The 46,758-nt window shown below is 66.9% G+C and carries 44 protein-coding genes and 2 pseudogenes (1 of these 46 running past the window's edge); 26 read left to right on the forward strand and 20 right to left on the reverse strand.

The window, feature by feature from the left end:
• From DFS21_RS19160 to DFS21_RS19215, 12 genes are all read right to left on the reverse strand, one after another.
• A protein-coding gene (locus DFS21_RS19160) for an aliphatic sulfonate ABC transporter substrate-binding protein (protein ID WP_111532863.1) crosses the window boundary here: on the reverse strand, positions 1 to 311 show its 5' portion. Its footprint begins 640 nt before the window's first position; only the first 311 of its 951 coding nucleotides appear in the window; its start codon is at positions 309 to 311; its stop codon lies off the left edge, out of view.
• Entirely contained in the window at positions 311 to 2,761 is a 2,451-nt protein-coding gene (locus DFS21_RS19165) for a TonB-dependent siderophore receptor (RefSeq protein WP_110703372.1), read from the reverse strand. Before DFS21_RS19165 ends, DFS21_RS19160 begins: the two co-directional genes overlap by 1 nt.
• Positions 2,762 to 2,817: 56 nt before the next feature.
• Positions 2,818 to 3,312, reverse strand: a complete 495-nt coding sequence (locus DFS21_RS19170) for a RidA family protein (RefSeq protein WP_110703370.1) — start codon at positions 3,310 to 3,312, stop codon at positions 2,818 to 2,820.
• Positions 3,313 to 3,387: 75 nt separating this feature from the next.
• Complete coding sequence (locus DFS21_RS19175; RefSeq protein WP_110703367.1) at positions 3,388 to 4,962, reverse strand: FAD-dependent oxidoreductase; 1,575 nt, start codon at positions 4,960 to 4,962, stop codon at positions 3,388 to 3,390.
• 185 nt (positions 4,963 to 5,147) lie between these two features.
• Entirely contained in the window at positions 5,148 to 6,374 is a 1,227-nt protein-coding gene (locus tag DFS21_RS19180) for a dipeptidase (RefSeq protein WP_111532864.1), read from the reverse strand.
• Positions 6,375 to 6,419: 45 nt separating this feature from the next.
• Positions 6,420 to 7,376 (reverse strand): ABC transporter substrate-binding protein, encoded by a 957-nt coding sequence (locus DFS21_RS19185; RefSeq protein ID WP_102682025.1) that lies wholly within the window; start codon positions 7,374 to 7,376, stop codon positions 6,420 to 6,422.
• Positions 7,377 to 7,391: 15 nt separating this feature from the next.
• On the reverse strand, positions 7,392 to 8,210 hold the full coding sequence (locus DFS21_RS19190) for a class II aldolase/adducin family protein (protein ID WP_110703361.1): 819 nt from the start codon (positions 8,208 to 8,210) through the stop codon (positions 7,392 to 7,394).
• Positions 8,207 to 9,151: an NAD(P)-dependent oxidoreductase gene (locus DFS21_RS19195; RefSeq protein WP_111532865.1), complete on the reverse strand. Its 945-nt coding sequence runs from the start codon at positions 9,149 to 9,151 to the stop codon at positions 8,207 to 8,209. The genes DFS21_RS19190 and DFS21_RS19195 overlap by 4 nt, the downstream gene beginning before the upstream one ends.
• Positions 9,148 to 10,338 carry an acyl-CoA dehydrogenase family protein gene (locus DFS21_RS19200; RefSeq protein WP_111532866.1) on the reverse strand — a complete coding sequence of 397 codons (1,191 nt, stop codon included), beginning with the start codon at positions 10,336 to 10,338 and terminating at the stop codon, positions 9,148 to 9,150. The genes DFS21_RS19195 and DFS21_RS19200 overlap by 4 nt, the downstream gene beginning before the upstream one ends.
• The gene (locus tag DFS21_RS19205; protein WP_111532867.1) at positions 10,335 to 11,096 is read right to left on the reverse strand and encodes an ABC transporter ATP-binding protein; all 762 of its coding nucleotides are present in this window, start codon (positions 11,094 to 11,096) and stop codon (positions 10,335 to 10,337) included. The genes DFS21_RS19200 and DFS21_RS19205 overlap by 4 nt, the downstream gene beginning before the upstream one ends.
• A 2-nt stretch (positions 11,097 to 11,098) precedes the next feature.
• Positions 11,099 to 11,923 (reverse strand): ABC transporter permease, encoded by an 825-nt coding sequence (locus tag DFS21_RS19210; protein ID WP_110703348.1) that lies wholly within the window; start codon positions 11,921 to 11,923, stop codon positions 11,099 to 11,101.
• A gap of 235 nt (positions 11,924 to 12,158) precedes the next feature.
• The gene (locus tag DFS21_RS19215; RefSeq protein ID WP_102682030.1) at positions 12,159 to 13,055 is read right to left on the reverse strand and encodes a LysR family transcriptional regulator; all 897 of its coding nucleotides are present in this window, start codon (positions 13,053 to 13,055) and stop codon (positions 12,159 to 12,161) included.
• 110 nt (positions 13,056 to 13,165) lie between these two features.
• Here DFS21_RS19215 and DFS21_RS19220 point away from each other — a divergent pair, with 110 nt between their 5' ends.
• Positions 13,166 to 13,768 (forward strand): cysteine dioxygenase, encoded by a 603-nt coding sequence (locus DFS21_RS19220; RefSeq protein WP_111532868.1) that lies wholly within the window; start codon positions 13,166 to 13,168, stop codon positions 13,766 to 13,768.
• Positions 13,765 to 15,348, forward strand: a complete 1,584-nt coding sequence (locus tag DFS21_RS19225) for a rhodanese-related sulfurtransferase (RefSeq protein ID WP_111532869.1) — start codon at positions 13,765 to 13,767, stop codon at positions 15,346 to 15,348. Before DFS21_RS19220 ends, DFS21_RS19225 begins: the two co-directional genes overlap by 4 nt.
• A 48-nt stretch (positions 15,349 to 15,396) precedes the next feature.
• Here the strand turns inward: DFS21_RS19225 and paaX are convergent, their stop codons facing one another.
• Positions 15,397 to 16,320 (reverse strand): phenylacetic acid degradation operon negative regulatory protein PaaX, encoded by a 924-nt coding sequence (gene paaX / locus DFS21_RS19230; protein WP_111532870.1) that lies wholly within the window; start codon positions 16,318 to 16,320, stop codon positions 15,397 to 15,399.
• Between the two features lie 59 nt (positions 16,321 to 16,379).
• On the reverse strand, positions 16,380 to 16,979 hold the full coding sequence (gene paaY, locus DFS21_RS19235; RefSeq protein ID WP_110703336.1) for a phenylacetic acid degradation protein PaaY: 600 nt from the start codon (positions 16,977 to 16,979) through the stop codon (positions 16,380 to 16,382).
• Between the two features lie 340 nt (positions 16,980 to 17,319).
• Between paaY and paaF the strand changes: the two genes are divergently transcribed.
• From paaF to DFS21_RS19315, 16 genes and pseudogenes are all read left to right on the forward strand, one after another.
• Positions 17,320 to 18,093: a 2,3-dehydroadipyl-CoA hydratase PaaF gene (paaF, locus tag DFS21_RS19240; RefSeq protein ID WP_110703333.1), complete on the forward strand. Its 774-nt coding sequence runs from the start codon at positions 17,320 to 17,322 to the stop codon at positions 18,091 to 18,093.
• A 31-nt stretch (positions 18,094 to 18,124) separates the two neighbouring features.
• Positions 18,125 to 18,919 (forward strand): 2-(1,2-epoxy-1,2-dihydrophenyl)acetyl-CoA isomerase PaaG, encoded by a 795-nt coding sequence (gene paaG / locus DFS21_RS19245; RefSeq protein WP_102682036.1) that lies wholly within the window; start codon positions 18,125 to 18,127, stop codon positions 18,917 to 18,919.
• A gap of 2 nt (positions 18,920 to 18,921) precedes the next feature.
• A complete protein-coding gene (paaH, locus tag DFS21_RS19250; RefSeq protein WP_111532871.1) occupies positions 18,922 to 20,439 on the forward strand; it encodes a 3-hydroxyacyl-CoA dehydrogenase PaaH in 1,518 nt (505 codons plus the stop codon).
• Complete coding sequence (paaI, locus tag DFS21_RS19255; protein ID WP_110703327.1) at positions 20,432 to 20,881, forward strand: hydroxyphenylacetyl-CoA thioesterase PaaI; 450 nt, start codon at positions 20,432 to 20,434, stop codon at positions 20,879 to 20,881. The genes paaH and paaI overlap by 8 nt, the downstream gene beginning before the upstream one ends.
• A complete protein-coding gene (gene pcaF / locus DFS21_RS19260) occupies positions 20,874 to 22,094 on the forward strand; it encodes a 3-oxoadipyl-CoA thiolase (protein WP_111532872.1) in 1,221 nt (406 codons plus the stop codon). The genes paaI and pcaF overlap by 8 nt, the downstream gene beginning before the upstream one ends.
• 94 nt (positions 22,095 to 22,188) lie before the next feature.
• Positions 22,189 to 23,508 carry a phenylacetate--CoA ligase PaaK gene (paaK, locus tag DFS21_RS19265; RefSeq protein ID WP_111532890.1) on the forward strand — a complete coding sequence of 440 codons (1,320 nt, stop codon included), beginning with the start codon at positions 22,189 to 22,191 and terminating at the stop codon, positions 23,506 to 23,508.
• 215 nt (positions 23,509 to 23,723) lie between these two features.
• Positions 23,724 to 24,713 carry a 1,2-phenylacetyl-CoA epoxidase subunit PaaA gene (gene paaA, locus DFS21_RS19270; RefSeq protein ID WP_110703321.1) on the forward strand — a complete coding sequence of 330 codons (990 nt, stop codon included), beginning with the start codon at positions 23,724 to 23,726 and terminating at the stop codon, positions 24,711 to 24,713.
• A 26-nt stretch (positions 24,714 to 24,739) separates the two neighbouring features.
• Positions 24,740 to 25,021: a 1,2-phenylacetyl-CoA epoxidase subunit PaaB gene (gene paaB, locus DFS21_RS19275; RefSeq protein WP_023631078.1), complete on the forward strand. Its 282-nt coding sequence runs from the start codon at positions 24,740 to 24,742 to the stop codon at positions 25,019 to 25,021.
• An 8-nt stretch (positions 25,022 to 25,029) separates the two neighbouring features.
• Entirely contained in the window at positions 25,030 to 25,788 is a 759-nt protein-coding gene (gene paaC / locus DFS21_RS19280) for a 1,2-phenylacetyl-CoA epoxidase subunit PaaC (RefSeq protein ID WP_110703318.1), read from the forward strand.
• Positions 25,775 to 26,299, forward strand: coding sequence for a 1,2-phenylacetyl-CoA epoxidase subunit PaaD (gene paaD, locus DFS21_RS19285; RefSeq protein WP_110703315.1), 525 nt, complete (start codon positions 25,775 to 25,777; stop codon positions 26,297 to 26,299). Before paaC ends, paaD begins: the two co-directional genes overlap by 14 nt.
• Positions 26,300 to 26,314: 15 nt before the next feature.
• Entirely contained in the window at positions 26,315 to 27,391 is a 1,077-nt protein-coding gene (paaE, locus tag DFS21_RS19290) for a 1,2-phenylacetyl-CoA epoxidase subunit PaaE (protein WP_111532873.1), read from the forward strand.
• A 127-nt stretch (positions 27,392 to 27,518) separates the two neighbouring features.
• A complete protein-coding gene (locus tag DFS21_RS19295; RefSeq protein WP_110703309.1) occupies positions 27,519 to 27,827 on the forward strand; it encodes a DUF485 domain-containing protein in 309 nt (102 codons plus the stop codon).
• Positions 27,818 to 29,386, forward strand: a pseudogene (locus DFS21_RS19300) (cation acetate symporter); the annotation flags it as partial. The gene DFS21_RS19295 and the pseudogene DFS21_RS19300, both read left to right, overlap by 10 nt.
• Positions 29,387 to 29,421: 35 nt before the next feature.
• Positions 29,422 to 30,654, forward strand: a complete 1,233-nt coding sequence (locus tag DFS21_RS19305) for an OprD family porin (RefSeq protein WP_110703306.1) — start codon at positions 29,422 to 29,424, stop codon at positions 30,652 to 30,654.
• 24 nt (positions 30,655 to 30,678) lie between these two features.
• Entirely contained in the window at positions 30,679 to 32,727 is a 2,049-nt protein-coding gene (gene paaZ, locus DFS21_RS19310; protein ID WP_111532874.1) for a phenylacetic acid degradation bifunctional protein PaaZ, read from the forward strand.
• A gap of 201 nt (positions 32,728 to 32,928) precedes the next feature.
• The gene (locus tag DFS21_RS19315) at positions 32,929 to 33,240 is read left to right on the forward strand and encodes a hypothetical protein (RefSeq protein WP_102682048.1); all 312 of its coding nucleotides are present in this window, start codon (positions 32,929 to 32,931) and stop codon (positions 33,238 to 33,240) included.
• 17 nt (positions 33,241 to 33,257) lie between these two features.
• On the opposite strand, the gene DFS21_RS19320 is transcribed toward DFS21_RS19315, so the two are convergent.
• Complete coding sequence (locus DFS21_RS19320; RefSeq protein WP_111532875.1) at positions 33,258 to 34,877, reverse strand: hybrid sensor histidine kinase/response regulator; 1,620 nt, start codon at positions 34,875 to 34,877, stop codon at positions 33,258 to 33,260.
• Positions 34,878 to 34,983: 106 nt separating this feature from the next.
• Between DFS21_RS19320 and DFS21_RS19325 the strand changes: the two genes are divergently transcribed.
• Positions 34,984 to 35,598 (forward strand): response regulator transcription factor, encoded by a 615-nt coding sequence (locus DFS21_RS19325; protein WP_110703297.1) that lies wholly within the window; start codon positions 34,984 to 34,986, stop codon positions 35,596 to 35,598.
• A gap of 147 nt (positions 35,599 to 35,745) precedes the next feature.
• Positions 35,746 to 35,913 (forward strand): hypothetical protein, encoded by a 168-nt coding sequence (locus tag DFS21_RS26645; protein ID WP_156177584.1) that lies wholly within the window; start codon positions 35,746 to 35,748, stop codon positions 35,911 to 35,913.
• A 79-nt stretch (positions 35,914 to 35,992) separates the two neighbouring features.
• On the opposite strand, the pseudogene DFS21_RS19330 reads toward DFS21_RS26645, so the two are convergent.
• Positions 35,993 to 36,211, reverse strand: a pseudogene (locus DFS21_RS19330) (DUF6555 family protein); the annotation flags it as partial.
• 102 nt (positions 36,212 to 36,313) lie between these two features.
• Complete coding sequence (locus DFS21_RS19335; protein WP_111532876.1) at positions 36,314 to 36,523, reverse strand: general stress protein; 210 nt, start codon at positions 36,521 to 36,523, stop codon at positions 36,314 to 36,316.
• Positions 36,524 to 36,847: 324 nt separating this feature from the next.
• Between DFS21_RS19335 and DFS21_RS19340 the strand changes: the two genes are divergently transcribed.
• Complete coding sequence (locus DFS21_RS19340; RefSeq protein ID WP_111532877.1) at positions 36,848 to 40,978, forward strand: CheR family methyltransferase; 4,131 nt, start codon at positions 36,848 to 36,850, stop codon at positions 40,976 to 40,978.
• Between the two features lie 46 nt (positions 40,979 to 41,024).
• Here the strand turns inward: DFS21_RS19340 and DFS21_RS19345 are convergent, their stop codons facing one another.
• Genes DFS21_RS19345 through DFS21_RS27005 form a run of 3 tightly spaced genes read right to left on the reverse strand, consistent with a single transcriptional unit; the run spans position 41,025 to position 42,134 of the window.
• Complete coding sequence (locus tag DFS21_RS19345) at positions 41,025 to 41,576, reverse strand: ATP-dependent Clp protease proteolytic subunit (protein ID WP_110703288.1); 552 nt, start codon at positions 41,574 to 41,576, stop codon at positions 41,025 to 41,027.
• A 14-nt stretch (positions 41,577 to 41,590) separates the two neighbouring features.
• On the reverse strand, positions 41,591 to 41,986 hold the full coding sequence (locus DFS21_RS19350; RefSeq protein WP_102682053.1) for a low affinity iron permease family protein: 396 nt from the start codon (positions 41,984 to 41,986) through the stop codon (positions 41,591 to 41,593).
• 13 nt (positions 41,987 to 41,999) lie between these two features.
• Positions 42,000 to 42,134, reverse strand: a complete 135-nt coding sequence (locus DFS21_RS27005; RefSeq protein WP_256591440.1) for a hypothetical protein — start codon at positions 42,132 to 42,134, stop codon at positions 42,000 to 42,002.
• A gap of 157 nt (positions 42,135 to 42,291) precedes the next feature.
• On the opposite strand from DFS21_RS27005, the gene DFS21_RS19355 reads away from it, so the two are divergent.
• Genes DFS21_RS19355 through DFS21_RS19375 form a run of 5 tightly spaced genes read left to right on the forward strand, consistent with a single transcriptional unit; the run spans position 42,292 to position 46,593 of the window.
• The gene (locus DFS21_RS19355) at positions 42,292 to 43,209 is read left to right on the forward strand and encodes a DUF72 domain-containing protein (RefSeq protein WP_110703285.1); all 918 of its coding nucleotides are present in this window, start codon (positions 42,292 to 42,294) and stop codon (positions 43,207 to 43,209) included.
• Positions 43,206 to 43,979 carry an endonuclease/exonuclease/phosphatase family protein gene (locus tag DFS21_RS19360; RefSeq protein WP_111532878.1) on the forward strand — a complete coding sequence of 258 codons (774 nt, stop codon included), beginning with the start codon at positions 43,206 to 43,208 and terminating at the stop codon, positions 43,977 to 43,979. Before DFS21_RS19355 ends, DFS21_RS19360 begins: the two co-directional genes overlap by 4 nt.
• Entirely contained in the window at positions 43,976 to 45,178 is a 1,203-nt protein-coding gene (gene clsB / locus DFS21_RS19365) for a cardiolipin synthase ClsB (RefSeq protein WP_111532879.1), read from the forward strand. Before DFS21_RS19360 ends, clsB begins: the two co-directional genes overlap by 4 nt.
• Positions 45,178 to 46,137, forward strand: coding sequence for a lysylphosphatidylglycerol synthase domain-containing protein (locus tag DFS21_RS19370; protein ID WP_110703277.1), 960 nt, complete (start codon positions 45,178 to 45,180; stop codon positions 46,135 to 46,137). Before clsB ends, DFS21_RS19370 begins: the two co-directional genes overlap by 1 nt.
• Before the next feature lie 27 nt (positions 46,138 to 46,164).
• Positions 46,165 to 46,593 (forward strand): hypothetical protein, encoded by a 429-nt coding sequence (locus DFS21_RS19375; protein WP_111532880.1) that lies wholly within the window; start codon positions 46,165 to 46,167, stop codon positions 46,591 to 46,593.
• Positions 46,594 to 46,758 lie beyond the last annotated feature (165 nt).

Genomic DNA, 46,758 nt, shown 5'->3' on the forward strand with positions numbered 1-46,758 from the left:
ACCTGCAGGCGCACCGCCCCGACGGTCTTGAGCCCGGCGCCGGCCGCAGTGGCGAACACGAACGGCGCGGTGCCCAGGGTGCCGATATCCACCGCGCCGGCCGCCAGGGCCTCGGCGGTGGGTGCGGCGGCGCCGAAGGCGGCGAACTCCAGGGGGTACGGTACATCGTCGAGCTCGCCGGCGGCCTGCAGCAGCACCTGCAGCGAGTTCTTCTGGCTGGAGACGCGCAGTGTTTCGTCTGCGTGAACGCCCCCCAGCACCAGGCACAGCAACCCCGTCAGCATGTGACGCCCACTGAATAAATGACTCATCAGAACGCCAGGCTCACGCGGCCGTAGTAGTAACCCCCACCCAGTCCATAGGGCGAGAACATCCCGTACTCGTAGGTCCCGGCCCAGGGCACGATGCCGATCTTGTCCGGGTACTTGTCGAACAGATTGTTGGCCCCCAGCGCCACCGTGATGTTCTGGGTGAGGTCGTAGGCCACGTCGATGTCGGTGATCCACTTGGCGCTGTAGGTGCGGTCGTTGGCCGGGATGTTCGAGCCTTCGGTGTACTCGCCGTAGCGGGTCAGGGTCAGGTTCACCGTCCAGTCGTCGACCTTGTAGTTGCTGTTGAGGATCCACTTGTCCTTGGGCGTGGCCTTGGTCAGGTCGATCTGCTGTTGGCGGTCGAACAGCACGTACCCTGCGCCGAGGCTCGACAGGCTCGCCGGGGTGTCGGCCAGGTCACGGATGATGGTCTTGTTGCGGTTGTAGGCCAGGCTCCAGCGCACGGTGCCGTACTCGGCGAGCGGCTGGCGGTACTCGGCCACCAGGTCGACGCCTTTGGTGCGGGTGTCCGCGGCGTTGGCGAAGTACTGCCCGGACAAGTCAGGCGACAGGCCGTTGGCCACCAGGATTTGCGACACCGCGGGCCCGGTGAGCACGCCGGTCTGCAGGATGCGGTCGTCGATGTCGATCAGGTAGAAGTCGGCAGTCAGGCGCAGGCGCTCGGTGGGCTCGGCGGTGAAGCCCAGGCTGTAGTTGCGCGACTTCTCCGGTTCCAGGGTCTGGGCGCCGAGGGCGATGGCCTCTGGCGAGCCGGGGCGCATCTGCTTGGTGCGTGCGGTACTGGTGCTGCCGCCGGCGCCAAAGATCGTCACCGAGCTGGTCGAAGAGAACACGTTCTGCGCCAGCGACGGCGCACGGAAACCATTGCTCACCGCCGCGCGCACCGCATAACCCGGGGCGAACTCGTAGCGGGTGGTGAACTTGCCGCTGACGGTCTCGCCGACCTCCTGGTTGTAGCGCTCGTAGCGCAGGGCGAAGGCGCTGTACCACTGCGGGGTGAGGTTGAGGCCAAAGTCGACGTAGGCCGCACCGCTATGGCGGATCATCTGCCCGGCATCCTCCGGCGTGGTGCCGTTGACCGAGAACAGGCCTGGGTCCGGACGCCGTCCGGCCAACGGGCCGCTTGGGATGACGTAGTCGCCATAGTTGTAGGAATTGGGTTCGCCCTCGGTGAGTTGATACTTCTCCCAGCGGTACTCGACGCCGAACGAGGTTTCCAGCGGGCTGCTCCAGCCAATGTCCAGGGCCCGACTGAAGTCCAGGTTGGTGGTCCACTGGTCGAAGATCTCGTCGGTCAGGTGAAAGCGGCGCTGGCTCAGCAACGGGTCGTTGGACAGGTTGAGGTTGTTGTCGGTGTACAGCTTGGCCTTGTCGCGGCCATAGGTGGTCGACAGGTCCCAATCCCACTCGGCGGCCAGGCCCTTGAGACCGGCGAGCAACTGGTAGTCGGTCTCCTCCACTTCGCGGGTGGCCTGGCCGCCCTTCGGATAAGGCGGGTTGGCCAGCCAGTTGGTGGCGGTGATGTCGGTGGGCGCGCGGTGGCCGAGGACCTTCTTGCCGTCGCGGTAGCTGAGGGTGGAGAACGAGTACAGCTTCAGTTCCTCGCCCAGGGGCAGTTCCAGGTTGTAGGCGCCGCTGTAGGTGCGGTCGCGGCCCAGGCCGTATTCCTCGCCCCAGCCGTGGCGTTCGCTCAGGCGCGGGTCGGGCTGGCCGTTGGCCAGGGTGGTGAAGTTGCCACGCACGGCGCCGGCGCGGTCGTAGGGTTCCTGTACCTTGGCGTCGAACGACAGGTTGAGAAAACCACCGTCGCCCAGGTCGAAGCCGGCGTTGGCCGCCTCATGGCCGCTGGTGCCGTCCCCGGCATAGTACTGGCCGACGGAGCTGTCGGAGGTAATGCCCTCGGCGTCCTGCTTGAGGATGATGTTGATCACCCCGGCGATGGCGTCGGAGCCGTACTGCGCCGCCGCGCCGTCGCGCAGCACCTCGATGCGCTCGATCGCCGCGGTGGGAATCAGGTCCAGGTCCACCGGTACCGCAGCCGTGCCGACCCGCGCGTTGTTGTTGATCATCGCCGTATTGTGCCGGCGCTTGCCGTTGACCAGGATCAGCACCTGGTCGCCGCCCAGGCCGCGCATGCTGATGCCGCGTACCAGGAAGGCGGTGCCGCCACCGTTGATGGTCGGCGCGTTGAACGAGGGCAGCAGGCGCGTGAGCATGTCCTTGAGGCCGTTCTGGCCGCTGGTGCGCAGTTGTTCGCCGGAGATCACATCCACCGGCACCGGGCTGTCGGTCACGGTACGCTGCTGGCTGCCGCGCACGCCGGTCACCACCACGGTAGACAGCGCCGGGTCTTCGGCGGCGATAGCCTCGCCGGCCAGGCTCAGGGCCAGGGCGGTGGCCACAGGGGAAAGCTTGAAGGTCTTGGGCATCTGCGGATATTCCTTGTGGCGGCCATGACCCGGCCGCCGCTCTCGGGTTCGGGGGCTCAACGGGCCTTGGCGGCGACCGCCTCGACTTCGATCAGGGCGCCGGGCAATACCAGCCCGGCCACCTGCACCGTGGTGCGGGTCGGTTTCAACGGCTGGCGCTCACTGCCGAAGAACTGGCGAAAGCCGCGCTGCAGGCCGTCGAAATCCATGCGCCCCTGCAATTGCGGGTCGCCGACCAGGTACACCCGTAACTGCACCACATCGCCCAGGCCGAGGCCGCGCGGCGCCAGGGCGGCTTCGACCTTGCGCAGCACCGCCACGGTCTGCGCCTCGGTGTCGCCATTGGCGCGCAGCTCATCCTTGGGCGCCTTGGGGTCGGCCGGGTCGGGCAGGATCCCCGAGACGAAGGTCAGCGCCGTGCCCGGCGGCAGGGTCGCCGACTGCAGGATCGGCGAGTTGGGATAGGTCGAGGGGACGCGCTCGATATCGGCGGCCTGGCTGGCCGCCGCGAACAGGACCCCCAACCCCAGAAGGGCGTGCTTGAAAGGCATGGCGAAGCTCCACTGATGTGTAGGCGCCAGCCTCGGAGGTCCGCTACCTGGCAGATGGTTTTCGGTGTGTATTGCTCAGGCGATCTGCCGGCCCTGCGCGGTCCCCTGAGCACGCTCGCACAGGTTGCGCACCACCCGCCGGGCAGCGCCGGCGGCGGTCTCCTGCCAGATGCCGATGCCGCTGTGGGCCAGCGCGTCGCTGGTCAGGTGCACCCGCCCCTGGGCTTGGTTGAGCAGATCGTAGTCGGCGTCGGCCAGCGGGTGGCTGATCCACGGCCCGAGGCTGTGGGGTATGCGCCCCCAGTCCACCACCAACGGCTTGCGCAGTTCGTGGCCGTGACCGGGGTGCAGCAGCTCCACGGCCTGGCGCGACAGGGCGATCTGCTCGGCGACCGACTTGTCGGCGAACTGGCGGGCAGTCTCGCCGTTGTTGTAGGCGGCGACGAGAATGCCCTCGGCCTGGTTGAAGCCACCGCTGGGGTACCACAGGCCGGAAGACGCCTGATTGATGAACGACAGGCCGCCGTAGATCTGGTAGTCGGTCTCCCAGAACCGGCGGGACTGCCAGGCCACCTTGTTGGCATGGCCGAATTGCACGGCGGCGATCGCCTGGCGCACCTGGGCGCTGAAGTTGCTGTCGAGCTTCGCCAGCAACGGAAGCGGCAAGGCGATCACCGCATAGTCGCTGGTGATGCGCTGTGGCTTACCCTGCTGCTGGTAACCGATCTCCACCCGATCCTCGAAATTGCGGATCGAGCCCACCTCGGCCCCCAGGCGCAGAACATCCTGCAGGTGGCGCTGGAAGGCCAGGGGAATACGGTCCATGCCGCCCACCGGCTGGAACATGGTCGGCGAGAACTCCGGGTACTCATCGATCATCAGTGCCGTGCCCAGGGCCGGGTTGAGCAAGGTGCGCAGGGGCAGCGGGTCGTTGCGCAGGGCTTGCTGGTCGCCGGCCCCGGGCCAGACCTTGTAGCCCGAGCGCGCCGAGCCCAGGTACTCGAGTTTCTCCGACAGGTCGCCCCAGGTGCGCAGGAAGCCCAGCAGGTTGCGCCGGTCGTCCAGGCTCAGTTCCTGGTCCAGGGCCTGGCGGTCGACGGCCTTGGCCAGCAGTTCGGCCAGGTGCCCACGGCTGTCGTTGACCGCCTGGCGGATCTGCATCGGCGGCTGGTCGAGGTCGGGACGCACCAGGGCGTTGCGGCTGGTGTTGACCAGCACCTCAAGCGCCACTCCCAGCTCGCGGCAGTAGCCGAGCATCAACTTGTGGTGGCTGGGCAGTCTGCCGGGGCCGGCGTTGAGGTAGAAACCCTCGTCGAACGCGACGGTCTGCACGCTGCCATCGGTGAACGCGACTCGATCCCCCCGGCGCACGGTCCAGTTGCGCCCACCTACCCGTTCGCGGGCTTCCAGCAGGGTGACGGCGAAACCGGCCTTGCGCAGCTCGTAGGCCGCCACCAGGCCGCCGATGCCAGCGCCGACCACGGTGACAGTGGCGCCCTGCCCTACACGGGCCAGTGGCAACGCGGCGTAGTTCTCCTGGCTGGCCCGTGCCGACCCCGACGTGCCAAACAGGCCCAGTGCCGCCGTGGCAGCCTGCAGGCCACCGACCACACCGATACGGGCAATGAGCTGTCGTCTGGTCAATGGCATCGCGGGCACTCTCCCTGGTCCACGGTTATCGCTTTCAGTTATGGCTTGATGTTATCAAGCTACGAAAACGCTCTATGTGGAGCCATCCTAGAGAGCGGGATGGGATAAGAGAAATACATTTTGAGCATATGCAAATATTAAAATGTGTAATGTCTCAAGCTTTGCATTCTGCACAAAACGCATAATTATTTTGAAACACCTGAGCTCGCGGCAGCAGCGGCCTGCGCCTCTTCCATCACTCGCAACAGGTTCCCTCCCCAGATATCCGCGAGGTCCTGCTCGCTGTACCCCGCTGCCAGCAACCGCGCGGTGATCTCCGGCAAATCGCTGACATCGCGCAGCCCCGCCACCCCGCCGCCGCCATCCCAATCCGCGCCGATGCCGACATGCCGTGGCCCGACTACGTCAAGGATGTGCAGCAGATGCGCCATGAAGTCGTCCAGGCTGGTTGCCGGCAACGGATACCGGGCCTCGACCTCGCGTATGCGCCGGGCCAGGTCCGCTACCTGCGCAGGCGGCAGGCTGGCCGCCAGGCGGAACTCCCGGTACAGCGGTGCCAGGGCCTTGTCCCGGGCGGGATTCGGCGCACGCGGCACCAGGTCGCTGGCGTAGGTGTTGACCTGCACCACCCCGCCCCCAGCAGCAAGCTGGCGCAAACGTGCGTCATCGAGATTGCGCGGATGCGGGCCGATGGCCCGGGCGCCGGAATGCGAGGCGATCACCGGGGCACGGGACAACGCCAACACCTGATCGAACACCGCATCGGAGGTATGGGACACATCGATCAGGATCCCCAGGCGGTTGGCTGCCTGCACCAACTCGCGGCCGGCCGGGCTCAGCCCATGCCAATGCGGCAAGGCAGTGGCCGAATCGGCGAAATCGTTGTTCTGCGCATGCACCAGGCCCAGCATGCGCAAGCCCAGGCGGTGGTAGGTGGCCAGCCGGCCGGGGTCGGCCGCCAGCGGCTCGGCGTTTTCCATGCTGATCAGCACCACCCGCCGCCCTGAGGCAACGATCGCCGGCACCTCCTGCGCCCGCGTGGCCAGGGCGAACGCGTCCGGCCGGACGGCGACCATGTCGCGGATGCGGGTGATGACCGCCAAGCCATGTTCGCTGGCCAGGGTGCGTCCCTCGGGCGTGAGCGGACCCTGGGGGGTGAAGATGGCGAAGAATCCGCCGTCCAGGCCACCGTCGCGCATGCGCGGCAGGTCGACCTGGGACAGATCGTCGGCATAGCGGTGGCGCTGCCCGATGTCCCAGCCAGGCCGGGCCAGTTGCATGGGCGTGTCCAGGTGGCTGTCGAGCACGATCAGGCGCTCATGCAGGGCGCGGGTCGAGGGCGCGACATCGGCCAGCGCGGTGCTGCAGGCCAGTGCCAGCGGCAACCAGGCGTATCGAGTTGAGCTAGGCATGGAAGTCCTTTTCACCAGGCACGGCCCTGCGGGGGGCCGCATGAATCACTCTGTCCAGCTGAAACTGCGATCCCACAACGGCGCCACGTCCAGGCGCTGGGGCAGTACGCCGGCGGCGTGGAAGGTGTCGGCCACGTCCTGCTGCGACCGCACCGCGGCATCGTCCACCGCCTGCAGCACCCGCGGCCCGCTCTGGGCCTTGTACTGGGCAATGAACACTTCCCGGGGGATGCCCAGCACCTGCTCGCATCGCGCCGCCCACGCCTCGGGGTGGTGCTGCACCCATTGCCAGCTGCGGTACTCGCGGCGTACATAGTCCTCGATCGCCGCGCGCTTGAGCGGATCCTCGATTGCCCGCCGGTTGGCGGCGATCACGTAGTTGCCCGACAGGTAGCCCTGCCCGGTGCGCAGCACCCGCGCACCGCTGCGCAGCTCGGCCAGCTGGATGAAGTAGCCAAAGGTCACCCAGACATCCAGGTTGCCGTTCTGGAACGCGGCGAAGCCATCCTGGGGCGTCAGCGCCAGGGGCTGGATGTCCGCCAGGGTCAGGCCCTGGTCCTTGAGGGCGCGCAGCAGCAAGTAGTGCGACGATGTGGAGCGGATGTAACCGACCCGCTTGCCCGGCAGCTCGGCCAGCGATTGCATCGTCGACCCCCTGGGCACGATGAAGGCCTGGTTGTTGACATCACCGGTCAGCACGGCGATGAGCCTGACCGGCGCCTGGTTGCGGATACCGAAGATCGGCGGGATCTCGCTCATCGGCGCCAGGTCCAGGGTACCGCTGACCAGCGCCTCGAAACCGAGGTTGCCGCCATTGAACTCGGCGTATTTCACGCCATACGGTGGGCGCTCGATGCCGGCCTGTTCGAAAAAGGTCGGCGCGGCGCCCTTGTAGGTGGCCACGCCCAGGGTCAGCCCTTGCCAGTCGCGGGCAAAGACACCGGGCAGCGCGCAGGCGAGCCCGCCCAGGGCGCTGTACTGCAGAAAACGACGGCGATTCATGGCGCCTCCTTGCACTCAGTCGAGAAAGTCAGGTTCGTCGCGCAGCAGGCGGTCCCAATACGGCTGGAAGCTGAACCAGCCGCCGAACTCGGTACCGACCTGGCGCGCAGTGTGCCCGGCCACCGCCGCCGGGATCGGCCGGGGCGTGCCGGCGGCCTCGGCCAATAGTTGCGCGTGGGCGGCGTTGTCCAGGGCGATGAAGCGCCACACCGCCGCTTCCACTGTGCGCCCGACGGTCAGCAGCCCATGGTTCTGCAAGATCAGCGCGACCTTGTCCGGCCCCAGTGTGGCGGCGATGCGCGCGCCCTCGCTGGCCTCCAGCACCACCCCGGTGAAGTTGTCGAACAGCGCGTGCTTGCCATGAAAGGCGCAGGCGTCCTGGGTCAGCGGGTCGAGCAGGCGTCCCAGGCTCGACCAGGCCTTGCCGTACAACGAATGGGCATGGGCGGCGGCCACCACGTCCGGGCGCGCCTCGTGCAGCGCGGCGTGGATGGCAAAGGCGGCGAGGTTCAACGCGCCCTGCCCTTCGACGATCTCGCCCCGAGGATTCACCAACAGCAGGTCGCTGACGCGGATATGGCCGAAGTACACGCCCACCGGATTGACCCAGAAGTGATCGGGGAACTGGGGGTCGCGCACGGTGATATGGCCGGCGCCGCCCATGTCGAAACCATGCCGGGCGAACAGGCGGAACGAGCCGGCCAGGCGCTGCTTGCGCAGCAGGCGCTCGGCCTCGTGGGTCGGTTGCTGGGGCGGGTCCTGCCAGCGATGCACGGTGTGGCCGTCGCGGGGCAATGAATAGGCGGTGGGTAGGCGGCTCAGCCTGGCGCTCATGTGGTCTCTCCTTGGGCCAGCAGGTTCTCCAGCGGTCGTCCGCTGCGCAAATGTTCGAGGTTGCGCGCCAGCAGCGCGGCGAGGTTGCGGTACACTTGCGGCGTGTTGGCCGAGGTATGGGGGCTCAGCCGGACCTTGGGATGGCCGTACAGCCGGTGCCCGGCCGGCAACGGCTCGGGCTCGGTGACATCGAGGCTGGCCAGGGCCACCTGGCCGCTGTCCAGGGCATCGAGCAAGGCGTCCTGGTCCACCAGGCTGCCACGGGCGATATTGATCAGGTGCAGACCGGGCTTGGCGTGGGCGAGGCTACGCCGATCGACGACATGCCGGGTCGACGGGTCGGCCGGTGCCGCCAGTACCAGGTGATCGGCGCGGGCGAACAGTTCCTCGACGCTGGCGGCGCCCCGTACGCCGGCCACCTCGAACGGCCTGGCCGAACGCCGCAGGGCGATCACCTCGATGTCCAGGGCCAGGGCCTTGCGCGCCAGCGCCTGGCCGATCCGCCCGAAACCGTAGATCGCCAAGGTGCTGCCGGCCAACGAGGCCAGCGGACGTGGCTGCCATTGCCCGGGCTCGTCGATCCACAGCTGCGGCAGTTGCTTGGCGGCGGCGAACATCGCCGCCAGGGCGAACTCGGCCAGGCTGTCCGCCGTCACCCCGCGAGCACTGGCCACGGGCAGCGGCTCGAGCAACCAACCGGGAAAGTAGTCGATGCCGGAGCTGACCAGTTGCACGAAACCGAGCCCGAACGGCCAGCCCGAGGGCGGCGCAACGGCATCACGCAGGCCAGGGTCGGGCGCGGCCAGCAGGACCCGAACATCGTCCGGCAGCCCATGGGGCACGCCCCTGGGCAGCGCCAGGATTTCCACGCCTGGCACGGCGGCGGCCAGCAACGCGTTGAACCGCGCGTCCAGCTGACTGGCGATGCGCACGCCGCTCATGCCTGGCCGCCACGGCTGGGCAAGGCAAACGCCGCGCGGCCGGCGGCGCCGAGCACCGCGTCGTTCTGCGGGGTGTGGATACGGCTGCACAGCACATCGCGGTAATGCCGCTCTAGCGGGTTGCCCCGGGCCAGCGCCGGGTTGCCGATCGCTTCGACGGCCAATTCGACCGCGCTGATGGCCTGGGTGGTGACCAGGTACTTGACCTGGGTGGCCTCGCTCGCCGGGATGCGCCCTTCGGCGGCGGCGTCGAGCAGGACCCGGTTGGACAGCAGCAAGGCGTCGATGCGCCCCACCAGTTCCTGGAAACGCGGCAGGCTCGACAGCGGCGCGCCGAGATTGGCCGGAGTGCGCCCGGCCAGCCAGCCCACCAGCCAGTCGCGGGCGGCACGGGCGACGCCGTCGTAGATACTCGACAGCAACACGGCCAGCCACAGCACGCCGTTGTGATCGAGTTCGGACGGGCGTGGCTGGCGCGCCGGGAGGATATCCACGGCGTGCTCGGCGGGCACCAGTACATCGTCGAAGATCACGTCGTGGCTGCAGGTGGCACGCATGCCCAGGTGGTCCCAGGTTTCCTCGATGCGGATACCCGGTGTGTCGCGATGCACCAGCCAGGTGCCGACCCGCGGCTCTTCCTCGTCGCTGCGCGCCCATACTGCCAGCCAGGTCAGGCCGGGGATGCCGGTGGAGTAGATCTTGCGCCCGCTGATCCGCCAGCCCTCGGCCACCCGCCGGGCGACGGTGCCCGGCAGGCCGCCCCGGGCCGGGGTGCCCAGTTCCGGCTCCACGCGCAGGGCGTTGACCAGCGCGCCGTCCGCCACCGCCTCGCGGGCCAGGCGCAGGCGCAGGTGTTCAGGCCAGGCCTGGTTCTGTTGCAGGCGCGCGTGCTGCAGGTACTGCATCACCAGCACCAGGGCGGTGGACGGCTCGCCCCGGGCCACGGCGGCGATCACCCGCCGGGCCTGGGCCAGCGTCGCTTCGCTGCCACCCAGGCGGCGCGGCACGGTCAGGGCCAGCAGGCCATGTTCATGCAGGCGCCGCAGGTTGGCGTGGGGGAAGCTGCCTTGGCGATCGTGCTCGGCGGCGCTGGCGGCGAATTCGTCGCTCAGGTGAGCCAGCAAGTCGGCGAAGGCCGGCGAATCGAGGTCGGCCGCCTTGACGGCGGTATGCAGGTCGAGGCTCATCGTTGGGCGGTCCGTGCGAGGGTATGGGCATGGCTGGGCGCAGGCGCTTCGACGCCGAGCAGGGCCAGCAGGTGTTGGCGCAGCGCCTGGAAGCCACGGCTGGCCACCTCGCGGTGGCGCGGCAGGCGAATCGGGATCTGCTCGGCGATGCGCCCGGCGTCCAGCACCACGACCCGGTCGGCCAGCAGCAAGGCTTCGTCGACGTCGTGAGTGACCAGCAGCACCGATGGCTGATGGGTGCGCCACAGTTCGAGGATCAACTGGTGCATGCGCATGCGCGTCAAGGCGTCCAGCGCGGCGAACGGCTCGTCGAGCAGCAGCAATTGCGGCTCGCGCACCAGTGCCCGGGCCAGGGCCACGCGCTGGGCCTCGCCACCGGACAGGGTGCCCGGCCAGGCCTCGGTGCGGTGCGCCAGGCCTACTTCACGCAGCGCCGCCAGGGCACGCGCTTTTGGCTCGGCGCCCCTCAGGCCCAGGAGGACATTGCGCCAGGCCCGCTTCCAGGGCATCAGCCGCGGCTCCTGGAACACCGCCGCATGCACGCCGGGCACCTCCAGCGTGCCCGCCTCCACCCGGTCCAGGCCGGCCAGCGCTCGCAGCAAGGTGGTCTTGCCCGAGCCGCTGCGGCCGAGCAAGGCGACGAACTCGCCGGGCGCCAGGTCCAGGTCCAGGCTATCGAGCACCGTGTGGCCCTGGAACCTGCGCGTGAGCCCGCGCACCCGCACCGGCGGGCGCAGGCGTTGCAGTGCGACTTCCATGATCAGTTCCTTATGAAGGTGGGGCGCCAGGCCAGGGCCAGGCGTTCGAGCAAGCGCACGAGGGCATCGATGGACAGTCCGAGCACGCTGTAGACGATCAGGCAGATGACGATGACGTCGGTGCGCAGGAAATCGCGGGCGTCGTTGACCAGATAGCCCAGCCCGGCGCTGGCGTTGATCTGCTCGACCACCACCAGGCCCAGCCAGCTGATGCCGAAGGCGTAGCGCAGGCCGACAAAAAACGCCGGCAGCGCGCCGGGCAGGATCACGTGCCAGACCAGCCCCAGGCGCCCCAGGCCGAACAGCTGCCCGGCCTCCACCAGCTTGGGGTCGACGCCACGGATGCCGGAGAACAGGGTGAGGTACACCGGGAAGGTGGTGCCCAGGGCAATCAGGGCGATCTTGGGCGTTTCGCCCACGCCGAACCAGAGGATGAACAGCGGCACGATGGCCAGGAACGGCAAGGTGCGCAGCATCTGCACCGGCGAGTCGATGGCGAGTTCGCCACGCCGCGAAAGGCCTGCGAGCAGCGCCAGCAGCGTGCCCACGCTGACCCCGATGGCCAGGCCGCTCAGGGCACGCTTGAGGGATACCCACAAATGCCCGGCCAGCTCGCCGCTGACGATCATCTGCCAGAGGGTGTCGCCGATGGCGCTGGGCGCGGCGATGATTCGCGGCGGCAACAGGCCGCTGCGCGAGGCAAGTTCCCACGCCAGCAGCAACAGCAACGGGCTGATCAGCCGCAGGCCAAGGTTACGCCAACCCTGCCAGCGCAACAGGGTCAGCAGGGCCGTGGCGGGGACAAGTGTGTTGCTTTGCCGGGACATTCCATCTCCTCGCTCAAGGCCGATCCATTGATTGCTGGCCGCAGCGGGAGTGTCGATCAAGCCCGCCGGTGCCTGGCTTGATCCTTATGCTATCGATCTTAAAAAGTGGCGTGAAATTCGATCTGCTTCTAACCTAATATACAAATAATGCATTCAACAATTGCCAACATATGCAAAATATTAAATTTGCATAGGTGCTTCGGGGCTGCAACGCAGCCCCATTTCAGCCCGGCGCCTACGGTTGATTCGCCACCCGCTGCGCCACGGTCTCGCCAAACAACGCCACCGGCGCCTGCAGGTTGCCGAGAAAACGCGGATGGATCAGCCACAAGTCGATCACCGGCTTGAAATCACTCACCTGCACGATGTCCAGGCGCTCGCGGTGGCGGCTGTTGTCCAGCAACGGCCGTGGCACCAGGCCAAAGCCCAGGCCATTGGCGATCAAGCCCAGTTGCAACTCGGTACCGAAGGTTTCCAGGTTGATCCGCAGAGACAGCCCTTCGTCGTTCAACGCCCGCTGCAGACCGGCACGGAAACCACAGCCGTCGGGGTTGAGCACCCAGCCACGCTGGTAGCAGTCGGCAAGCTTGCAACTGCGCTTGCCCACCTCGCCGCGGGCAGCCACCACCACCAGGTCCATGCGCGCCAACGACCGACCGACGATGCCCTCGGGGAACACCTTGCCGGCCGGGAACAGCGCCGCCACCGCGTCCAGCTCGCCGTTCTCCATCTTGCCCAGCAGGTGGCTGCCCCAACCGGTGGCGACCTGGGTCTGCAGGTCGGGATACAGCGCCTTGAGCTGGCTGAGGGCGTCGAGCAACACCACGTCGCCGATGGTCTGCGGCACCCCCAGGCGCAAGGCGCCGCTGGGCAAGGCGTCGCTGAGCACCAGTTCGCGCAGCGCGTCCATCTCGCGCAGCACCGCCCGGCACTGCTCGTAGACGCGCATGCCCATGGGCGTGGGTTTCAATGGTTTGGTGTTGCGGTCCAGCAGGCTGACGCCGAGGGCTTCCTCGAAGTTCTGCACCCGACGGGTGATGGCCGGCTGGGTCAGGCGCAGCGATTCGGCCGCCTGGCTGATGGACTGGCTGCGGATGACGGCCACGAATGCATCGATATCATCTATCTTCATTCTTAATTCGCATAATAAATATGTGGAAAAATACGCAAAAAGAATAATACCTTTTTCCTCGCCACGGTAGCGCCCGGCGCTGCCTAACCTGACGGACATCGAGGGAACCCATGTCTCAAACGCCCAACCTTGGACGGCTACGCAGCTTCATCGGCGAGCTGGCCGACCTTCTCGCCCAGGCGCCGGACGAGCCGCGCCTGCTCGACCACGGCGCGCGGCTGCTGCGCGACCTGGTCAGTGTCGACGACTGGCTGCCGGACGACTACGCCCGGCCCAGCCCGGAGCGCTACCAGCAATACCTGCTGCACGCCGACTCCCGCCAGCGGTTCTCCATCGTCAGTTTCGTCTGGGGGCCGGGGCAGGAAACACCCGTACACGACCACCGCACCTGGGGGCTGATCGGCATGCTGCGCGGCAGCGAAATCAGCCAGGGCTATGCCCTGGCGCACGGAGCCCTGCAGGCGGAGGGCCCGGCCGAGCGGCTCGCGCCCGGCGAGGTGATCGCGGTGTCGCCGCGTATCGGCGACCTGCACCAGGTGCGCAATGCCCATGCCGACCGTACTTCCATCAGCATCCATGTCTACGGCGCCAACATCGGCGCCGTGCGGCGTGCGGTGTACAGCGCCGAGGGCGAAGAGAAGCCCTTCATTTCCGGCTATTCCAACAGCCACCTGCCCAACCTCTGGGATCTGTCGAAAGAGAACCGCGCATGAGCCAGGCCACCCGTCGTACTTTCCACGCTATCCGCGCCGCCCTCCTCGCCGGCCAGGAACTGGCCTTGCTCGATGTCCGCGAGGAAGACCCGTTCGCCCAGGCCCACCCGCTGTTCGCCGCCAATGTGCCGCTGTCGCGCCTGGAGCTGGAGATCTACGCCCGAGTGCCACGGCGCGACACGCCTATCACTGTCTACGACGACGGCGAAGGGCTGGCGTCGACCGCCGCCCAGCGCCTGCTCGCCCTGGGCTACACCGACGTGGCGCTGCTCGACGGCGGCCTGGCCGGTTGGCGAGAAGCAGGTGGCGAGTTGTTCCGCAACGTCAACGTGCCGAGCAAGGCCTTCGGCGAGCTGGTGGAGGCCGAGCGCCATACGCCGTCGCTGGCGGCCGAAGAGGTCAAGGCGCTGCTCGACGCCAACGCCGATGTGGTGGTGCTGGATGCCCGCCGCTTCGACGAGTACCAGACCATGAGCATCCCCGGCGGCATCAGCGTGCCCGGCGCCGAACTGGTGCTGCGCGTGGCGGAGCTGGCCCCCGATCCGAATACGCGGGTGATCGTCAATTGCGCCGGGCGCACCCGCAGCATCATCGGCACCCAGGCGCTGGTCAATGCCGGCGTCCCCAACCCGGTGGCGGCCCTGCGCAACGGCACCATCGGCTGGACTCTCGCTGGGCAAACCCTGGAGCAAGGCCAATCGCGCCGTTTCCGCGCAGTGACCGCCACCACCCGCGACAGCGCCGCGCAACGCGCCCGCCAGGTGGCCGACCGCGCCGGTGTGGCACGCATCGATCTGGCAGGCCTGCGCCAATGGCAGGCCGAAGCGCAGCGCACCACCTATCTGTTCGATGTTCGTACGCCCGAGGAGTTTGCCGTGGGCCACCTGCCCGGCGCCCGCTCCACGCCCGGTGGCCAACTGGTGCAGGAGACCGACCATGTCGCCAGCGTGCGCGGCGCGCGCCTGGTGCTGGTGGACGACGACGGCGTGCGCGCCAACATGAGCGCGTCGTGGCTGGCGCAGATGGGCTGGGCGGTGGCGGTGCTCGATGGGTTGTCCTCGGTCGACTTCAAGGAACCCGGTGCCTGGGTCGCGCCCGTGCCGGCGCCCCCCCAGGCCGAGACCATCAGCCCCGCCCTTCTCGCCGACTGGCTGTCAGAACCGGGTACCCAGGTGTTGGACTTCACCACCAGCGCCAACCATGTCAGGCAGCATATTCCTGGTGCGGTGTGGGCGCTGCGCAGTCAGCTGAAGAACGTGCTGGCGTCATTATCCGGAGCACGACACTTCGTCCTGACCTGCGGCTCGAGCCAACTGGCGCGCTATGCCGCGCCGGAGGTGGCGGCCCTGAGCGGCAAGCCGGTGTTCGTGCTCGAGGGCGGCAACAGCGCCTGGAGCGCCGCCGGGTTGCCGACCGAACAAGGCGAGCAGCGCCTGGGCGCGCCGCGCATCGATCGTTATCGGCGGCCCTACGAGGGTACGGATAACCCGTGCGAAGCGATGCAGGGGTACCTGGATTGGGAGTTCGGATTGGTGGATCAGCTGGGGCGTGACGCAACCCATGGGTTCTTTGTCATCTGACAATCTGCACGCCCTCTTCGCACAAGAGGGCTTGCCCGCTCCTTTCACTCAGCCAAGTCCGCCGAAACGTCGATAGTAACTCTCGTTGGCATCCGGCAACGGCCCATCCGCCGTTTCCAGCGCGCTGGCCAGATACTCCTCCGCCCTGCCCTGCACCAGCCGGTACAAGTTGCGGCACAGCTGCCGCGCCGCGCGCCCTTCCCAATCCCCCGGCAACAGCTCGTCCGGCAACTGCGGATCACGCAGCAGCAGGCGGCGGTATTCGTGGATCAGCAGCGTGCGCGCCAGGAAGCAGTCCTGCGGGCTTGGCGCGTCCAGGTCCTTCATCGCCTGCCATAACGGGCGGAACAGGCGGATGAACTCGCTGTAGTGCTGGCCCAGTTCCTCGATGTTCCAACTTTCCCGCACCTGGGCGCGCAGGGCCTTGGAGGCCAGCACTTCCTGGGCGTGGGTTTCGAAGACGATGCAGTCGTCCTCGGCATCCTGCTCGCGCAGGGTGGCGGCCAGGTCGGCACGGTCGGTGCGCGGGCAGCCCAGCAGGTTCACGCCCATGACGCCGAAGCCTTGCCACTCGAGCTCTTCACGCACGGCCTTGCGTTTGGTGGCGTCGAGCTGGGCCAGGAGCACCAGGGTCCAGGCGCCGTTCCAGGCCGGCAGGCTGGCGCTGTAGACGCGCTTGAAGGCTTTTTCGAAGCGCCGCCGGCCGGTGCCGGTGAGGCTGTAGTAGCTACGCCGGCCGACCTTTTCGGCGGTCAGCCAGCCTTCCTTGGTCAGGCGGAATATCGAGGTGCGGATCAGCCGCTCGTTGATGCCCATCGGCTCCAGCAGGTTGATCAGGCTGCCCAGCCAGACCGTGCCGCCATGGGGTTCGATGGCATCGCCGTAGAGGGTGATGATCAGGGAGCTGGCGCGGATCGGCGTCTGCTCCTGGAAACGGGTAATCAGGTGATTCAGGGGGGCAAGGCTGCTCATGGGGGAACGAGGCGCGGCTAAAGCCTCGACTATACCTGCCTGCCGCGACCGCGCAAGGCTCATGCACCGCCCTCGGCCTTGGGCCTGAAGCCGGAGTCGCCCATGCGCGGGCGGTCCTGCTCCGGCGCGGTCAATGGCGGGCATTCCACCAGCGCGCTCAGGCAACGCCGGGCGAGGCGGTGGTACTCGGCGGTACCGCGCTGCTTCCAGGCCAGTTCCTGGTCGCTGAGCGGGCGCTTGGCCACGGCCGGCGCGCCGACCACCAGGTGTTGCTGCGGGCATTCGAAGCCGGCCTTGACGAAGGCCGTGGCGGCGACGATGCAGCGCGGGGCGATATGCGCGGCGTCCATGACCACCGCGTTCATGCCGACCAGGGCATCCTCGCCGATCCGGCAGCCATGCAGCACGGCGCCATGGCCGATATGGCCGTTGCGCTCGACCACCGTGTCGCCGCCGGGAAAACCGTGCATCACGCAGGTGTCCTGCAGGTTGGCGCCCTCCTCCAGGATGATTCGCCCGAAATCGCCGCGCAGCGAGGCCAAGGGGCCGATGTAGCAGTTTGCGCCGACCAGCACGTCGCCGATCAGCACGGCGCTTGGGTGTACGTAGGCGCTGGGGTGGACCACGGGGGTGAGGCCGTCGAGGCGGTAGCAGGGCATGGGTCTGGCTCTCGATATGATTCAGAAGACTTATCGATCCTGTATCAGATCAAATCACTTAGTCAATGCCTTGCTGGTGTATCGCTTTCTTCACCAAGCTTCAGACCTGTGCAGACTTCATCGTGGGGAAATCCCGCTCCCACCGAGTGATAGTAAGAGCGAGGCTGCGTGGGAGCGGGCTTGCCCCGCGATAGCGCCGTCGCCTCAAATACAGATACGCAATTACAATTTCTATGTTGATTTTATGTATCGCATTGAACATATACTTGCCCCAGCACCACGAACAACTCCAAGAAAAGCCGGCCCAAGCCGGCGCCGAACGTGCAGCCCGAGGTATCCCATGCCAAGCAACCTCATCGTGCAGGCCCCGGCGGACGGTGTCCGTCTGATCACCCTGCACCGCCCGCAAGCCCTGAACGCCCTGAACACAGCGCTGCTGGAAGAGCTGGCCGCAGAACTGCATGCCGCCGACCAGGACCCGCAGATCCGTGCCGTGGTCATTACCGGCAGCCGCAAGGCCTTCGCCGCCGGCGCCGATATCAACGAAATGGCCCAGCGCGACCTGGTCGGCATCCTCGAAGACCCGCGGGTGGCCCACTGGCAACGCATCACCGGCTTCGCCAAACCTCTGATCGCCGCCGTCAACGGCTTCGCCCTCGGCGGCGGCTGCGAACTGGTGATGTGCGCCGATATCGTCATCGCCGGCAGCGACGCCCGTTTCGGCCAGCCGGAAATCAACCTCGGCATCCTTCCCGGGGCTGGCGGCACCCAGCGCCTGCTGCGCGCCGTGGGCAAGCCGCTGGCCATGCAGATGGTCCTGGGCGGTGAGGCCATCGGCGCCCGCCATGCCCTGCAGGCCGGCCTGGTCAGTGAAGTCACCGAGCCCGAACTCGCCGTCGAGCGCGCCCTGCAGGTGGCCGTCGCCATCGCCGCCAAGGCGCCGCTGGCGGTGCGCCTGGCCAAGGAGGCGCTGCTCAAGGCCCAGGACATGGACCTGGCGAGCGGCCTGCGCTTCGAGCGCCACGCCTTCACCCTGCTGGCCGGCACCGCCGACCGCAACGAAGGCATCCGCGCCTTCCAGGAAAAACGCCCGGCCCGATTCCAAGGGCTGTAAGCCTTCCACCGACTGACGGAGCGAGCCAGTCATGTCTTTCCAGCACATCCTGTTTTCCATCGGCGACGACGGCGTTGCCCTCCTCTCGCTCAACCGGCCCGAGCAGCTCAACAGCTTCAACACCGCGATGCACCTGGAGGTGCGCGAGGCCTTGAAGCAGGTACGCCACAGCGACCACGCCCGCGTGCTGCTGCTGACCGGCGAAGGCCGTGGCTTCTGCGCAGGCCAGGACCTGGCCGACCGCAATGTCGCGCCCGGCGCCGAGCTGCCTGACCTCGGCCAATCCATCGAACAGTTCTACAACCCGCTGGTGCGCAGCCTGCGCGACCTGCCGCTGCCGGTGATCTGCGCGGTCAACGGCGTGGCCGCCGGTGCCGGGGCCAACCTGCCACTGGCCTGCGACCTGGTGCTGGCGGCACGCTCGGCGAGCTTCATCCAGGCGTTCTGCAAGATTGGCCTGGTGCCGGATTCCGGCGGCACCTGGTTGCTGCCCAGACTGGTCGGCATGGCCCGGGCCAAGGCGCTGGCCCTGCTGGGCGAGCGCCTGAGCGCCGAGCAGGCCGAGCAATGGGGGCTGATCCACCGGGTGGTGGACGATGCCGCGCTGCGCGACGAAGCACTCGGCCTGGCCCGTCACCTGGCAGCCCAGCCCACCTACGGCCTGGCCTTGATCAAGCGTGCCCTCAACCAGAGTTTCGACAACCGCTTCGATGAACAGCTGGAACTGGAGCGCGACCTCCAGCGCCTGGCCGGGCGCAGCGAGGATTACCGCGAGGGCGTCAGCGCCTTCATGAACAAACGCACACCTGTGTTCAAGGGGCGCTGACCATGGCCGCACTCGACAACGACGCCCTGGTGGCAGTAATCGGTGCAGGCGCCATGGGTGCCGGCATCGCCCAGGTGGCGGCCCAGGCCGGTCATCCCGTGCGCCTCTACGATACGCGCCCCGGCGCAGCCGAGCAGGCGATCGAAGGCATCGATCGCCTGCTCGGCCGGCAGGTGGAAAAAGGCAAGCTTGCGCCTGACAGCCGCAGCGCGATCCGCGACCGACTGCAACCGGTGGACAGCCTCGACGCCCTGGCCAAGGCCCATCTGGTTATCGAAGCCATCGTCGAACAACTGCCAGTCAAACAGGACCTGCTGCGTCGGCTTGAAGCCCTGTGCGCCACGGACTGCATCCTGGCCAGCAACACTTCTTCGCTGTCGATCACCAGCCTCGCCGCCGGGCTCAAGCACCCGGAGCGGGTCATTGGCATGCACTTCTTCAACCCGGCGCCCTTGATGGCGCTGGTGGAGATCGTCTCCGGGCTGGCCACTGCGCCGAGCCTGGCGGCCACGCTTTACGACACCGCCCATGCCTGGGGCAAGCAAACGGTGCATGCCCGTTCGACGCCGGGCTTTATCGTCAACCGCGTGGCCCGGCCCTTCTATGCCGAAAGCCTGCGCCTGCTGCAGGAGGGCGCCGCCGACTGCGCCACCCTCGATGCCGTGCTGCGCGACGCCGGGGGGTTTCGCATGGGCGCCTTTGAACTGACCGACCTGATCGGTCATGACGTCAACTACGCGGTGACCTGCTCGGTGTTCGAAGCCTTCTATGGCGATTTCCGCTTCCAGCCGTCGCTGGTGCAGAAAGAGCTGGTCGACGCCGGGCGCCTCGGGCGCAAGACCGGCCAGGGCTTTTATAGCTACGCCGAGGGTGCCGAACGGCTACAGCCCGCGACATTGACCAGCCAGACGCCTGTAGAGCGCTGCACGGTTGAAGGCGACCTGGGTGCCCTGCAGCCCCTGGTCGAGCGCTTGCGCGCCAACGGTATCGCCGTCACCGAACGCGCCGGCATCGGCCTGCTCCGTGTGGGAGATGCCACCCTGGCGCTGTCCGATGGCCGCCTGGCCAGCCAGCGCGCCCGCGAGGACGGCTTGCGCAACCTGGTGCTGCTGGACCTGGCCCTGGACTACGCCAGCGCCACGCGCCTGGCCATCAGCCACGGTGCCGAATGCAGCGCCGAGGCCCTGGACCAGGCCGTCGCCCTGCTTGCCCGGGCTGGCCTGAGCGCCTGCCCGGTCGCCGACCTGCCCGGCCTGGTGGTGCTGCGCACCGTGGCCATGCTCGCCAACGAAGCCGCCGACGCCGTACTGCAAGGAGTAGGCACTCCCGGTGACATCGACCTGGCCATGCGCGCCGGGGTCAACTACCCGCGCGGGCCGCTGGCCTGGGCCGACGACCTGGGCATCGGCTACACCCTGAACGTGCTCGACAACCTGCAACGCAGCTACGGCGAGGAACGTTACCGACCGTCCCTGTTGCTGCGCCGCACCCACGCCGAAGGAGGTCGCCTGCATGGCTGATCAGTCCGCACACACTTTGGCCCGCGCCTGCGCCGAGGCCATGTTCGGCCGTGACGCCGCCAGCCAGGGCCTGGGCATCGAGCTGCTCGAAGCCGGCCCCGGCAGCGCCCGCCTGGGCATGACCGTGCGAGCCGACATGATCCAGGGCCACGGCACCTGCCATGGCGGCTACCTGTTCGCCCTGGCCGATTCGGCCTTCGCCTTCGCCTGCAACAGCTACGATGAAGCAGCCGTGGCCCTGGGTTGCAGCATCGACTATGTGGCCCCCGCGCGGCTCGGCGACCGCCTGCAGGCCAGCGCCAGCGAACAAAGCCGCAAAGGCCGCACCGGCAACTACGACGTGCGCATCGAGAACCAGCAGGGCGAACTGATCGCCCTGTTCCACGGCAAATCCTACAAAGTGCGCGGCACCGTGCTGTCGCCGGAGACTTCAAATGACTGACGCCAGCCTGCCCCACGCGCTGATCATCGATGCCGTGCGCACCCCCATCGGCCGCTACGGCGGCGCCCTGTCGAGCGTGCGCCCCGACGACCTTGCCGCGGTGCCGATCAAGGCGCTGATGGCGCGCCACCCCGGGCTAGACTGGGCGGCGCTGGACGATGTGATCCTCGGTTGCGCCAACCAGGCCGGCGAAGACAACCGCAACGTCGCGCGCATGGCCGGCCTGCTGGCCGGGCTGCCGATCGAGGTGCCCGGCACCACGATCAACCGCCTGTGCGGCTCGGGCCTGGACGCCATCGGCAACGCTGCCCGCGCCCTGCGCTGCGGCGAAGCCGGGCTGATGCTGGCCGGCGGCGTCGAGTCGATGTCGCGCGCACCCTTCGTCATGGGCAAGTCGGAACAGCCCTTTGGCCGCAACGCGCAGCTGTTCGACACCACCATCGGCTGGCGCTTCGTCAACCCGTCGATGCAGGCGCAATACGGCATCGATTCGATGCCCGAAACCGCTGAGAACGTCGCCGAGCGCTTCGACATCTCCCGCGAAGACCAGGATGCCTTCGCCCTGCGCAGCCAGCTCAAGGCCGCCGCCGCCCAGGCCAATGGCCGCCTGGCCCAGGAGATCGTCACGGTGGAGATCCCGCAGCGCAAAGGCCCGCCCAAACGCGTCGAGCACGATGAACATCCACGAGGCGACACCACCCTGGAACAACTGGCGCGCCTGGGCACGCCGTTCCGTGAGGGCGGCAGCGTCACCGCCGGCAATGCCTCGGGCGTCAATGACGGCGCCTGCGCCCTGCTGCTGGCCAGCCCACGGGCCGCGCAACGCCACGGCCTCAAGGCCCGTGGCCGGGTGCTTGGCCTGGCGGTGGCGGGCGTCGAGCCACGCCTCATGGGTATCGGCCCGGTGCCGGCGACTCACAAGGTACTGGAGCTGACCGGCCTGGCGCTGGCCGACATGGACGTGATCGAGCTCAACGAAGCCTTTGCCGCCCAGGGCCTGGCCGTGCTGCGCGAGCTGGGCCTGGCCGACGACGATCCGCGGGTCAATCCCAACGGCGGCGCCATCGCCCTGGGCCACCCGCTGGGCATGAGCGGCGCACGCCTGGTCACCACCGCCCTGCACCAGCTGGAGCTGACCGGCGGCCGTTACGCCCTGTGCACCATGTGCATCGGCGTCGGCCAGGGCATCGCCCTGGTGATCGAACGCCTCTGATCAGCCGCCAGAGACGCCAAGCGACGCGGGCAGTATGCTGCCTGCCATGACACTCAGGGCCCCGGCCCACGACAAGAACAACTCGAGTGAAACCATGAATCTCTACCACGATGCCGACCGCGCCCTGCTCGACCCGATGGAAACCGCCAGCCTCGACGCACTGCGCCAGCACCAGCTGGAGCGCCTGCGCTGGAGCCTGAACCACGCCTACGCCAAGGTGCCGCTGTACCGCCAGCGCTTCGACGCCTGCGGCGCCCATCCCGACGACCTGAAATCGCTGGAGGACCTTGCCCGCTTCCCCTTCACCGGCAAGAACGACCTGCGCGACAACTACCCCTATGGCATGTTCGCCGTGCCCCAGGACCAGGTGGTGCGCCTGCACGCCTCCAGCGGCACCACCGGCAAGCCGACGGTGGTCGGCTACACCCAGAACGACATCGACACCTGGGCCAACGTGGTGGCGCGCTCGATTCGCGCCGCCGGCGGGCGCCGCGGCGACAAGGTGCATGTCTCCTACGGCTACGGCCTGTTCACCGGCGGCCTGGGCGCGCACTACGGCGCCGAGCGCCTGGGCTGCACGGTGATCCCCATGTCCGGCGGCCAGACCGAGAAACAGGTGCAGCTGATCCGCGACTTCCAGCCGGACATCATCATGGTTACCCCCTCGTACATGCTCAACCTCGCCGACGAGATCGAGCGCCAGGGCATCGACCCGCACGACCTCAAGCTGCGCCTGGGCATCTTCGGCGCCGAACCCTGGACCGATGAACTGCGCCGCGCCATCGAGCAGCGCCTGGGCATCGACGCCCTGGACATCTACGGGCTGTCGGAAATCATGGGCCCGGGCGTGGCCATGGAGTGCATCGAGACCAAGGATGGCCCGACCATCTGGGAAGACCATTTCTACCCCGAGATCATCGACCCGGTCACAGGCCAGGTGCTGCCGGACGGCCAGCTCGGCGAGCTGGTGTTCACCTCGCTGAGCAAGGAGGCGTTGCCGATGGTGCGCTACCGTACCCGCGACCTCACCCGCCTGCTGCCGGGCACGGCGCGGCCGATGCGGCGCATCGGCAAGATCACCGGGCGCAGCGACGACATGCTGATCATCCGCGGGGTCAATGTGTTTCCGACGCAGATCGAGGAACAAGTACTCAAGATCAAACAGCTTTCAGAGATGTATGAGATTCACCTGTATCGCAATGGCAATCTCGACAGCGTCGAGGTGCATGTTGAACTGCGCAGCGACAGCCAGTACCTCGACGAGGGCCAGCGCAAGCAGGTGGTGGGTGAACTGGCGAAGCAGATCAAGACCTACATCGGCATCAGCACGCAGATCCAGCTGCAGCCGTGCGGCACGCTGAAACGCTCGGAAGGCAAGGCCTGTCACGTGTATGACAAGCGGCTGGCCAGCTGACCGATAGCGCTTCCTGGAAAGCCCCGGCCAAGTTCCGGGGCTTTTTTTCGCCTGGCCGAACGTTATCGCGGGGCAAGCCCGCTGCCACGCCCGGCCAACTGATGCGAAAGCGATACACAAATCTTATTTGATACATCAAATACTGTTTGATGTTGTGTTTTGTATCGCTTATAAATAACCCACGCCCCAAGCAGCCCATCAGCGGGAGCCCGACCATGTACGCACAGCTCGTAGAAACCGGCGTCAAACGCCTGAAGACCCTCGAAGAGATGTCGCCCGAAGAGCGCGCCTTCCAGGAGAAGATCGACGCCGAGATCAAGATCGAAGCCAAGAACTGGATGCCCGAGGCCTACCGCCAGACGCTCATCCGCCAGATTTCCCAGCACGCCCATTCCGAGATCGTCGGCATGCTCCCGGAAGGCAACTGGGTCACTCGCGCCCCCTCGCTCAAGCGCAAGCTGCAGTTGATGGCCAAGATCCAGGACGAGGCCGGCCACGGCCTGTACCTGTACAGCGCCATGGAAACCCTTGGCGCCGACCGCGACGAAGAGATCGCCAAGCTGCACAGCGGCAAGGCCAAGTACTCGAGCATCTTCAACTACCCGACCCTGAGCTGGGCCGACATGGGCGCGGTGGGCTGGCTGGTGGACGGCGCGGCGATCGTCAACCAGGTGGTGCTGCAGCGCACCTCCTACGGCCCCTACTCCCGCGCCATGATCCGTATCTGCAAGGAAGAAAGCTTCCACCAGCGCCAGGGTTACGAACTGCTGCTGACCATGATGCGCCACGGCACCCAGGCGCAGAAGGACATGGTCCAGGACGCCATCGACCGCCTGTGGTGGCCAGCGCTGATGATGTTCGGCCCCAGCGACGAACATTCGCCCAACAGCGCCCAGTCCATGGCCTGGAAGATCAAGCGCCAGAGCAACGACGAACTGCGCCAGCGCTTCATCGACCAGACCGTGCCACAGCTGGAACTGCTCGGCTGCACCGCTCCCGACCCTGAGCTCAAGTGGAACGCCGAGCGTGGCCATTACGACTTCGGCCAGATCCAGTGGGAGGAGTTCTACGAGGTGCTCAAAGGCAACGGCCCGTGCAACCAGGAGCGCGTCGCCACCCGCCGCAAGGCCATCGAAGACGGTGCCTGGGTACGCGAGGCCGCCGTGGCCTATGCGCGCAAGCAACAGAACAAGAATGCCGCCTGAAGCGGCCATCGATGCGGAGATCGAGCATGTCTGACTGGACCCTCTACGAAGTATTCGTGCGCAGCAAGCACGGCCTGAACCACAAGCACGTCGGCAGCGTGCACGCCGCCGACGCCGCCATGGCCATCGAGAACGCCCGCGAGCTGTACACCCGCCGCAGCGAAGGCGTGAGCCTGTGGGTGGTGCCCTCGGCGCTGATCACCGCCTCTTCGCCCGACGAGAAGGACCCGCTGTTCGCCCCGGCGGACGACAAGGTCTACCGCCATGCCAGCTTCTACGAGCTGCCCGCCGAAGTCGGACACATGTGAGGCCCGCCATGCACAAGCAAGCACTCATCCAATACCTGCTGCTGCTCGGCGACAGCGCCCTGGTCCAGGGCCAGCGCCTGTGCGAGTGGTGCGGCAAGGCGCCGGCGCTGGAAGAAGAACTGGCGCTGATGAACGTCGGCCTCGACCTGGTGGGCCAGGCGCGCAACTGGCTGGACTACGCCGCCGAACTGCTGGACGACGGCCGCGACGCCGATGCCCTGGCGTTCCGTCGCGACGAGCGCGCCTACCGCAACCTGCTGCTGGTCGAGCAACCCAACGGCGACTACGCCGTGACCCTGCTCAAGCAGTGCCTGTACGACGCCTGGCACCACGCCACGCTTGAAGCGCTCAGCGCCTCGCGCGATGAACGTATCGCCGGCATCGCCGCCAAGGCCCTGAAAGAAGTCACCTATCACCTGCGCCGCTCCGGCGAGTGGGTGCAGCGCCTGGGGGGGGGCACGGAAGAAAGCCGTCGGCGCATGCTCGAAGCCATCCCGACACTGTGGCGCTTCACGGTCGAACTGAGCGTGGCCAACGACGGTGAAGTCCAGCTGGCCAAAGCCGGTATCGGCGCCGACCCGGCGCAGATCGCCCAGCATTGGCTGAACACCGTCACGGCCATCTTCGCCTCGGTCGACCTGCCCCTGCCCAAGGCCGCCAGCCACTTCTACCTGGACGGGCGCAAGGGCCTGCACACCGAACACCTCGGCCTGCTGCTGGCTGAAATGCAGTTTCTGCCGCGAGCCTACCCCGATGCGACCTGGTGAGCTGATCGCCGGCGACCGCGGCGCCAGGGACTTGCGCGACGGCGACCTGAGCCGGGCCTGGGCGGTGCTGGCCGAGGTGATGGACCCGGAAGTACCGGTGGTCAGCGTGGTCGACCTGGGTGTCGTGCGCGACCTCGACTGGCGCGCCGGCCACCTGCACCTGGTGGTCACCCCGACCTACTCCGGCTGCCCGGCCACCGAGGTGATCGAGAGTGACATTCGCCAGGCCCTGGAACAGGCCGGCTTCGCGGAGCCTGCGCTGGAGCGTCGTCTCACCCCGGCGTGGAGCACCGACTGGATCAGTGCGCAAGGCCGTGAGCGGCTGCGCGCCTACGGTATCGCCCCACCCGAGGGCCGCGCCAACCTGCGTGGGGCGGCACCCAGCGTGTGTTGCCCGCAGTGCGGCAGCGCCGATACCGAACTGCTCAGCCAGTTCGGTTCCACCGCCTGCAAGGCCCTCTACCGCTGCCGCGCCTGCCTGGAACCGTTCGACTATTTCAAATGCCTTTGAGCCGTGGAGAACGCCATGAGCCCGTTTCACAGCCTGACCATCAAGCAAGTACGCCAGGAAACCCGCGACGCCGTGTCCATTGCCTTTGACGTGCCCGCACACTTGCAAGAAGATTTCCGCTTCACCCAGGGCCAGTACCTGGTCATGCGTACCCAGCTCGATGACGAGGAAGTGCGCCGTTCCTATTCGATCTGCAGCGCGGTGCAGGATGGCGAGCTGCGCGTGGCGGTCAAGCGCGTGCCCGGCGGACGCTTCTCGGCCTTTGCCAACGAAGTGCTCAAGGCCGGCCAGCAACTGGAAGTGATGCCGCCGTCGGGCAACTTCTTCGTACCGTTGGATCCGACGCGCCAGGGCAACTACCTGGGCGTGGCCGCCGGCAGCGGCATCACTCCGATCCTGTCGCTGGTCGCCACCACGCTGGCCACTGAACCAGACAGCCGCTTCACCTTGCTGTACGGCAACCGCGCCAGCAACAGCGCGTTGTTCCGCGACCGCCTCGAGGACCTGAAGAACCTGTACCTCGACCGCCTCAACCTGATCTTCGTGTTCAGCCGCGAGCAACAGGACGTCGACCTTTACAACGGCCGCATCGACGCCGACAAGTGCGGCCAGCTGTTCTCCCGCTGGCTCGACGTGAGCTCACTCGATGCCGCCTTCATCTGCGGCCCCCAGGCCATGACCGAAACCGTGCGCGACAGCCTGCAGGCCAACGGCATGGACAAGGCGCGCATCCACTATGAACTGTTCGCCGCCGCCGGCAGCGAAGCCCGCCGCGAGGCCCGTGAAGCGGCCCGCGAGCTGGATTCGGCGGTCAGCCAGGTGACCGTGATCAGCGATGGCCGCGCCCTGGCCTTCGACCTGCCGCGCAACACCCGCAGCGTGCTCGAGGCCGGCAACGCCATCGGCGCCGATCTGCCGTACTCGTGCAAGGCCGGGGTGTGCTCGACCTGCAAGTGCAAGGTGATCGAGGGCGAGGTGGAGATGGACAGCAACCATGCCCTGGAAGACTACGAAGTGGCCGCCGGATATGTGCTGTCGTGCCAGACCTACCCGCTGAGCGACAAGGTGGTGCTCGACTTCGATCAGCTTTGAACCCCATCGCGGGGCAAGCCCGCTCCCACGGAGGTGAAACCCGTGGGAGCGGGCTTGCCCCGCGATCTCCCCAAGCAACGCCCGCGTGACCTGAAAAACAATTACAACAGCCAGAGAGAACGCTCCCATGACACCCGAACACCTCGAAACCATCAGCAACCACCCCGCCTTCATGCAACTGATCAAGCGTAAACGCCGCCTCAACGGCTCACTGACCCTGACCATGCTCGCCGCCTACTACGGCTTCGTCCTGCTGGTGGCCTTCGCCCCAGGCGTGCTCGGCCAGTCCCTCAGCGGCGGGGTAACCAGCGTCGGCATGCTGGTGGGAGTGCTCATGGTGCTGCTGTCCTTCGCCCTCACCGGCATCTACATGCACCGCGCCAACCGCGTCATCGACCCGCTCAACGAAGTGGTCAAGCAGGAGTGCGCGCGATGAACTGGACCGCCATCTCGATGTTCCTGGTGTTCGTCTGCTTCACCTTGCTGGTGACTCGCTGGGCCGCCCTGCGCACCCGCTCGGCCAGCGACTTCTATACCGCCGGCGGCGGCCTCACCGGCATGCAGAACGGCCTGGCGATCGCCGGCGACATGATCAGCGCCGCGTCCTTCCTGGGCATCTCGGCGATGATGTTCATGAACGGCTACGACGGCCTGCTGTATGCCCTGGGCGTGCTGGCCGGCTGGCCGATCATCCTGTTCCTGATCGCGGAACGCCTGCGCAACCTGGGCAAGTACACCTTCGCCGACGTCGTCTCCTACCGCCTGGCCCAGGCTCCGGTGCGCCTGACCTCGGCCTTCGGCACCCTGGCCGTGGCGCTGATGTACCTGGTGGCGCAGATGGTCGGCGCCGGCAAGCTGATCGAGCTGCTGTTCGGCATCAGCTACCTGTACGCGGTGATGCTGGTGGGTGCGCTGATGGTGCTGTACGTCACCTTCGGCGGCATGCTCGCCACCACCTGGGTGCAGATCATCAAGGCGGTGATGCTGCTCTGCGGCACGACCTTCATGGCATTCATGGTGCTCAGGCATTTCGGCTTCAGCACCGAGGCGATGTTCGCCAGCGCCGTGGCCGTGCACGCCAAGGGCCAGGCGATCATGGCGCCGGGCGCGCTGCTGTCCAACCCGGTGGACGCCATTTCCCTGGGCCTGGGCATGATGTTCGGCACTGCCGGCCTGCCGCATATCCTCATGCGCTTCTTCACCGTCAGCGACGCCAAGGAAGCGCGCAAGAGCGTGTTCTACGCCACCGGTTTCATCGGCTACTTCTATTTGCTGCTGATCGTCATCGGCTTCGGCGCCATCGTCATGGTCGGCACCGAGCCGTCCTACCGCGACGCCACGGGGGCGATCATCGGCGGCGGTAACATGGTCGCGGTGCACCTGGCCCAGGCGGTGGGCGGCAACCTGTTCCTCGGTTTCATCTCGGCGGTGGCCTTCGCCACCATCCTCGCCGTGGTCGCGGGCCTGGCGCTGTCCGGCGCCTCGGCGGTGTCCCACGACCTGTATGCCTGCGTGGTGCGCAAGGGCCAGGCCAGCGAGCAGGAAGAGATGCGCGTGTCGCGCCTGGCCACCCTGGGGATCGGCCTGTTCGCGGTGCTGCTGGGGCTGCTGTTCGAGTCGCAGAACATCGCCTTCCTCTCCGGCCTGGTGTTGGCGGTGGCCGCCTCGGTCAACTTCCCGGTGCTGCTGCTCTCGATGTTCTGGAAGGGCCTGACCACCCGTGGCGCCGTGGGCGGCAGCCTGGCCGGGCTGGTCTCGGCGATCGTGCTGGTGGTGCTGGGGCCGGCGGTGTGGGTCAACGTGCTGCACAACGAACGGGCGCTGTTCCCCTACAGCAACCCGGCGCTGTTCTCCATGTCGCTGGCCTTCCTCGCGGCCTGGGCCTTCTCGGTTACCGACGGTTCGGAACAAGCGCGCGAAGAGCGTGGGCGCTACCTGGCCCAGTTCATCCGCTCCATGACCGGTATCGGCGCCGCCGGTGCCAGCAAGCACTGACCTCAAGAACAATAACAATGTCGGGTACAACAACAATGAACCGCACGCACCTCAAGTCAGCCGCCTGGCTGGCCACCCTCGCCCTGCCCTTGCCGGCCATGGCGGACTTTATCGCTGACAGTCACGCCCGCCTCGAACTGCGCAACCACTACCTCAACCGCGACTTCCGCCAGGGCAACGCCCCGCAGAGCAAGGCCGAGGAATGGGGCCAGGGCTTCACCGCCCGCTTCGAATCGGGTTTCACCGAAGGGCCGGTTGGTGTCGGGGTGGACGCCATGGGCCAGCTGGGCATCAAGCTCGACTCCAGCCGCGACCGACGCAACACCGGCCTGCTGCCCTACGGGCCGAACAGCCTGGAGCCGGTGGATGACTACAGCGAGCTGGGCCTGACCGCCAAGCTGCGCGTGTCCAGGAGCACCCTGCGCCTGGGCACCCTGCAGCCGATCCTGCCGGTGGTGGTGTACAACGACACCCGCCTGCTGGCCTCGACCTTCCAGGGCGGCCTGCTGACCAGCCAGGAGCTGGACGGCCTGACCTTCAACGGCGGCCGCCTGACCAAGGCCAACCTGCGCGACTCGTCCGGGCGCGATGATATCGGCTACGGCGCCGCCAGCAGCGACCACTTCGACTTCGGCGGCGGCAGCTACGCCATCACCCCGCAGGCCAGCGTCAGCTACTACTACGCCAAGCTCGAGGACATCTACCGCCAGCAATATGTGGGTTTTGTGCATACCCAACCCTTGGCCGAGGGCGTCAGCCTGCGCAGCGACCTGCGCTACTTCGACAGCCGCGGCGACGGCGCCGAGCGCGCGGGCAAGATCGACAACCGCAACTTCAACGCCATGTTCACCCTGGGCGTGAAGGCCCACAAGTTCACCGCCACCTGGCAGCAGATGTCCGGCGACAGCGCCTTCCCGTTCCTCAACGGCGGCGACCCGTACACCGTCAACCTGGTCACCTACAACACCTTCACCCGCGCCGGGCTCGACTCCTGGCAGCTGCGCTACGACTACGACTTCGTGGCCATGGGCATCCCCGGGCTGAGCTTCATGACCCGCTACACCGACGGCCGCCACGCCGAAACCGCCACGCTCAGCAATGGCCGCGAGCGCGAACGCGACACCGACATCACCTACGTGATCCAGAGCGGCCCGTTCAAGGACGTCAGCCTGCGCTGGCGCAACGTCACCTTCCGTTCCGGCAATGGCCTGACCAATGCCGTGGACGAAAACCGCCTGATCATCGGCTACACCCTGGCGCTCTGGTAAGCGCGCCCTTCAAAGGAGAACAGCATGTCCGCCGCCCCTACCCTGCAAAGCTTCATCGCCGGCCGCTGGATCGGCCAGCACGGCGCCCAGGCCCTGCGTAGCGCCCTCGACGGTCACGTCCTGGCCTACAGCCACGAGGAACGCCCGGACTTCGCCGAGGCCGTGGACTTTGCCCGCGCCCAGGGCCTGAAGCAGCTACTGGCCATGGATTTCCAGCAGCGCGCCGCCCGCCTCAAGGCCCTGGCGCTGTACCTGGCCGAGCGCAAGGAGCAGCTCTACGCCCTGTCCCATCACAGCGGCGCCACCCGCACCGACAGCTGGATCGACATCGAAGGCGGCAACGCCACGCTGTTCGCCTATTCGAGCATGGGCCGCCGCGAGCTGCCGTCGGGCAACCTGGTGCATGAAGGTCCGGCGATCCCCCTGGGCAAGCAAGGCCATTTCGCCGGCAGCCATATCCTGGTGCCGCGTGCGGGCGTGGCCGTGCATATCAACGCCTTCAACTTCCCGATCTGGGGGATGCTGGAGAAATTCGCCCCGACCTTCCTGGCCGGCATGCCGTGCATCGTCAAGCCTGCCACGTCCACCAGCTACCTGACCGAGGCCGTGGTACGCCTGATGAACGAGTCGGGCCTGCTGCCGGCCGGCAGCCTGCAACTGGTGATCGGCAGCACCGGTGACCTGCTCGAGCGCCTGCAGGGGCAGGACGTGGTGACTTTCACCGGCTCCGCCGACACCGCAGCCAAGCTGCGCGTCACCCCGAACCTGATCCGCAACTCGGTGCCCTTCACCGCCGAGGCCGACTCGCTGAACTGCGCCATCCTTGGCCCGGACGTGAGCCCTGACAGCGAGGAGTTCGAGCTGTACATCAAGGAAGTGGCGCGGGAAATGACCACCAAGGCCGGGCAGAAATGCACGGCGATCCGCCGCGCCATCGTCCCGGCCAGGCACATCGACGCGGTGGCCACTCGTCTGCGCGAACGCCTGCGCAAGGTGGTGGTCGGCGATCCTTCGGTGGAAGGCGTGCGCATGGGGGCGCTGGCCTCCCACGACCAGCAGCGTGATGTCACCGAGCGCGTGCGCCATTTGCTGGCCACCTGCGAGCAGTTGCTGGGCGCCAGTGACGGTTTCACCCCGGTCGGCGATGGCGTGGCCGAGGGGGCGTTCTTCGCCCCGACCCTGCTGCTGGCCCGTGACCCGCATGCCGAGGGAGGTGCCCATGATATCGAGGCGTTCGGCCCGGTCAGCACGCTGATGGCCTACGACGACCTCGACGAAGCCTTGGCCCTGGCCGCCCGCGGCAAGGGAAGCCTGGTGGCGAGCCTGGTCACCGCCGACCGCGGCGTGGCGGCCAGGGCCATCCCGGTGGCGGCAGCCTGGCACGGGCGGCTGCTGGTAATCGACAGCGAGGCGGCCAAGGAGTCCACCGGGCATGGTTCGCCATTGCCGCAGCTCAAGCACGGCGGCCCCGGCCGTGCCGGCGGCGGCGAGGAACTGGGCGGCCTGCGCGCGGTGAAGCACTACCTGCAACGCGCCGCGGTGCAAGGTTCGCCGAGCATGCTGATGGCAGTGACCGGCGAGTACGTGCGCGGCGCCGAGGTGATCGAAACCGAAGTACACCCGTTCCGCCGCCATTTCGACGACCTGCGCATCGGCGAGTCGCTGCTGACCCACCGGCGCACAGTGACCGAGGCCGACCTGGTCAACTTCGGCTGCCTGTCGGGCGATCACTTCTACATGCACTTCGACGAGATCGCCGCCAAACAGTCGCAGTTCGGTAAGCGCATCGCCCACGGCTACTTCGTGCTGTCGGCGGCCGCCGGGTTGTTCGTCAGCCCCGGCGAAGGGCCGGTGCTGGCCAACTACGGGCTGGACACGCTGCGCTTCATCACCCCGGTGGGCATCGGCGACACCATCCAGGCGCGCCTGACCTGCAAGCGCAAGATCGACCAGGGCAAGACCAGCCCTCAGGGGCAGGCGCAAGGCGTGGTGGCCTGGGATGTGGAAGTGACCAACCAGTTGGGTGAGCTGGTGGCCAGTTATGACATTCTGACCTTGGTGCTCAAGCGCTGACTGCGAGTGGGCGGCGAGATGCCTGCATGCAGTCAGATGGCAGGCATCCCGCAACCCAATCAAGGCAAAATGCCACCTCGCACATCCGCCCTACATCGCGCAACGTTTCCCTGGCGCTATAGTCGGTCGAGCGTCCCGCCGCCAGCCCCCTTCCTGGCGGCGCGGGCGCCGTACCGAGAACAATGCCAAGGAAGCAACGCGATGATCCTCAAGTCCTTCCCCTTCAAGTCCCTCGTCCTGCTCAGCGCCCTTGCCGCCGTGGCCGGCTGCCAGACCGCCAGTCCCAGTGCCGACACCCTCAAGCAACGCACCGAGGTCACCCTGGGCGTGCCCGTGAGCAAGGTCAGCAACCTGCGCAGCGACTCCAACACCACCTACTTCACCGCCAGCACCAGCAAGGGCCAGTACGACTGCCAGGTGCCCAGCGGCGGCCTGGTGGCCGTGGCCGGCATGGGTATCTACACGCCATCCCCCACCTGCTGGAAAGAAGGCCAGGCGCCGGTCTTCCAGTGAGGGTCGACGGCGCCGGCCTAGGCGACCGGCGCCGCCACGCTCTCACGCAAACCGCGCAGCGCCGCACGCAGCTCCGCCGGGCGCACCGGCTTGGCCAGTACCGCGATACCTCGTGCCTGCAGGGCGCCCTGCAGCTTGTCGATATCATGGCCGGTCATGATCAGCGCCGGCACTTCGGCGCCGCGTTGCGCGCGCAACTGGTCGATGCAGTCGATGCCGGTGGCCTGCGGGCCCAGGTCGTAGTCGGCAACGATCACATCACAGTCACTGGCCAGGCCAAAGGGCGAGCTCTCGGCCTGTACCTCGCAACCCCAGCGTTGCAGCAGGGCACTGGTGGCCTGCAGGACGTTGTGGTCATCCTCCACCAGGCACACCCGCAAACCGGTGAGCATGCCAGCCTGCACCGCCTGGTCGGCAACGGCCCGTGGCACTTGTGCCGGCACCTTGGGCAACCCTTGCAAGGTCAGCGTGGTGCCATGCCCCTGGCGCGAGCGCAGGCTGACAGTCAAACCCATCAGTTGCCCCAGGCGCTTGACGATGGCCAGCCCCAGGCCGACGCCCTCGACGTCCTTGTCACGTGCCTCGCGCACCCGGTAGAACTCCTCGAACACGTGGCCCTGGTGCTCTTCGGCAATGCCCCGGCCCTGGTCGCAGACGACGATGGCCAGACCCTCGCCGCGTGGCCGCACGCCGATCAGCAACGGGCGCCCGGCGGCGTACTTGAAGCTGTTGGACAGCACGTTCTGCACCATGGTCGCGAGCATCCCCGGGTCGGCGCGTGTCCAGTGGCGGCTGGGCACCTGGCGCATCTCGACCCCGGCCCAGCGCGCCGCCTCGCTGTTCTGGCGCAGCAACTCGCGCAGGAAGCCGTCCACGGCGAAGGTTTCCCACTTGGGCTGCACCCGGCCGTTGTCCAGGGTGTACAGGTCGAGGATCGAACGGAACAACTGCGAAACGTTGAGCAGCGAGCGATCAATGCTGTCCACCAGGCGCCGCTCCTCCTCGCCCAGCCGCGCTTCGCGCAGGCAGGCGGTGAACAGGCCGATGGAGTGGATCGGCTGGCGCAGGTCGTGACTGGCCTGGGCCAGGAAGCGCGATTTCTCGCGGGTCGCCGCCTCGGCCAGGGCCGTGGCCTTGCGCGTGCGCTCCAGCAGCAGGTGGGCATAGAACGGAATCAGGGTGCTGGTGGTCAGCAGCATCGGCAGCAGGAACGGCTGTTCCTGCCAATAGGGGGTCAGTTGCCACACCACAACCAGCGCGGCCAGGGCCAGCACGGTGGCGATGGCCAGGTAGCGCGAGCCGAAGCGCATGCCGTTGCCCAGGTTGATCCAGACCATCACTGCATACAGCGGCAGTGCGGTTTCACCGCCAACCACCAGGCCGAAACTGGTGCCGGTGTAATCGCCCAGCATGCCGAAGATGCGCCGCGCCGGGTAGTGTCCCGGCCAACGCTTGATCGCCTGGCGCATGCCGACCGACACCACCACGAACCCCGCGTAGTAGAGCAGCACCGGCAGGTAGGTGGCGGGCGAGCGGCCCGGCAGGAAACCCAGCAACGCCACGTAGGTGATCGCACAAGAGGCGACGATGATGCGCAGGTTGGCCTGGTCCAGCTCGTTGTTCTTCTCGAACTTCATGGGTAACGTCCTTGTGCGCCAGTCGGCATTTGCGGCACGCTGCGTGGGAAAAAACCGCAGGTGACTGCTAAATTAGCATGTGTCGGCTGACAGGGAGTTCCACGACGTGAGTTGCCGCATCATCGTGGCGGATGACCATCCGCTGTTCAGGGAGGCCATGGTCAACACCGTACGGCGCATCCTGCCCGAGGCGCGCCTGGAGGAAGCTGGCAGCCTCGCTGACGTGCTCAGGCTGGCCGCCATGGGCGAGACGCCCGACACCCTGATCCTCGACCTGCGCTTCCCCGGCCTCACCTGCATCGGCCGCCTCGCCGAACTGCGCCGCCAATTGCAGCGTACCACGCTGATCGTTGTATCGATGGTCGACGACCCGCAGGTGATCTGCGAAGTCATGGCCGCCGGCGTCGATGGCTTCATCGGCAAGAGCGTCAGCCCCGAAGCCATCGGCGCGGCCATCCTCGCCATTCGCGACGGCGAAGTGGTGGTGGACTACGCGCCCAGCGGGTTGCTGCCGCAACTGGATGCCCCCAGCGAGGTGGAACAGCTCACCCACCGCCAGCAGGACGTACTGCGCCTGATCGCCCAGGGCAAGACCAACAAGGAGATCGCCCGGGCACTGGACATATCGCCATTCACCGTGCGCATCCATGTGTCGTCGCTGCTCAAGACCCTCAATGTGCCGACCCGCACGGCCGCCGCGGTGAAGTATTCCGGAAACTGAGCGACCGCTGGTCGGCGCACCGTTAAATGCAATCGACCCTTCAAGCGCTTTGCAACCTCCCAATCCATGAGGGTGGCGATGTTCACTCCTGTGTTCGGCCTGCCCGAGCGTGGGCCGTTTTTTTCACGCTGAGGAGAGGATGACGACATGAGCACGAAACACTGGATGGGCGGTGGCGATGTGCAGAGCGACTGGCCGGAACTCGAGCCAGACCGCCGCAACGATCAGGCCGACGACCCGGATGCCGACCCGAACCTGACCGAGGAAGAGAACCGCCCCGGGGTACCGGCCAGCGATCCGGAGTCAGGCGCCTGAGTGTGCATGGCAGTGAAGGAGCGGGTCAGGCCCGCTCTTTCACTGAAGTCTATTGCCTGCCCAGGTCCACGCCGGTTCACACCCGCCAGCGCACATCGGTTATCCCATGCCGTTCGGCCATGGGCCGACTGACTTTCTTGATGCGCTCGCGTCCGAACTTCGGAATGATCCCCAAACCCGCGTCGCAACTCGCCCAATGCCAGGCCTCGGCATTGTCCATGTGTTCCTGGCGGATGATGAAACGCCGTGGCTGACCGTGCAGCAGGTATTCGATGGTAAACAGCTGGGGACTTGGCATTGACGCAGGCCCTCCTCTTCTCCATGGATGACTTTCTGACAGATCACGTCGTTCCATGAAAATTCAAAAAATTCCCACAACAGCAAGGGAGGGCCCGCAAGGTCACGAACCGCTGGTGCTCCCGTGGCTGTTGCGGCCACCCTTGCGGCCGGCCTCGGAGGCGCGGGCGCGGTCATTGGCGAAGTTGCCGCCAGAGTTGCGGCCACCCTTCTGGCCCGCCCGCGAGGCCCTTTCACGATCGTTGGCGAAGTTGCCGGGATTGGTCTGCTGGGTGCCGCCGCGTTGTCCGGTCTGATCCTGGTCACGAGCCATGACGTTTCTCCTTTACGCTGGGTTGGACGTGCCGCGCGAAGATGCCGTGCACTTAATTACGAACAGGAGCGCAGGCCAACGGCTCATTTGTTGTACCGGGGTTCTGACCGACGGCACTTATCCGCCTGGCCTAGGGTCACAGCTCTGACTACTGACGGTGGACGAAAGAGACGCCCCCATGCCCCTTGCTTGCCGACCGCTTACCCCCGTATACCGGCCCTTGCTCGGCGCCAACCGCTCGTCGCCGGGATGAACAGCAGCCTATAATCTGCGCCCAGTGCCCGACCAAGCGGGCCATTTCCAGGTCCGTACAAGGCTGATGCCATGAAGTCCTCCAGCAAAACGTCCCTCGCCTCGCCGCACAATCCGGCACTCAGCCCGAGCCACCTGGATTTCCCCGTGGTCGGCATCGGCGCCTCGGCCGGCGGCCTGGAAGCAATTCGCACCTTCTTCCGCCACACGCCGCAGGACTGCGACATGGCGTTCGTGGTGGTGCTGCACCTGTCGCCGGACCACCAGAGCCAGGCCGACCGGATCATCCAGGCGGTGACCGGCATGCCTGTGCGCCAGGTCAGCGAACCGGTACCGATCGAGCGCAACCATGTGTATGTGATTTCGCCGGCCAATCGCCTGTCGACCAACGACGGTTACCTGCGCGTCAGCCCGGCCAAGCGCAGCCGTGGCGACCATGTAGCCATCGACCTGTTCTTCCGCGACCTGGCCGATGTGCACAAGGACCATGCGTTCTGCGTGGTGCTGTCGGGCACCGGCAGCGACGGCGCGGTGGGGCTGTCGCGGATCAAGGAACAGGGCGGCGTGACCCTGGTACAAGCCCCCGAGGACGCCGAATACCCCGAGATGCCCCGGGCGGCGCTGGCCACCGGCATGGTCGACCTGGTGCTGCCGGTGGCCGAGATGCCCGCCCGCCTGGTCGAGCTGTGGCGCACCGCCCGCCAGGTGAAGTTGCCGCGCATCGACGACGACAGCCTGCCGCCCGCGCTGGGCGAGCGCGAAGGCGACCCGGCAGCGTGCGACCCGTTGCTCGACGAAATCCTGTTGTCGCTGCAGGACAACACCGGCCACGACTTCAGCCATTACAAGCGCGCCACCGTGCTGCGCCGCCTGGAGCGGCGCCTGCACGTCACCGGCCAGACCGACCTGGCCGGCTACCGCGACTACCTGCAATGCCACCCGGACGAATCACGGGCGTTGCTGGCCGACATGCTCATCGGCGTGACCAATTTCTTCCGCGACCGCGAGGCCTTCGAGGCCCTGCAGCGCCATGTGATGCCCGGCCTGGTAAACCGCGAAGGCAACGAAGAGCCGGCCCGCGAGATACGCGTGTGGTCCGCTGGCTGCTCGACCGGCGAGGAGGCCTACAGCCTGGCCATGCTGGTGAGCGAACAGCTGGCGATCGAACGACGCAGCGCCCAGGTACAGATCTTCGCCACCGACCTTGACGACCGCGCCATCGGTATCGGTCGCGGCGGGCAGTATCCGGACGCCATCGCCACCGATGTGTCGCCGGCCCGGCTGCGCCAGTTCTTCCTCAAGGAGGACCAGCATTACCGGGTGCGCAAGGAAATCCGCGAAAAAGTCCTGTTCGCCCGTCACAACCTGCTGTCCGACCCGCCGTTCTCGCAACTGGACCTGATCGTCTGCCGCAACCTGCTGATCTACCTCGACCGGGATGTGCAGCGCGACATCCTGCGCCTGTTCCACTTCGCGCTGCGCCCGGGCGGCTATCTGTTCCTAGGCAGCTCCGAGTCCGCCGACCTGGCGGCCGACCTGTTCGTTGCCGTGGACAAGCGAAACCGCATCTTCCGCGCCCGGGAAGTGGCGGCCGCGCGGCATTCGGCGCGCCTGCAAGCCCCCGAACCTGCGCTCGCCCCGGCGCCGGCCCGGGCACGCGCCGCCCGCAAGCTGTCCTATGCCGAAATCCATCACCGCGCCCTCGCCCGCTGCACGCCGCCGAGCCTGGTGGTCGATACCGAGGGCAATATCCTGCACATGAGCGAGGGCGTGGGGCGCTATCTGCGCCATGCCGGCGGCGAGCTCAGCCACAACCTGCTCAACCTGGTCCTCACGCCGCTGCGTCCGGCCCTGCGCAGCACCTTGCTGCAGGCCCAGGGCAGCGGCCAGGCTGTAACGTCGCGCACAGTTGCCCTCGACCTCGACGAGCATACCGAAGGGGTACGCATCCTGGTCCAGCCGCACCAGGACGAACCCAGTGGCAGCGAGTGCCTGCTGGTGGTCTTCCAGAGCGGCGAAGCCGACAACGCGATCACCCGGGCACCTGCCGTCGAACAGACCGAAGGGATGCTGTTGGGCAACCTGGAGCGCGAACTGCACCGCACGCGCCTGCAGTTGCAGGAAACCATCGAGCAGTCGGAGTTTTCCAGCCAGGAGCTGACCGCCTCCAACGAAGAGATGCAGGCGATCAACGAGGAGCTGCGCTCGGCCAGCGAAGAGCTGGAAACCAGCAAGGAAGAGCTGCAGTCGATCAACGAAGAACTGCTGACGGTCAACTACGAACTCAAGACCAAGGTCGAGGAAACCGACAAGGTCAACGACTACCTGAGCAACCTCATCGCGTCCACCGACATCGCCACGGTGTTCGTCGACCGTAACCTGTGCATCCGCTGGTTCACTCCACGCGCCACCGATATCTTCAGCATGCTGCCGGTGGACACCGGGCGCTCGCTGCTCGACATCACCCACCGCCTCGATTATCCGGGCCTGGCCGACGACGCCCGGGCCGTGGTCGAGCGCGAGACCACCATCGAGCGCGAAGTGGTCGGCCACAACCAGCACTGGTACCTGGCCCGCCTGCTGCCGTATCGGGCCAGCGAGCGCAACGTCGACGGCACCGTGCTGACCTTCATCGACATCAGCCAGAGCCGCGCCGCCGAGGAACGCCTGCGTCAGGGCGAGGAGCGCATGCGCCTGGTCGCCGAGAGCACCCACGACTTCGCCATCATCCTCCTCGACGAGCAAGGCCTGATCACCGACTGGAACACCGGCGCCGCGCTGATCTTCGGCTATGGCAAGGACGAAGTGCTCGGTCACCATTACCAGCTGATCTTCACCGAGCAGGACCGGGCGAGCGGCGTGCCCGAGCGCGAGCTGCGCAGCGCCCGCCTGCACGGTCGCGGCCAGGACGAGCGCTGGCATGTGCGCAAGGACGGCAGTCGCTTCTATTGCAGCGGCGAAGTGTCACGGCTCAAGGGCAGCAGCCTGCGCGGCTACGTCAAGATTGCCCGCGACCTCACCGGGCACAAGCGCCTGCACGACGAGCAAAGCAAGCAGCTGGCCGAATCGCAGAACACCAGCCACATGAAGGACGAGTTCTTCGCGGTCATGTCCCATGAGCTCAAGCACCCGCTCAACCTGATCCAGCTGAATGCCGAAATCCTCCGTCGCTCCCCGTCGGTGAAGAGCAACGGTGTCGCCAGCAAGGCGGTCGGCACCATCTGCGACGCGGTCTCCAGCCAGGCGCGGATCATCGATGACCTGCTCGATGTGGCGCGTATCCGCACCGGCAAGCTCAAGCTCAAGACCCAGGTGCTCGACCTGTGCGCGGTGCTGCAGGCCATCCAGGCCGTGCTGGCCAACGAGCAGCACGCCTGCGAGGTGCGCCTGGCGCTGCCCGCCGACGGCGCCCCGGTGTATGTCGAGGCCGACAGCACCCGGCTCGAGCAGATCGTCTGGAACCTGCTCAACAATGCGCTGAAATTCAGCCCTGCCGGCAGCGAGATCCGCCTGGCGCTGGCCCGCCACGGCAACCAGGCGCGCCTGGAGGTGATCGACCAGGGTATCGGCCTGACCGACGAAAGCCTGGAAAGCGTCTTCGACCTGTTTTCCCAAGCCGCGCCACAGGCCTCCGGCAACCACCGCGACGGGCTCGGTATCGGCCTGTCGCTGGTGCGCCAGCTGGTGGAAGCGCATGGCGGCACGGTCAGCGCGACGTCCGCCGGCCTGGGTTGCGGCGCCACCTTCACGGTGTGCCTGCCGTTGTCCGACCCCGGGCAGCAGGCCCTGCCGGATACCAGCGACGACAACATCGAGGGCCGCTTGAACGGCGTCAGAGTTTTGCTGGTGGACGACTCGGTGGAAATCCTCGAGGTGATGCAGCAACTGCTGGAGATGGAAAGCGCCGAAGTCGAAGCCTACAGCGACCCACAGGCCGCACTCGAGGCGGCCGCCCATGGCCGCTATGACATCATCCTGTCCGATATCGGCATGCCGGTCATGGACGGCCACGCCCTGATCAAGGCGCTGCGGGGCCTCGAGCACCTGCGCTACACCCCGGCCATCGCCCTGACCGGCTACGGGGCCAGCGCCGACCAGTACCGCTCGCGCCAGTCGGGCTTCGACCGGCACCTGAACAAGCCGGTGGGCTACGACGAGCTGATCGAGGCGATCGAGGGTCTGAGCGGCTCGCTACCCTACTGACGCGCCACCCGCCCCGGCCTGCCTGTGACCGGGGCGCCGTCGCGCCTCAGGCATGGACGCTCCACTGTACGGCAGCGGCCTCGATCGGCAGTTCGTCCACGGCCTGGATCATCCCGCTGTCGAGCGCTTCCTGGGGCCCCAGTATTCGCGGATAGGCCATCAGGTAGCGCGTCACATCGAGCCGCTCGCTCGCACCCTCGGTGCGCTCGGCGACAATCTGTGCATACAGGCGCAGGTCATAGTCCAGGCTCATCGCGTACTCGGCCATCCGTGCATGGTCCACCGAGCCATGCAGGGTCCAGTGGAACGGGTGGAACAGGAACTTGCTGTAGGCGCAGGCGGTACGGTGGCTGCCGGCCAGGAATAGGATGTTACCCATCGATTCGACCGTGCCCAGGTTGTGGGTGTGCACCGGCACTGGCAGTGAGCGCAGGAAGTTGTACAGGGTGAAACCGTAGCTGCATTCGCCGCCCATGGTGGCGATGTTGATCTGCAGCACCTCTGCGCCCTGCTGCAACGCTTTGGAACAGGTGTTGATGAGGTTGCCGCAGGTGGCGGAATTGATCGGGCCGGTGTAGTGGATGATGTGTCTGGCCATGCCGTCCTCCAGGGTCAGTCAGGGGTGTCCTTGGCCGGTGCATCGTTGCCCGGCGCCGCTTGGTCGTGCTCGCCCAGTTGCTGGTACTGCTTGCGCAGCGCATGCAGTTCGGCCGGCCCCATGTCCTCGAGGTCGAGCAGGGCCTTGTGTGCCCGCTGGGTGGTGCGCAGCAGTTCGTCGACCTTGATGTGCAGTTCGTCGTTGTCGCGGTTCTGGGTGTTCTGGATCAGGAACACCATGAGGAAGGTGATGATGGTGGTCGAGGTGTTGATCACCAGTTGCCAAGTGTCGTTGAAATCGAACAGCGGTCCGCTCACGCCCCAAAGGATGATCAGCAGCAATGCCACGGCAAAGGTCAGTGGACGTCCGCTGCGGTTGGCCAGCCATTGGGCGAAACGATCGAATTTCATGGCTAGCGCTCCTTCAGGCCGGCTGCCGGGTTTCTCCGGGCAGGCCCTCGATGTCAGGGTCGTCAGGGAGAACCTCGGGTTCTTCGTCGTCTGCCTCGGTCGGTGCTGGCGGCGCCTGCACTTCCCCCGGTTCTGTCTCGCTGTTCATCGGCGTTGCCTCCATTGGCTGCTTCCCTTTGTGGTGGAGGGCCGCATGGTAGGCAAAGTTCCGGGTTTTGCGTCACTGGCCACTCGTCATTCCTGGTGAACCCTGACGCCGCGATGCCGGTCGCTAGTCAAGAGTGCACGAACGAAAGGGAGCCCTCGTGAGCGAGATCCGCATTGGTATTTCCGGTTGGCGCTATGGCCCATGGCGCAAGGACTTCTACCCCAAGGGTCTGCGCCAGGACGATGAGCTGGCATTCGCCTCTCGGGCGGTGAACAGCATCGAGATCAATGGCTCGTTCTACGCGTTGCAGACCCCCGAGCGCTACCGCCAGTGGCGCGATGAAACACCGGAAGGCTTCGTCTTCTCGGTCAAGGCGCCGCGCTACATCACCCATGTGCGACGGCTGCGCGACATCGACGAGCCGCTGGCCAACTTCTTTGCCTCGGGGCCACTGCTGCTGGGCGACAAGCTGGGGCCGTTCCTCTGGCAGTTTCCCCCAAGCATGAAGTTCGACGCCGAGCGCTTCAGCGCTTTCCTCGCCCTGCTACCGCGCGACCGCAAGGCCGCGCGCGCCTGTGCCCGGCAGGCCGCCGAGCGCCTGCAGGACAACGGCGGTAGCGCCATCCGCGGCAATGCGCGCTTGCGCCATGCCGTGGAAATCCGCCACCCGAGCTTCCTCTGCGACACCTTCATCAACCTGCTGCGCAAGCACAAGGTCGCGCTGGTGGTCGCCGACAGCGCCGGCAAATGGCCCTGTGTCGAGGAAGTCACGGCCGATTTCGTCTACCTGCGCCTGCACGGCGATGTCGAGCTCTACAGCAGCGGCTACACCGCCAGCGCCCTGCGCCGCTGGCGCCTGCGCATCCAGGCCTGGGCCGCGGGCGGCCAGCCGGAGGATGCCCAGCGCGTCATCCGTCGCGCCCCGGTCAAGCGAGCCTCCCGGGACGTGTATTGCTACTTCGACAACGATCAGAAGGTGCATGCCCCCTACGATGCGCGTCGCCTGCTGGGCAAGCTTGGCCTGGACGGCGAACTGGTGACCGAACCTGGCGTCGAGCCGCAGGAGTCACTATGAACGGCACCCTGCCCGCCCCCGACCGCATCATCGACAAGGTCGCGGCCGTGCACCGCCTGACGGTGCTGACCCTCAACGTGCACAAGGGTTTCACCCTGTTCAACCGCCGCTTCATCCTGCCGGAGCTGCGCGAGGCGGTGCGCGCCACCGGCGCCGACCTGGTGTTCCTGCAGGAAGTGCATGGCAGCCACCAACGGCATGCCGAGCGCCATCCGGCCTGGCCGCAGACCCCGCAGTACGAATTTCTTGCCGACAGCATGTGGCCGCAGTTCGCCTACGGACGTAATGCGGTCTACCCCCATGGCGACCATGGTAACGCGCTGCTGTCCAAGTTCCCGATCCGCGCCTATGACAACCTTGACGTGTCGATTCACGGCAATGAAGAGCGCGGCTTGTTGCACTGCCAGCTTGAAGTGCCCGGTCATGAGCAGGTGCACGCGATCTGTGTGCACCTGGGCCTGCGCGAGGACCACCGCCAGCGTCAGGTCGACCTGCTGCTGACCTTGCTCGAGCGCCTGCCACCGGACGACCCGGTCATTGTCGCCGGCGACTTCAACGACTGGCGGCTGAAGGCCGATGCGCGGCTGTCGGTGTCGCTGGTCGAAGCCTTCGGCAGGCCGGCGCGCAGCTTTCCCGCGCGCCTGCCGCTGCTGCGCCTGGACCGCATCTACCTGCGCAATGCCCAGGCGTGCGAGGCACGGGTGTTGTCCAGGTACCCGTGGTCCCACCTTTCCGACCATGCCCCGCTGGTAGCGCAGGTGACGCTATGAAGCAGGCCTGGAGCGATGGCAACCACGTCGAACTGCTGATCAATGGCGAGCAGTACTACCCGCGCGTATTCGAGGCGATGGCCCAGGCACGGCAGGAAATCCTCCTGGAAACGTTCATCATCTACGACGACAAGGTCGGCCAGCCGCTGCGCCTGGCGCTTATCGACGCGGCGCGGCGTGGCGTGCGGGTGGAGGTGGCGGTTGACGGCTACGGCACCGCCGACCTGCCTGACGGGTTCATTGCCTCGATGACCGAGGCCGGGGTGCGCTTCCATGCATTCGACCCGCAACCGCGCCTGGCCGGCATGCGTACCAACCTGTTTCGGCGTCTGCACCGCAAGATCCTGGTGATCGACGGCCAGCGCGCGTTCATTGGCGGTATCAACTACAGTGCCGATTATCTCGGCGACTTCGGCCCGCAGGCCAAGCAGGACTACGCCGTGGAAGTCACAGGCCCGGTAGTGGCCCAGGTGCACGCCTCCAGCTGCCGGATGCTCGCCCCCGTGCTGGGTGACCCAAGCGCGGTCGTGCCGGGCGGTGACGTCGCAGGTTCGGCCAGCGCCGTACTGGTGGAACGCGACAACCGCCGCCATCGCACCGACATCGAGGCGTGCTACCTGCAGGTCTTCCGTGAAGCACGGCAACGCATCGTCGTCGCCAACGCCTATTTCTTCCCCGGCTACCGCTTGCTGCGCGAGCTGCGCAATGCTGCCCGGCGCGGCGTGGCGGTGACCCTGATCCTCCAGGGCCAACCGGACATGCGTTGGGTACGCGCGCTGTCGCGCCTGCTCTACAACTACCTGCTGCGCGACAATGTGCAGATCCATGAGTACTGCCAGCGCCCGTTGCACGGCAAGGTGGCGCTGGTGGACGACGAATGGTCCACCGTGGGTTCGAGCAATCTCGACCCGCTGAGCCTGTCGTTCAACCTCGAAGCCAACCTGATGATCCGCGACCGCGCCTTCAACGATGGCCTGTACCGGCACCTGAGCGAACTGACCGCCGCGCACTGCAAGCGCGTGACCCTGGAGCGCATGGTGCGTGGCTATTGGTGGCGCGCGCCGTTGATCTTCCTGGGCTTCCACATCACCCGCTACTTCCCGCGCATCGCCGGCTGGTTCCCCGCGCACCGGCAGCGCCTGCAGTCGCTGCAGGCGGACAACGAAGCGCCGGCGGACTTCAACGGGGGCAAGACCTGATGGCCAAGCCACGCTGGCAGACCTGGGGCATGCGCCTGCTCACCCTGCTGTTCCTGGTGCTGATCCCGGTGCTGCTGTTCACCCTGGCGCGCAACCTGGACTGGAACGAAGTGCGCCAGTCGCTGCTGGCCTACCGGCCCTCGACCCTGGCCCTGGGGCTGTTGCTGGCCCTGTGCAGCTACCTGGTGTTCGCCAGCTACGACCTGCTCGCCCGCGCCTACACCGACCACCGCTTGCCGGCCCGCCAGGTGCTGCCGGTGGCGTTCGTCTGCTATGCGTTCAACCTCAACTTCACCACCTGGGTTGGCGGCGTGGCCCTGCGCTACCGCCTGTACAGCCGGCTGGGCCTGGACACCGCGACGATCACCCGCATCCTCACCCTGGGACTGTTGACCAACTGGATGGGCTATCTGCTGCTAGCCGGCACGGTGTTCGCCCTGGGCCTGGTGAAGTTGCCGGCAAGCTGGGCAGTGGGGGCCGGCGGCTTGCGCCTGATCGGTGTGCTGATGGTGGCGGTCGCGGCGAGCTATCTGCTCGCCTGTGCTTTTGCCAAGCGACGCACATGGCATCTGCGCGGACATGAAGTGACCCTGCCGAGCCTGCGCCTGGCATTGTGCCAAGTGGCGCTGGGCGCGAGCAACTGGGCGTTGATGGCGGCGCTGATCCACCTGTTGCTGCCGCCGGAGCTGTTCTATCCGTCGGTACTGGGGGTGTTGCTGATCAGTTGCGTGGCGGGGGTGGTGGCGCATATTCCTGCCGGGCTGGGGGTGCTGGAGGCGGTGTTCCTTGCCCTGCTGCACGGACAATTGGGCCAGGGCACGCTGGTGGCCGCACTGCTGGGGTATCGGACGCTGTACTACCTGATCCCGCTGTTGCTGGCGGTGATCACCTACCTGATTCTGGAGAAGCGCGCCAAGGCCCTGCGCCGACAGGCCGGGCCAGCCCTGGACAAGCGCTGAGGGCCCCACGGGCCCGGGAGGTTCGTCATGCGGTTCATTGTGTGTGTGGCATTGTTGGGCTGCCTGCTCAGCGGGCAGGTGCTGGCCGAGGGTTGCGACGTGGTCACCCGCTCGTCCAGCGAGGCGGTCAAGCCGGTACAGCAGCATACCTGCTACAGCTACGGCAACATGCCTGCCGAAGCGATTGCCTGGTCGTGCAGCAACGAGAGCAAGGAGATGCTCAACAGCCAGAAACGCAAGGTCGAGCGTTGCGCCGATGGCAGCGTGGGCAGCTGCATCGCCCCGCTGACCCAGGAAACCCTGGCCAATCCTGATGCCGCAGGGCGCGGCGAGCCCTCGACCCGGCCGGCCGTGCCCAAGGATGCGCGGATTATCACCTACTACTACGACACCCCAAGCCTGGGGCAGGCGCGCAGTGATTGCGAACGCAGCAATGGGATCTGGCAGCCCCATTGACGCGAACGCGTGGGCCGTTGCCGTTGCCGATCAGAAGTCTACCCCGAAGCCCACTAGCGACAGCTGCGCCAGTGCAGGCGCCGCCCGTAACTTCGCGACTTCAGGAGGCCGAACGCAGGTCTTGCGGAGGGAGGTGACGGGCATGGATGCCCGTCAAGCGCTGCG

This window comes from Pseudomonas sp. 2848 (assembly GCF_003253945.1).
GTDB lineage: Bacteria > Pseudomonadota > Gammaproteobacteria > Pseudomonadales > Pseudomonadaceae > Aquipseudomonas.

Excerpts from the sequence above, each read along its gene's own strand:
- paaZ (WP_111532874.1), top strand. The coding sequence starts at position 30,679 with ATGTCCGCCGCCCCTACCCTGCAAAGCTTCATCGCCGGCCGCTGGATC.
- paaI (WP_110703327.1), top strand. The coding sequence starts at position 20,432 with ATGGCTGATCAGTCCGCACACACTTTGGCCCGCGCCTGCGCCGAGGCC.
- DFS21_RS19170 (WP_110703370.1), bottom strand. The coding sequence starts at position 3,312 with ATGCCTTTCAAGCACGCCCTTCTGGGGTTGGGGGTCCTGTTCGCGGCG.
- DFS21_RS19195 (WP_111532865.1), bottom strand. The coding sequence starts at position 9,151 with ATGAGCGGCGTGCGCATCGCCAGTCAGCTGGACGCGCGGTTCAACGCG.
- DFS21_RS19200 (WP_111532866.1), bottom strand. The coding sequence starts at position 10,338 with ATGAGCCTCGACCTGCATACCGCCGTCAAGGCGGCCGACCTCGATTCG.
- DFS21_RS26645 (WP_156177584.1), top strand. The coding sequence starts at position 35,746 with ATGAGCACGAAACACTGGATGGGCGGTGGCGATGTGCAGAGCGACTGG.
- paaE (WP_111532873.1), top strand. The coding sequence starts at position 26,315 with ATGAGCCCGTTTCACAGCCTGACCATCAAGCAAGTACGCCAGGAAACC.
- DFS21_RS19210 (WP_110703348.1), bottom strand. The coding sequence starts at position 11,923 with ATGTCCCGGCAAAGCAACACACTTGTCCCCGCCACGGCCCTGCTGACC.
- DFS21_RS19360 (WP_111532878.1), top strand. The coding sequence starts at position 43,206 with ATGAACGGCACCCTGCCCGCCCCCGACCGCATCATCGACAAGGTCGCG.
- DFS21_RS19175 (WP_110703367.1), bottom strand. The coding sequence starts at position 4,962 with ATGCCATTGACCAGACGACAGCTCATTGCCCGTATCGGTGTGGTCGGT.
- paaF (WP_110703333.1), top strand. The coding sequence starts at position 17,320 with ATGCCAAGCAACCTCATCGTGCAGGCCCCGGCGGACGGTGTCCGTCTG.
- DFS21_RS19315 (WP_102682048.1), top strand. The coding sequence starts at position 32,929 with ATGATCCTCAAGTCCTTCCCCTTCAAGTCCCTCGTCCTGCTCAGCGCC.
- pcaF (WP_111532872.1), top strand. The coding sequence starts at position 20,874 with ATGACTGACGCCAGCCTGCCCCACGCGCTGATCATCGATGCCGTGCGC.
- DFS21_RS19205 (WP_111532867.1), bottom strand. The coding sequence starts at position 11,096 with ATGGAAGTCGCACTGCAACGCCTGCGCCCGCCGGTGCGGGTGCGCGGG.
- DFS21_RS19225 (WP_111532869.1), top strand. The coding sequence starts at position 13,765 with ATGAGCCAGGCCACCCGTCGTACTTTCCACGCTATCCGCGCCGCCCTC.
- paaC (WP_110703318.1), top strand. The coding sequence starts at position 25,030 with ATGCACAAGCAAGCACTCATCCAATACCTGCTGCTGCTCGGCGACAGC.
- paaB (WP_023631078.1), top strand. The coding sequence starts at position 24,740 with ATGTCTGACTGGACCCTCTACGAAGTATTCGTGCGCAGCAAGCACGGC.
- DFS21_RS19350 (WP_102682053.1), bottom strand. The coding sequence starts at position 41,986 with ATGAAATTCGATCGTTTCGCCCAATGGCTGGCCAACCGCAGCGGACGT.
- DFS21_RS19165 (WP_110703372.1), bottom strand. The coding sequence starts at position 2,761 with ATGCCCAAGACCTTCAAGCTTTCCCCTGTGGCCACCGCCCTGGCCCTG.
- paaD (WP_110703315.1), top strand. The coding sequence starts at position 25,775 with ATGCGACCTGGTGAGCTGATCGCCGGCGACCGCGGCGCCAGGGACTTG.
- clsB (WP_111532879.1), top strand. The coding sequence starts at position 43,976 with ATGAAGCAGGCCTGGAGCGATGGCAACCACGTCGAACTGCTGATCAAT.
- paaK (WP_111532890.1), top strand. The coding sequence starts at position 22,189 with ATGAATCTCTACCACGATGCCGACCGCGCCCTGCTCGACCCGATGGAA.
- DFS21_RS19345 (WP_110703288.1), bottom strand. The coding sequence starts at position 41,576 with ATGGCCAGACACATCATCCACTACACCGGCCCGATCAATTCCGCCACC.
- DFS21_RS19370 (WP_110703277.1), top strand. The coding sequence starts at position 45,178 with ATGGCCAAGCCACGCTGGCAGACCTGGGGCATGCGCCTGCTCACCCTG.
- paaH (WP_111532871.1), top strand. The coding sequence starts at position 18,922 with ATGGCCGCACTCGACAACGACGCCCTGGTGGCAGTAATCGGTGCAGGC.
- paaY (WP_110703336.1), bottom strand. The coding sequence starts at position 16,979 with ATGCCCTGCTACCGCCTCGACGGCCTCACCCCCGTGGTCCACCCCAGC.
- DFS21_RS19215 (WP_102682030.1), bottom strand. The coding sequence starts at position 13,055 with ATGAAGATAGATGATATCGATGCATTCGTGGCCGTCATCCGCAGCCAG.
- DFS21_RS19180 (WP_111532864.1), bottom strand. The coding sequence starts at position 6,374 with ATGCCTAGCTCAACTCGATACGCCTGGTTGCCGCTGGCACTGGCCTGC.
- DFS21_RS19305 (WP_110703306.1), top strand. The coding sequence starts at position 29,422 with ATGAACCGCACGCACCTCAAGTCAGCCGCCTGGCTGGCCACCCTCGCC.
- DFS21_RS19295 (WP_110703309.1), top strand. The coding sequence starts at position 27,519 with ATGACACCCGAACACCTCGAAACCATCAGCAACCACCCCGCCTTCATG.
- DFS21_RS19340 (WP_111532877.1), top strand. The coding sequence starts at position 36,848 with ATGAAGTCCTCCAGCAAAACGTCCCTCGCCTCGCCGCACAATCCGGCA.
- DFS21_RS19185 (WP_102682025.1), bottom strand. The coding sequence starts at position 7,376 with ATGAATCGCCGTCGTTTTCTGCAGTACAGCGCCCTGGGCGGGCTCGCC.
- paaG (WP_102682036.1), top strand. The coding sequence starts at position 18,125 with ATGTCTTTCCAGCACATCCTGTTTTCCATCGGCGACGACGGCGTTGCC.
- paaA (WP_110703321.1), top strand. The coding sequence starts at position 23,724 with ATGTACGCACAGCTCGTAGAAACCGGCGTCAAACGCCTGAAGACCCTC.
- DFS21_RS19320 (WP_111532875.1), bottom strand. The coding sequence starts at position 34,877 with ATGAAGTTCGAGAAGAACAACGAGCTGGACCAGGCCAACCTGCGCATC.
- paaX (WP_111532870.1), bottom strand. The coding sequence starts at position 16,320 with ATGAGCAGCCTTGCCCCCCTGAATCACCTGATTACCCGTTTCCAGGAG.
- DFS21_RS19335 (WP_111532876.1), bottom strand. The coding sequence starts at position 36,523 with ATGGCTCGTGACCAGGATCAGACCGGACAACGCGGCGGCACCCAGCAG.
- DFS21_RS19190 (WP_110703361.1), bottom strand. The coding sequence starts at position 8,210 with ATGAGCGCCAGGCTGAGCCGCCTACCCACCGCCTATTCATTGCCCCGC.
- DFS21_RS19375 (WP_111532880.1), top strand. The coding sequence starts at position 46,165 with ATGCGGTTCATTGTGTGTGTGGCATTGTTGGGCTGCCTGCTCAGCGGG.
- DFS21_RS27005 (WP_256591440.1), bottom strand. The coding sequence starts at position 42,134 with ATGAACAGCGAGACAGAACCGGGGGAAGTGCAGGCGCCGCCAGCACCG.
- DFS21_RS19220 (WP_111532868.1), top strand. The coding sequence starts at position 13,166 with ATGTCTCAAACGCCCAACCTTGGACGGCTACGCAGCTTCATCGGCGAG.